The following is a 57,671-nucleotide window of genomic DNA, read 5'->3' as shown; positions in this document are numbered from 1 at the left end:
TCTATTTCTGCTTCTTCTCGTATTACTTTACAAACAGGAGCTCGGAATTGATTTAAAGCCTCAACTACCTTTTCCGCCTTCCGCTCTTGAAGCGTCCCAATTATTGCATTTACAACGAGAATTGTCCCCATCGCTACTCCATCAAACCAACCACCAGATATAACAGATAATCCGGCTGCTCCGAGTAAAATAAGCGATGTAAATTCTTTAAATTGACCCATAAACGATACAATCCAAGGAACTGACGGTTTCGGTTCAATTTGGTTCATTCCGTATTCTTCTTTTCGTATATTTACTTGTGTATCACTTAATCCATATTGCTTCTCAACTTGTAATCTATTCATCACTTTTTCTTGATTAAATGTATACCACGGAATTTGATCTTGTTTAGCAGAAATCACTTTTGGCTGAGAAGAATCCATTTTCGACAATTCTCCATAGGAAAATATCTTCTCACTCATTCTTCTCGCCCTAGATAAGAACGTTAACGATAAAGCATTTGCAAATAAGGCGATTACAGGTGCTGTGAATATAGACCAAACTGCTAACATCTCTCCCACCACATTCCACACTTTCGCTGCGCGGAAATGCTCATTCACCAACTTATTGATTCGGTTTGCATACGCTGTAGATTGTGGGATATTTTTTATTTCTTCAAACGGTATAGATGGAAAATCATTATTATGATCCGATGCAAATAATACCTCTTCTCCACTTGAGCGAAGCAATTTCACCCGTTTGGCAGCATCCCCCTGCTTCCAGCTATCATCCACGCCATAATGAGAAAGAATGTTACGATTTACATGTAAACTATTTTGCAAAACGCCTATACTCCACTTATTTTCATGTAATCCATTCACTACTTCTTTGAATTCAGGAATAATAGTAACCTTCGCTCCAACTAATAGACCGAGGCATTTTTTATTTTTAGCGACGAACTGCACTTGAAAACCTTCTTTTTCAAGTCTCTTCACTTCCAGCTCATACGCACTTATATCTACACCATTTCGCTCGGCAAAATCTTTACTTCCGAAAAAGGAAGTTATCCCTTGGATTTCACCTTTTATCCCTTCATTCTCTATTTGAACTTCAAACGCTCTTCTTAACGTTCTTCCAGTTTGCGCCGCCCATTGCATGACTTCTTCTTTCCATACATGCTCACTTTTCTCAATAAGAGAAGCGGCTGTGCACCAAACTTGCCCTTCATTTTCATCTTGTGAAATACAACTCATCCCCTCTGCTGAGGACTGGAATATACGAGATGTATCATCCAATACTATCGTTTTTGTTCGAGACAATTGTGATAACGACCCACCACTTGGAATGACATATCCTCTTTCTCTTGCAACGAGGTCACCTTGTCGCCACGCATATTCTGCCGACGAGACAGCTGGTTTCGGATTAGCCGCTAATAAAACTGCCATTCCGCGTAAAGGATTTCTAGTGAAAGCCCAAGTTGCTCCCCCAAAAATCATTCCCCATTTTGATTGTTTTTCACTATACGCTTTAATCTCTGGAGAAAGGAGATTTTCTTTATACGCTTCATTTTCTTCGTTTATGTTTGCTTGACTACGCTTCCAGTTTAAGTAGTTTAATAGACTAAGACCGGCAAGCACGACAATATTCTCCCGTGCGAGCGCAAGTGCAAGTGTTCCTACACCAAGCACAAGATCAGAATTCACCTTTTTGCTAGCAACCATTTTTTTGAATCCTCGCTTCAGGAACGGATAACCCGTCACAACAGATAAAGCTCCAGATACATAAAAAAGGCCAGGACTTCTAGCTAAGGCAGATCTACCCATAAATAATTGTTTTATGCCGAAAGCACCTAACCCAACAACCGAAAGCGCTAACGGTAACGGCACACCTTCATCCTTTTTGCTATGAACAGTGTCATTATTACGAGAAACTACACTAGATGAATAATCTATTAATTCCTCCTTTTCTTCACTGCTATTTGTACTAGTTTTCTTTCGCTTGGTCACTTGTTCTTCTATAAGTTGAATTATTTTGCAAATGTTATGTAGAGAGGTCTTGTTGATATCGTAAGTAATAAGGGCTCTTCCTGTAGAAATTGAGGGACTTACTTGATAAATACCTTCTGCTTGACTAAATCGGTCTAATATCAAGTTCGCCATGTTCTTGTTGTGTTTTAACTTATAAATTTCAATTCGAATTCTTCCAGGTAACGATCGTATAAATCTTGTTTTTAATGATTTACTTTGCATCCCCATCCTCCTTATCGTCTTGAAGGAAGTAAAAAGCTGTATTACTCATGGAGTGATTAAGGAGTGACAGGCAGATTTTCATAATCTATATTTTGCTCAGAATGATACGCATTTACACGAGAAACCCATTTTTCCTGGAATTTAGAAATTGTATTTGGAACAGCTTCGACCGCTCCTATAATTGGTGATACTGTTTTTACTGCTACTTTACGTGCCGCTTCTTTCACTTTTGGCAAAGCCTCTTCCATTTCCGAACCCGCACTTTGAATTTGTTCTTTCGCACCAAGAAAGGCTGATACTGTTTTTACTGCAAGCTTTCGCAATCCCTTTCTCGCTTTTGGTGATGCCAATATAACCGCCGCTACCCCAACCGCTATACCGATTGGAGATTTCATAAATCGAAACATATTCATTTCTCCTCACTTAAATTTATTTCGAATCTTCGAATGAAACAACTCATAAACAATTAAGTAACCTTGTAAATCATTTAACCACATCCTTATTTTGTAAAAAGTATATAAAGAGTATATATTTTTGTTTGTATTATTTCAACAATTTATTAGTTTTTTGTAAATTTTATGTTAATTCAGAAAACCACTTTGTAAATACTCCTATTTCTATGTAATGGTATAAGGAATATATTCCATATTCTTTTCTTACTCAATTGTTGAGGTTTTGTTGAGAATTCATTTTGTATTTTTACAAATTACAAACTAGGACATGCACTTTTACGAAACAATTTTTATATACTATAAAAAACGCTATAAGGAGTGATTTTCATGAGCTTATCCTACTGGAAATACGCTATACTCAATCACATTACTACAAATTTCCGTACCTTCTTATTCAATATCACTGTCGCTATTTTAGGTGAAATCGCACTCTTTCTTGTCCTAAGTTTTATTCCAAAAAGATTTCATAAATTTTTTGCATAAAAAAGCCTGAGTTCCTATTGATGTAGAACTCAGGCCACTTAGTTTTATTAAATAAAAGGTGATTATTACATTTATCGTTTTTGCTATATATCGAAATTGATACATATAATTTATTCGCATTTGCGCTCGTGTATACCCCATCTAATATTATAGAAAATATATCAACGATTTTTTAATATATCGATCGTTTCCTTCTATTATATCGACTTTTCGACACAACACATCGATTTATCTGCACAATTCGACGTAACTCAAACGAGAAATACATCTGCATAACTTATGAATCACCGTACTTACTTTTATTCAGGCTTAATATAATAAGAAACGCAATCGCTATTACAGCTAAAAAGCGAACTGGATTAAACGGTGTTCCTACAGTTTCATTAAACCGATGATAAATAAAAGGTATCATCTCAAGTACCATTAACCCCCACCGCAATTTGAAACGTCTCAGCCATCGCTTTATTTTTTATAAAAGTAGCGCGCTCATCACCTTGTTTCCCGATCGTTATAAACATCTTCACAATAGTAAACACTATAAATAAAAAGACAATTAAAGCAATAATAAAAATCGAAACATTCATAAAATACACCTCTTATATGTAAAACTAATTTGACAAGAGTATAACATTTTTTATACATCATCTAAAACATATTTTACACAAAAAGACGACCAGAATTTCTTCCAGTCGTCTTTTCCTATTTACTTCGGAGCATTCCCTACATATTGCGAAATATCTACATTTAACGCCCCAGCTAAACGCATTCCGTAGTCATGATCTGCACGGAAGAAGTTGCAAATAGCTAGTAATTTTGTGCGTTCATTTACATCTCTTAAGTCATTTGTTAAGTTCGTAATTAAGTTGTCTTGCTCTTCTTTAGAGAATGAACGGTAACGCTCACCTGCTTGTTTGAAATCATTTGGTTTGTCGATTTTTTCACGAGATACATAACCTTCTACTTTCATAGTTGAATCGCGGTAAGTTGGATCTTCAACCGGATTTTCTGTATGACGGCTCGGTTCATAGTTTACTGTAGATGGGTTTTGATTTACTTGCATCGCACCATCACGTTGTTGGTTACGAACAGCTGCGTATGGGCAGTTTACAGGAATCTGTAAGTAGTTAGCACCAAGGCGGTAACGCTGTGTATCTGGGTAAGAGAATAAGCGCCCTTGTAATAATTTATCTTCAGATGCTTCAATACCATTTATAGTTGCACTTGGAGTAAACGCCACTTGCTCTACTTCCGCAAAGAAGTTTTTCGGGTTGCGATTTAACGTCATTGTCCCTACTTCTATTAATGGGAAACGATCTTCTGGCCATACTTTCGTCGGATCTAATGGATCGAAATCTAAAGAATCCGTTTCATCTAGTTGCATTACTTGTACGTGTAAATCCCATTTCGGATGGTTTCCTTTTTCGATTGCATCGAATAAGTCACGAGTTGCATGATTGAAGTCTTTACCTTGTACTTGCTCTACTTCTTTCGCACTTAAGTTACGCACACCTTGCTGTGGTTTCCAGTGGTATTTAATGTAAACAATTTTACCTTCTGCATTAATCCATTTAAATGAATGTACGCCGAAACCTTCCATTTCACGGTAGTTTGCCGGTGTACCATAATCAGAAAATACCCATGTCATCATATGTGTAGATTCTGGAGTTAACGTCATGAAATCCCAGTAACGATCTGGCGTTTGAACATTTGTATCAGGTGCTGGCTTTAAAGAATGCACCATGTCAGGGAATTTAATTGCATCACGAATGAAGAAAACAGGTAAATGGTTACCTACGATATCGTAGTTTCCTTCTTCTGTATAAAATTTAACAGCGAACCCGCGCGGGTCACGAGCTGTTTCCGGAGAACCTTGACCATGAATAACCGTTGAAAAACGAACGAATACAGGTGTTTCAGTTCCTTCATTTTGTAAAAACGCTGCTTTCGTATATTGCTTCATGCTGTTTTTCGTTACGAATACACCGTGAGCACCTGCACCACGTGCATGCACAACACGCTCTGGGATACGTTCACGATCAAAGTGTGCAAGTTTTTCTACTAAATGATAGTCTTCTAATAATACCGGTCCACGGCGACCAGCTGTACGCGAATTTTGGTTATCTCCAACTGGAGCACCTTGGTTTGTTGTTAAGCGATTATTTGGATTCATTAAGGGGGATCCTCCTCTTTCTTTCGTAGTAATTATTATTTATTTAAAATTATTATAAACTAATTATTATTCAAAACTAAATTCTTGTCAACTATTCCCTTCATTTTTTTGGAAACAATTTCAGCTAAGCAATCAATAAATGCAGATTGTGCATTCGGCATATTTGGTCTAAAATATTGGGCATTTAATTCATCATTTACAACTTTCCATTCATAATCGTTGTCATATAAAGTGAAACTTTAATCAGTGGGGGTTGTTCATCCCCCACTGATTATTAGCCCTCACCAATCGGGCATTTACGGGCAGCAGGGCTTCCACCTAACTTCTTTGCTCCAGCTGAATTTTGAGGTGACAGTTTTACTGCCCGCAAATAGCGGGATAAAACTTCTAAATGGGGCAATATGTTTTAAACCTAAGTAACAAACAAATTCATACTCTGTAAACATTTTATTCATTGAATCTGTTAATTTATGCGCCTGCTCTTTCGTTATTTTTGCAAGCGGTGAAATTCCACTAATCGCTTTATACCGTCCGATTAAATCTTGGAGCACTTCTTCAGACAGCTTACACCGTGATGAATGTGAGTATGCATCATCTATATAACAATTTTCGAAATGAGAATCTTTTTCAATAATATTTGTTTCCAATTATAACAATCAATAATAAATACGTCAAAATAATAATTCTAAATAAATATTATCTCTAATATAATTTTTAATTTTATATGACAATTCATTTAATAAAAAAGCGACTTACATATATGTTGCAAGCCGCCCTTTTCCCTATTCTTTAATATTTACCCCATACTCTTTAAACCACACATGAATTTGTGCTAAATGAGCTAAAAGTTGCGGCCCCGTCATTAATTGCCCGAACCAAGGCGATTGAAATGCACTTCCGCCTGATTGGATCAACCCGTTCAATTGCTCTTTATCGAACAATTCATGCAAAATTGAGCCTTTATCCGTTAATAAATCTTGGAGCCATACTGTGACTGCTTTCGTATAGTGCGGATTATGTGTTTTCGGATACGGACTTTTCTTTCTATACAATATATCATTTGGAAGTAATCCTTCTAACGCCTTACGCAATAGACCTTTTTCGCGGTTTTTATACATTTTCATTTCCCAAGGAATATTCCACGCATATTCGACAAGTCGGTGGTCCGCAAATGGAACGCGTACTTCTAAGCTTGCCCCCATACTCATACGGTCTTTTCTGTCTAATAATGTTGTCATAAACCATACCATGTTTAAATAAAATAACTGCCTCCTCTTCGCTTCTAGCGCACTTTCCCCTTCTAAAATCGGCACTTCTTGAATGGATTCTTCATAGCGTTGTTGCACATATTGTTGTAAATTTAATTTATTTCTCCATTCTTTCTTTAGCAGTTGTTCACGTGCTTCTGTAGATCGCATCCATGGAAATGCACTTGATTGTAAATCATCTTCTCTATAAAACCACGGATAACCACCGAATATTTCATCTGCACATTCTCCAGATAATCCGACGACAAAATCTTGTTTTATTTCACGGCAAAACCATAATAATGACGAATCAATATCTGCCATACCAGGCAAATCACGAACGAGTACTGCTTCTGTTAAATACTGTGCTAGTTGTTCATTAGAAATGACGCAGCGATGGTGGATTGTTTGAAATGTCTCTGTCATTAAATTAATAAATGGAGCATCTGAATTCGGCTGAAACGCATTCGCTTTAAAATATTTTTCGTTATCTTCATAGTCAACAGAATACGTGTGTAATTGCCCTTTTCCTGATTTTTCATACTCTTTCGCAGCTATTGCTGTTATAGCACTTGAATCTACACCGCCTGATAAAAAAGTGCATAGTGGTACGTCAGAAACTAATTGTCTCGTAATCGCATCTTGTAATAAAAACCGAGTTTTCTCTACTGTTTCTTCAAATGAATCTTCATGTTTTTTACTTTCCACATTCCAATATCTCCATATACATAAACCGTCTTTTGAGAACGTCATTGCATGACCCGGGCGCAGTTCTTGAATACCAGCATATATACCGTGCCCAGGAGTTCTAGATGGTCCGAGGCCGAATATTTCTGACAAACCTTCCAACGATACTTCCGCCTTCACATCTGGATGCGCCAGTATCGCTTTTAACTCTGAACCAAATAATAATCGTCCGCTATCATATTTATAAAATAGCGGCTTCACACCTAATCGATCTCTGGCAATAAAGACTCGTTCATTTTTCTCATCCCATACTGCAAACGCATATATACCGTTTAAATGATCGACACATTCTTCTTTCCATTCGATATAAGAGGCCAATAGTACTTCTGTATCGGAATGCCCTTTAAATGTATAACCTCTTCTTAATAACTCTTTGCGAATATCTTCTGTATTGTAAAGCTCTCCGTTATAGCAAATCGCGTAACTAGTTTCATCTTTCAAACAGGTCATGGGTTGTTTACCACCTTCAGGATCTACAACGATTAACCGTTTATGCCCAAATGCAACGTTCCCTTTAATCCAAACTTTATTATCATCCGGACCGCGTTTCGCTAGCGTTTCCGCCATCTTCGTCACGATGTCCCTTTCCCCTTCTAATGAGCGCTTATAATCCACCCATCCTGTAATCCCGCACATAAGAATCATCCTTCCTAATCTAATATCTGTTTCTGAACGTGCAGTAATCCCCACCCTATGAGTGCGGATACATAAAAACAACAAACTTGACGATAACTAACTATCCATATACGGAATAGCAGTTTCACAGTGTAAAACGTGTTTTATTGTATGCCCATCTCTCTTTAGGTGTGTCTAGGTTATAAAGAACGTACGAACTGTCCATAACAAGAATAACTACTTCTATAAAAGGAGAAATGAACTATGGTACAACGCAAACATATTTTGTATAATCAACCGCGTGCTCATTCAATCGGTAATGTGGAATATATAAACAACGAATGGATATTCTTTGATGATGAAAATGATGAGGCTTTTCTATTAGAAGATATTGCCGAAGATGGTTTTGAAATTTTATATAACAACAATTGGCTACCAGCACGTTTTTATGAACAAAACATATTGCAAATTGCAGATGAACAACATTCTCTCCAAAACGGGGAAATGATACGAATTCGAAAAAAATTACTTCTTAGCTATAATGAATGGCTTGAGGAGTTACCTGACTCTGTCTTTACATTATTAACCGAATCATTGCAATCGCTTAATTACTCTTTATACGATTGCATGTATTGTCATAATTATTTATCATTCTTACCGAAAGATGAAGCATGCGAAGGAGTAAATATTCTTTTGTTCGATAACGAAGAAATGATTTGTACATTGCAGCATCATTTCGTACGCCACTCTTCCTCTAATAAAAATATTTTACGATTTACGAAAGTAAACGGAGAAGAGTTGCATCTCGATGCAACGTAAAATAAAAACCACCTTATCTCTCAAATATTTGAGACTATAAGGTGGTTTTATTTTTATTTGAATACGTACCAGCCCAATGGTAATTTTAGTCCTAAATATAGTACCGCCACAAGTGCGACAATAAATAAGCCCCAAACCGCCCCTGTTGGTTTGTTTTTGCTCATTTTCACAAGAACCATTTCCATTCCAGCGATAACTAAAATACCAGCTAGCATTTTCATGCCGTACCACATGTGCATGCTACCTGTTGCTGTCTTCACAATACTCATGTACAACATGAAACCTGTCACAATAATAATAATATACATTAGGCGAAGCCCCATATGTACACCTTTACCTTTTCTTCCTGCTGAATAAAGTGAATACGCAACGAAGAATAAAATTAATCCTAACGCCCATGCTGTAATATGCATATGTACCATCGTATCCCTGCCTCCTCTTTTCACACTTTTTCACTCTATATGATAACATGTTCATTTATTTTCAGGAAATGTTTCGCTTTTTTACATTTAAATGCTATAATATTTAGAGTATTTACAAACTTCTTGTAATAACAAAAGGGGGAACAATCATGATTCAAACTAAGGATATTATTGAACTTACAGACACATACGGGGCAAATAACTATCATCCACTTCCAATCGTTATTTCTAAAGCAGAAGGCGTTTGGGTAGAAGATCCTGAAGGAAACCGCTATATGGACTTACTAAGTGCATATTCTGCAGTAAACCAAGGTCATCGTCACCCGAAAATTATTAACGCTTTAATTGACCAAGCTAATCGTGTTACGTTAACTTCTCGTGCTTTCCATAGCGATCAATTAGGTCCTTGGTACGAAAAAGTTGCGAAACTAACAAATAAAAATATGGTACTTCCTATGAATACAGGCGCAGAGGCTGTTGAAACTGCAATTAAAACAGCTCGTCGCTGGGCTTACGATGTGAAAAAGGTAGAGGCAAATCGTGCAGAAATCATCGTTTGTGAAGATAACTTCCACGGACGTACAATGGGTGCTGTTTCTATGTCATCAAACGAAGAGTACAAGCGTGGCTTCGGTCCAATGCTTCCTGGCATTATTGTAATTCCTTACGGTGATTTAGAAGCGTTAAAAGCTGCGATTACACCAAATACAGCTGCATTCATTTTAGAGCCAATCCAAGGTGAAGCAGGAATTAACATTCCACCAGCTGGTTTCTTACAAGAAGCTTTTGAAGTATGTAAAAAAGAAAACGTTTTATTCGTTGCAGATGAAATCCAAACAGGCTTAGGCCGTACTGGTAAAGTATTTGCTTGCGACTGGGACAATGTTACTCCTGACATGTACATACTTGGTAAAGCACTTGGCGGCGGCGTATTCCCAATCTCTTGTGTTGCAGCAAACAGCGATATTTTAGGCGTATTCGAGCCAGGTTCTCACGGTTCTACATTCGGTGGTAACCCACTTGCATGTGCTGTTTCTATCGCAGCTCTTGAAGTATTAGAAGAAGAAAAATTAACAGAGCGTTCTCTTCAATTAGGAGAAAAACTAGTTGGGCAATTAAAAGAAATTGATAACCCAATGATTACTGACATTCGCGGTAAAGGTTTATTCATCGGTATCGAATTAAACGAGCCAGCTCGTCCTTACTGTGAACAACTAAAAGCAGCTGGTCTATTATGTAAAGAAACACACGAAAACGTAATTCGTATTGCACCACCTCTAGTAATCTCTGAAGAAGATTTAGAGTGGGCATTCCAAAAAATTAAAGCTGTACTATCTTAATCATAGTGAGGTTGTCCTAAATATAGGACAACCTCTTTCTTTTTTTAGTAGTTTACCATAAAATAAAATTGAATATTCTGTTTTCTGAAAAAGAGGTAACTGTATGCTATTGAAATATGGTAAACAAATTAACTATTTAGCTACAATTTTTATTTCTATGACATTCATCGGCTTCATATTATCTACAACGTTACTCAGTCATTATTCAACTCCTAATACATTCACACTACTTAAAACATCATTTTGGACTGCTGTTCTCCTTACAATTATCGGTTTTGGCCGTGAGAGAAGCGCACTTGCAGTTATGCTAATTGGAATTTTCACTTTAGCATTAATCGGATTGTATATTTTCGCCATTATCGATTACTCCGTTAATCCACGCCCATAGAAAAGAGCTATCTTTTCACAAGATAGCTCTTTTTTTCATTTCACTATATTTCTTAGCGTACCAATTCCCTCTACTGTAACAACAACTTCATCACCAGCGTGTAAAAACTTAGGTGGTGTAAAGCCCTTTCCGACACCAGCTGGCGTTCCTGTTGCGATAATATCGCCTGGTTCTAATGTCATCCCTTTACTTATCGTTGAAATAATTTCTTCTATTGAAAAAATCATTTGATTTGTGTTTGAAGTTTGCCTTACTTCTCCATTTACTACTGTTTCGATGTGTAATGCGTTCGGCGTTTCAACCATTGATTTATGAATTAAATACGGTCCCATCGGACAAAATGTATCGAAACTTTTCCCTAGGAAAAATTGTTTATGTTTTCTTTGAATATCCCGAGCCGTTACATCATTTATAACTGTATATCCAAAAACATGGTCAAGAGCTTTTTCTATTTTTATTTGTTTCCCTCGCTTACCGATAACGATTGCTAGTTCGCCTTCATAGTCCAGTTCATTCGTTGCATGAGGGTGACCATTAATTTGCTCATCAATTCCGATCACTGTTGTTGGCGCTTTTGTAAAGATCATTATATTTTCAGGGATAGACTCTACTCCGCCCATTTCCACCGCATGCTCACGATAGTTCTTTCCAACACAAAGAATATTTTTTCTCGGCCTTGGAATCGGTGCTAATATTTTCACTTCTGCTAACGGATAATACGCCGTTTCCGCATTTTCCTTCGCCCAATTTACAATATCGCACACCTTCTCAAGGCATTCACTTCCTCTTTCAATACACTCTAACATAGTAATCGGGATCGTAACCTTTTCCCCTTTTTGTCTTTGCGCTTCTCTTAAATGTAAGACTCTATCTTCCTCTTCATCCACAATACCTACAAATACTTTTTCTTCTTTCTTAGCCGTTACAAAACGCAATATTTCCACTCTCCATCCTAAAACTCATACCGATACGATAAACTTAACTAAATCTATACAATTCAATCAAATTCACACAAGTTAGTGCTTCAAAGTGTTCTCGCACCCCCGAAGGGACGAGGGGTATAACACTCCACACGAGGCAGTATCGTTACCTCATATTATCAAGCATTTATTTTACCCATCTTGATAAATTTATCGCAGCATTTAAATCCCTATCGTGATGGCTATTGCATTGAACACAACGCCACTCACGTATTTTTAAACTCCACTGTCCTTCTGGTTGAACTGAATGGTCGTATTTAACTCCGCAACATGAGCAAATCTTGCTTGAGGCGAACCATTTATCAGCTTTTACATACTCAATGCCATACTTCTCGCACTTGTATGATAAACATTGAAAGAAGAAGTTTAATTTTTGAAATGAAAATGCTTTCGATAGTTTTTTGTTTTTTAACAGGTTTGAGATAGGTAAGTCTTCCACAACAATCCTCATTGGTTTGGTTTTCACCAATTTAGCTGTTGCTTGATGGATATGGTTATTTCGGATATTCGTAATTTTCCTAGATAACCGAAGGTGCTCAGTTTTAGCTTTTTCATATCCGGCAGATTGAATTTTTACACCTTTTTTAAATCTCCTAGACATATCTCTTTGCGCTGACTTTTTCCTTTTCAAAAGTTTTTTAACCTTGGCATCTTTGTTTATATTTCGTTCTTTCGTACCATTAGAAGCCACAAACAGCTCTTTTAAACCAACATCCACACCAATCGACTCATCGGTTAATTCTTGTGCTTCAAAGGATTCTTCGAACCCTACACTAATCCACCAGTGACGACCATCAAAGGTAACTCTTGGATTTGATAGTTTTTTGTTTCTTGGTAGTTGTTGGCTTGTTTTCACTTCTCCAATGGACTGAATATCAACTACTTTCTTTCCTATAATCATTCTTTCATAATTGGCATAAAATCCTTGGATTAAATCTTTTTTGGATTTATAAGAAGTGTGATAACCATTTTTGTACTTTTCGAACGAATGTTTCCTCGCCTTGTCAAAATCTTTTGAAGCCTGCTTGGGAACTTGTGCATTGATGTCATTTAACCACTCATATCTCTTTCACTTCTTGATCTTTGTAAATCGTTTCTGTAAAGCTAACTGTGAAACAGATTTTCCAAATAGCTTATAGTATCTATCACTCATTCTTTTACAATAGTTATAAGCGAATCTTGCAGCACCAGCATGGTTCCTAAGCACTTTTTCTTGTTCAGGCGTTGGAATCAGTCTGACTTTCTTCGCCAATATCATCAGAAGTCAACTCCTTAATCACCTGATTGATTTTTTCTGCTTTCTCAACATTCACGCTCACCATTTCTAGCCACGTTGTAGTTCAATCAGCTTAAGCAGTTACCCCTCACTACTAGCCAATCACTTGACTAGCAGGGCTTACTGATATATTTAATTAACTTTGGTTATAATTGGTTAAATAAATCGTAACAGTTAGTTACCCTTTAATTGTATTCGCATCCTTAAGAAAAAAACCTTCTTACACACGCTAATTTTTACAATATTCAACCATTATTACATTTGTTCCTCATCCGTTATTTGACATAAAATGTAGAAATTATACTTTTTTTAGCGAAGATGTTTCTTTTTTATGGGATTTTTGTATAATATGTACTACATATATACATAAAATTTATTGAGAGATGGAGCCGATTTCAATGTTTGAGCAAGCTATCGAAAAAAAACGCGAAAAAATGATCTATTTTGCTGAACGCTACGGAATGACTTCTCAAAAAACAGTGGATTGTAGCCAGGAACTGGACAGGCTCTTAAATGTTGTTTGGCCTATACACACAGATTGCACACACACTCAAATGTTCGAAACACATGCGCAATAACGCATGTGTTTCTTTTATTTCAAAAAAATACACATTTTATTGAAAACGCCCATACAATAGTAGAAAAGAAAATTTTAAAAACGAAAGGTGTTTTGTATGCCAGCTATGGTCGGACATATTCGTATCGTTAATATTGGATCAAGTGGTATTTTTCATATTGGAGATGTATTTGCGATTAGGCCTATTAGTTATTCACGCGCTTTTGCCGGAGCCGGTTCATTTAATGTTGGGGATAACATCTCTGTCTACAATTATCAAAGCTCAACGACTGTCAATGATTCAGATGTAATTGATCAAGCAATAATCGGTTCGAACTAAAGGAGGCGATTGCATTGAATTTTTATGTGAACCAAAGTATCATCATTAACAGCATTAAAATCGATAGCATTACGACCTCTTCCGTTTTTCAAATTGGAACTGCAGGTAGTATTAAGGCTCTTTCTAAATTCTCAAATTCTGGCGGATTTACAGAACCTCTTCGCCCTTTAAGTGCGAAAGGACAAATTATTTCTATTAAACCTTCAACTAGTTCTTCTTAGACCATCCTTATCATAAATATATAGCAGTACTATCCCCTCCCTATTGAAAAGGAGGTTTCACAAAATGAATCAAGATATATACACTTACCTACACCAACTTCAGCAAGCTCTCCAAATACAGCAGCAAACTATTCTAAATCTCGAAGAACAAGTTCGCCTACTACAAGAAGAGCTTAATGAGTTAAAAAGTCGCCCCTCCTCTTCTATAGGAAAAGTGGAATATAAATTCGATCAATTAAAAGTAGAAAATTTAAACGGTACTTTAAATATTGGCTTGAATCCATTTTCAACAAAAGGGCAACAAATTGAAGATTTTCAAGTAGATACAGAAACATTAAAAGTAAATCCTGAAACAGAAACAAATCCAGACTTTTATCAAGGTATCCTTCAAGAAATGCATCGCTATTTAGATGAAGAAGCATATAGTCGAATTCTCCATTTTGAACAAGAAGAGAGAACGCCGCTTGATGAGATGTATCGACAAATGATGGTGGATGACATAAAAAAACAGATGGAACATAGACTTCCGTATTATTTATCACAAGTTCAATCGTATGAGGGTATCTCCTCAGATCCCGATTATTTACGAGACGTCATTATTCAAGCAATGAAACAAGATATTGACAAAGCTTTTCTTTCCTTTATTCAACACATACCAGGCAATTTCCGAAAGGAGTAAGTATGTATGAATTTAAATGTTGTAAACCGCGAATTAAAAGTAGGGCAGATTAAAATGAACGGGGTTTCTTCTTCCTCATTATTTTTAATTGGAGATGCAAATTTTCTCATCCTTTCTTCAATTCTTGATACGCCATTCGAATCCGTTACAGAGGGACCATTTGTACCATTAGTAACAGATGTCCCTCCGACTCCAGGTTGAGGAGAGGAAAAATTATGCTCCGTCATACTTCAATTGTACAAAATGTTTCTATCATTTCTATGGGGGTTTCCGCCGTCTTCCAGGCCGGGGATGCTAATCAAATAGAATTAAAAAATAGAGCGCTTATCGTTCATCGAGAAATCCCTTGTTATATAAAAGGTGAAGGTCGTTTTGATGCGTTTGAAATCTTTACAGATGAACACATTACAATTCCAAAGCGAACAACAGATGTAAAAATGAATATTGTAAATGAGTGCCCTTTTATTGAAGTAAATGATGTTCACTTGCGAACACTTTTAAATTCCGCGTGCTTCCAAATCGGCAATGTTGACTATGTTTTTAATAATTCTCGTACGCTACAAATCCGCCAATTTATTACTGATGAACCTTCCTCTAAATAATTCATATAGTAATTAAAAAGCTTAGCAAAGTAGGTGGATGGTATGCCTTCGATTGTAGGAAATCTCGTCGTTCAAAACAGTAACGGCTCTTTCAACTTAGGAGATTTTTATAACGTGTCTCCGAAAGAAAATACGAAAGCTTATAACGGATCTGGGGCTTCCAATGTCGGATTTGTCGTCAATACTTTTAGCGGCGTTAGTGCAACAAATACATTTGATTCGGACGTAGCAGACCAAGATCAAATTGGAACAGCGTAAAAAAGAAACAGCCCTAGCTCTATATTGTGTAGAGCTAGGGCTGTTTCTTCTATTTTTTAACACCTTACATATTTACGTTTGAACCCCAGTCTTCCTCTATCAAGTTCTTTATGATTAGTTTTTCTTTATTTAAATGATAATCCCTTATCTGCTAAAGCCGCTCTCAATTTAGGTAAAGATGCCGGTCCTATACCGTGCAGTTTCAAAATTTCTTTTTCACTGTACTTTGAAAGTTCTTCTTCAGTGTGAACCCCATAGTGTTCTAACGCTCGCCTTGCTGGTGCTGAAAGAAGAGAAAGAAAGCCTTCTTTTGGCTTTCTCTCTTTCTCACAGGTTGGGCAAATTGGACAATCGCTACTTTTATAATACTCGTGTCCTTGATCACAAGTTCTTAACGTCGCCATACTCCATGACCTCTTTCTATGCTCTATTCCTCAACCTTTACAACATGATTCCCATCAAAGAAGTATAAACATTTCTCTTTCACAGGATGTTTTAAGCTTTTCTCGAGTGCTTTTGCATATAGTGAAAGCTGTACTTTGTATCGGTCTTCTAAAATTGGTTTCGCTTGATCAAATCCGCCTGGAAACTTTCCTTCAATCGTATCTGTTTTAAAGTCGATTAAAGTAATTCCGTCTTCCTCTTCGATCATGCAGTCGATAACCCCTTGGACAAGTATTGATTCGCCTTTCTTCCCTTGCCAATCTTGATACGCTTCTTCTGCTGAAAGCATCATCGTAAATGGTACTTCGCGCTCAACACTTTTTGCTGCTAATACTCTTTTACCTAAGTCACTGTCAAAGAATGAAATTACCTTTTCAATCGCTATTTCTTCAGCTTGTTCAAATGTTAATAGTTCTTTATTTACCATTCTTGCAATTTGTTCTTGAAGAACTTCAATCGTAATTGGTTTCTTCAAATCTACATGCTGCATAACGGCATGGACTGCTGTCCCTCGCTCTGCGTATGTTAGCCCTTTTTTCTCCATAAAGCGCGGACGTGTTTTAATTGGTGCACGTAGTTTTTTAATAAAGGCATTATCGCTGCCTTCTTCAGATTGATAATTTCTCTTTATTTCTGTAACAGACTGTTTCGCACGGTGAGATGTCGCGTCCTCATATCCGTACTTCCACATTAATCTGTCGTATACTTCATCTTTTCGTTCACTTTGTAGCAGAACAGCTTTTTTCTCACGAAGTGCTTCTAGTAATTCTTTTTTCTCTTCTTGAACCGGTTCTGGTGCGAGTAACGTGTTGCCGTCAACAACTTCTACTTTCCAGCTAGTGTCATATCCATAAATGTCACTTGGAATATTTCCTTGTCCTAATTCAAGAAGCATTTCACTATCACGATGTCTATATAATGAAGGTGCAATCCAATCTAAATAACATGACGCTCCGGCACGTATATGGTCTGGTAATAACCATTCACTATGCTCTCTTGCATCGAGCCATTTTTCCATTTCTTTATTTGCATCTTTAACCGTTCCAATTAAAATTAACTTCTCTTTTGCACGCGTTAGCGCTACGTATAGTACGCGCATTTCTTCCGCAATTAATTCCATCTTCATTTTACGCTTAATCGCTAGTTGCGATAATGTCGTATATTTAATTCGTTTACGAGGATCGATAAATTGTGAACCGAAACCGAAATCTTTATGAAGTAAGAAACGCTTCATTAAATCTTGTGTATTAAAACGGCGACCAAGTCCAGCTACAAATACGACCGGGAACTCTAGCCCTTTACTTTTATGAATCGTCATAATGCGAACAACATCTTCTTGTTCACCGAGAGCTCTCGCCGTACCCATATCGTCACCGCGTTCTAAAATACGTTCAATAAAACGTAAGAAGCGGAATAATCCTCTAAATGAAGTTGCTTCATATTGCCTTGCGCGGTCATATAATACGCGCAAGTTTGCCTGCCTTTGCTTTCCAGCTGGTAAACCGCCGACAAAGTCATAATACCCTGTCTCACCGTACACTTTCCAAATTAAATCAGAAAGTGATTGTTGGCGCGCAAATTCACGCCATCCTTGCAGTAAGTTATAAAACCACTCTAATTTATCATGCAGTTCTTGTTCTTCTTCAAGCGGTGCTCCTTTTAAGAATGAACTCATTACTTCATAAAATGACCCTTTCTTTCCATGAGCACGAAGCGTCGCAAGTTCTTCGTCATTTAGTCCAACGATCGGTGAACGAAGTACTGCTGCAAGTGGAATATCTTGCATCGGATTATCAATAACGCGGAATACGTTCATCATAATATTTACTTCTGTCGCTTCAAAGTAACCAGTCGCAAGGTCTGCATATACTGGAATTCCTTGTAGTTTTAACTCTTCCATAATTTGCGGTGCCCACGGCATAGAGCGAAGTAAAATAACGAAATCACGGTATTGTACTGGTCGCATACTATCCGTTTTTCGGTCATACACTTCATAACCTGAATCGACCATCGCTTTAATGCGCTGTGCCATAAGACGAGCTTCAAGCTGCGCTTTTTCTACTTCTGCACCTTCTTCACCATCTATTACTTCTTCTTCCGTTTGCTGAATACATAATAATTCAGCCGCTACATCTTCACCTTCTGGATAACTAGCGCCTAGTTTTAATTCAGCGTCAGCGTCGTAGTCAATCTCTCCAACTTCTTCGCCCATAATTTGTTTGAAAATAAAGTTCGTACCTGCTAGCACTTCATGACGGCTACGGAAGTTTTTCGCTAAGTCAATCTTCATTCCGCCGTCCAATCCTTCTTGTGTGAAACGTTTATATTTTCCTAAGAATAAACCAGGCTCTGCTAGTCGGAAACGATAGATTGACTGTTTTACGTCACCAACCATGAACAAGTTTCCTTCACTCTCAGAATCTTTCGTTACGAATTTAATAATTGATTCCTGTACGAAGTTCGTATCTTGATATTCATCAACTAGTACTTCAGCAAATTTATTACGATATTGAAGCGCTACTGCTGACGGCTTCATTTCACCGGCTTCACTTTGCTCACTTAAAATTTGCAAACAGAAATGCTCTAAATCTGTGAAATCAACCATTCCTTTATCTCGTTTAATTGCTTGGAAACGCTCTGTAAATACTTTTACAAGCTTCACGAGTTTTTCTAATACAGGATGCATATCTTGAAAATCTCGTAAGAAACTTTCAGGTCTGCGGCTAAATAGCTCTTCTTGTAATTTCTTTACTTCATCTTTCGCTTTATTACGAAGAGAATCTACTTGTTTTACAACATCTTCGTTATAATCACTTTTCTTAATACGCTTTAGCGTTTGCCACGATACATTTTGCATCGCTTCATAAACGCCTGTCCACGATCCACGAGCTGCTGAGGATAACATTCCAAGTAAAGCTAAATCCGCTTGCAGGGTTTCAACGCGAGGCGCCGGACCATCAGGAAGCATTGCGAGTTCAGTCGCTTTACGAATATGCTCTTCCGCTGTTTCCAGCTGGAATTTCACATCTTCTAATAAGTAAGAAGCGTACACTAAATCTTCAATCGTCTTGCCTTCAACATCGTATGCTTCTACTAATTTATCGAGCCACTTCTCCGGGTTCGGATGCGCTCTTGATTCTGTATGAAGCGCTAAAATCATTCGTTGTAAGTCATCGTCACTACGGTCACTCGTATAACGATCAACTAATTCAAAGAAAATACTATTATCTTCGATTCCATACTCTTCTTCTAATATGTCATCTAGCACTTCTTCTTTTAATAACTCATTTTCTGTTTGGTTCGCAATACGAAAACGAGGATCGACATCAAGCATGTAATAATATCCTCTAATAACTTGTAAACAAAATGAATGAATGGTAGAAATGGAAGCTTTATTTAATAAGCTAAGCTGTTTTCTTATATGCTGTGAACCTGGCCCATCAATTAATACTTTTTCTAACGCTTCCCCAATTCGATTTTTCATTTCTTGCGCCGCTGCATTCGTAAATGTTACAACGAGCAGGCGGTCGACATCGACTGGATTTTCCTCACTTATAATCTTTTTAATAATACGTTCAACTAATACTGCTGTTTTCCCTGATCCAGCTGCTGCTGCGACTAAAATATCACGTCCGTTCGCTACAACCGCTTTCCACTGGTCATCTGTCCATTGACTACCTTCTGGTTTCTGAGGCCAATTTTCTATCATTCTCCGCCAACCTCCTCTCTAATTTTCTCCATTGCTTCGCTATCTTTCATATCTTTTAACGTACGGAATTGGTTATCTTCAAGTGATTCATCAAACTGACAAACAGATTTAAAGTTACAGAACGTACATGCCGCTTTATTCCCCTTTTTGTAAGGAGCAATATCGATAACACCTTCTGTAATGTCTTTTCCGATATTTTCAAACGAGTGGTGTACATATTTTTGAAGTACGTTAAACTCTTGTTCACTTGCAATGCTAGAACGCGCACTAAAACTACCATCTTTTTTCAGACCAGCAGAAATAATATCAGAGCTTCCTGTTGAAAGTTTATTATCCATTAAACGAACAACGTCAGCATCTCCTAGTACGAGCCCTTTCATTTTAAATTTCTTTAAAATTTCTTTCTCAATTTCTTCTTCAGATGCATCGCCTTTCATCTCAACAATTGGGTTATGAATATGGAAATACAATACACCCGCCGGTGATGCAGTACTGCCCTTTTTCATCCACGTATGTGCATTTGAAGTAACAACATCTAAATACGTTAGCATTTGAAGTGCGAGTCCGTAATACACTTCTGTTAAATCTAACGCTTTCGAACTTGATTTATAGTCGATAATACGAAGGAACGTACCACTCTCATCTTCCGCCTTATCAACACGGTCAATACGGCCAACTACTTCCATCTTCACACCATTTGGCAACGCAAATTCCATTGGCGGAAGCGATCCAGTCCCGCCCATACCGAACGGTACTTCTAAATCAACTGGTACAAAGCCACTCGACTTCGCATGTTCACGAAGAATAAGTGATGTACGGAAAATGATTTGTTGTAGTTTTTGTTTTAAATAGAAATGACGGTTTGAACTTAATAAAATTTGTCTTTGTAATAATGGTGCAATTTCTTCTATTACTAAAGTAGAAAGGTGCTCACACTCTTTTATTGATAAATCTGCCCAAGTACGATTTTCACGTAATAGCTTGTCTGCAATTCTCTTCAGCGCTGCATGGAATAATTCACCGATATCTGGCGCATCAAGTTTGAAAATATCACGCTCTCTTAGCGATAAACCGTGCTGAGCGAAATGAGCGTACGCACAGCGATTAAATAGTTCCATACGAGAAACGCTTCCCTTAATTGTATCTCCATATAAATCCCTACTTACATCTGTACTTAGTTTCTGTGCACGATTTCGGTAGAATAAACTCGATAACACGCGGCTACTTTTTTGCTTCCATTCATCTGAAGTAACGTAGAAGTTATATACGTCCCACCAAAAATCTAAATTGCCTTCAAATCCGTAGCGCTTCCACGTTTGCAGTTGCTGCATGACGTAAGACAAAGTTACTTCCGGCGTTGCTACATATGAGATTTGTTCCGAACGCGATAAGTCATTTACATCATTCGTAATAAACGATTCTTTCACATCAGGGAACATTCTTTTTATTTTCTTAATAAAACTAGAAGCAAGTAACGTCTTTCCTTCTTCATCCGCAAGCGGACAAGAAATGTATAACTTCTCAGATGCTCTCGTCACCATTTGATACATAACGAACTGTTCTTCTAATAAAGTTTGTCTCGTCGTTGGTGCTAATTCGATACCTGCAGCGGTGAGAACATTTCTTTCCTCATCAGAAAGCATACCTTCATCCATAGGCGCTGCTGGAATTACTCCTTCATTTACTCCAATAATGAACGTCGCTTTAACATCTGATAATCTAGAATGATCAATATTAGCAACTAATACTTGATCTAATGACGGCGGAATGTTCGCAAATTGAAGTGCCTCAAGACCCGTCGTCATTACATCAGTAAACATAGACAGGGACATCTTCTCTTCGCCAAGCATCTCAACGAACGTATCAAGAAGGCTCATCACTTCTTCCCATACTTGCTCATGGTCTGTCGCAAATAAGAAATCTCCGCTTTCTTCTGCACGAATACGTAATGCTTCTAGTTTTTTCGGAACGTCAAGCTCCTCTAAAAATAAATATACCGCTTCGCACATTTGCATAACTGTTCCAGCACGCTTCAGTCTTTTTTGCATACGAATAACTGGCGTTCTTACAACGTCGCGAAGTCGATTTATTTTCTCTTCCATTTCACGCTCACTGTCTGTTATCATTTCGCTCGCATCATCAAGAGAACGATAACGGCGATACATCCACGGATCTTCAGAAGTCCATCTCTTCCCTTGTACACCGTACGCTAAACAGTAGTTTTCAAACTCATCCATCTCTTCGCGGATCGCTTCTTTTCTTACGTCTAGTGGATATAAAAGTTCTGTTTTCACACAGCGGAACACTGCATCATAACGCCAATTCCCGCTAATAATCTCTAAAGCCGAACGAATACATTCTACTAGCGGATGATGTGACATCGGGCGTTTTTCATCGATGAAGTGCGGAATATTATAATCTGTAAATAACGTTCGCATCACATCGTAATAACTTTCCCCGTTACGAAGAAGTACTGCAATATCTCGGTAACGATACTTTTCGTCCGCGACAAGTCTACGAATTTCACGAGCAACACCTTCTACTTCAGCTCGTAAATTAGCTGCTGTACTAATTGTCACACTCGCTTCACCGTGAAACTTTTCATTTGGACGCGCTTCGTAATGCATTTCTAAATGCGCTAATGCTTGCGAATGAAAACGCGGCTGTTCCATAAGTGGAATTGTTTTTTCAACTTCTATTTTCTCTTCACGCGCTACTTGTTTTATTTTTTCATATGTTAACGTCGTTTCATAAAATAAATCCAGTTCATTCACTGGCTGCGCTAACGTTTTTTCATCTATCGTTAACGTGATCGTAACTCTCGCTCCACAAATCATGAGCTGTCTTAAAATTTCAAGTTCTTGCGGAGAAAATGAATGAAACCCATCTATATAAATTTCAGCACCATTTACATACTCAGACTGCGTGAGCTTTTCCACTAGCAATTGTAAATAGTCTTCTGAATCTAAATATTTCCCGATTAAAGCACGTTCAAAATCATCATATAATAGCTGTAAATCATATACTTTATTCGCTAGTAGCTTTTGCTCTGCACTGCTACTATGCGCATCTAATTGTTGCCACATTTCATATACGTTAGACGGCGTCACATTGTAACGTTTAAACTCCGCAATCATACTTCCAAGATGTTCAAAGAAACCGTTTTGCTCCGCTGCTTTTTGGAACACCGATAATCCATCTTTACGAGATTCTACAATTTTACGAAGTAACATATGCACACCCGCTTCATCAATATGAAGACGACTCGCTCCGCCAACTTCTTGCAATACCTTCCACGCTAATCGTGAAAAACTAAAAACTTGTGCCCGAATAGAACCTCTTACATCCTCACTTCCAATTAACGCCTGCTGCGTTTGAAATGTCATCTGTTCTGGCACAAGATATAATATTGTTTTGCCTCTCGGGCGCTGTTTTAACTCTTCTTGCACTTCTCGTAAACAAAGTGCACTCTTTCCACTTCCCGCTCTACCAATCACCAATCGAAGTGACATGTAACCCCACCTTTCACTTACACAACGAACGTTAGTTTGCTACTATAATTGTATTATAGTACACGAAAAAAGACAAACTGAGTTGTTTGTCTTTTCTATACTTCTACTTCATTATATCAACCTTTTGAAAAATTCGTTTGCACCTCTTGAATTGGCCAATATCGCAGGTCAACTTTACCGACAACTGTATCAGCCTTCACAAAGCCAAAGTGTCTACTATCCCAGCTCCCGAGGCGGTTATCGCCTATTACAAAAATAAACCCGGGTGGTACAAACTTTTCTTTCGTTAACTCTTCTAATGTAAAATCACCTGTTAGTTGCCTTCCATTTACCTCTTTCTTATACTTCTCTAAATAAGGCTCATCAATAAATTGACCATTTATATACAACTTATCATGCTTATATTCAATATGGTCTCCAGGTAATCCAACAATCCGCTTTACATAGTCTTCTTTTTTATTTGCATGAAAAACGACGACATCGAACCTGTTCAAATCCCCTACTTGATAACTCACCTTATTTACAACGAGCATATTGCCGTCTTGCAATGTCGGCATCATTGACTTCCCCTCTACAACGTACGTTGAAAAGAAAAACGTTCGAAAAAATACAGCTAATAGTACACCAATTAAAATTGTTCGTATCCACTCTAGGCCTTCTTTTTTCAAAGTTTTCTTCATCCGCTTCTCCCCTTACCCTTTAATAATGAAGCTTATCTTTACAAAGAAGACTTTTCCTAATGTAGTTCTAACTTTACTTCAATTTTTTTACCGACATACCATAAAATAAAAATACCAACGCCAACAATAACCGATTTTACCGGTTTATGAATAAACGACATTAAATCATGACCGATATAAGTTAAAATAAAGATCATAACAAGCTTTCCAAATGCTAATGCTAGTCCAAACTGTTTTACGCTAATGCGAGACAAACCAGCTACAACATTTATAAGCGCAGATGGTGTGAACGGAAAACAAAATATAACAAAGATTGGCGCGAACCCTTTTCTTTCAATCCATCCCATCGCTTTTCGCACTCTCTCATGCTTATTTACAAAAGAAAAGAAACGACTTCTTCCAAAGCTACGAATAATGAAAAATACAAGCATTGCACCAATTACTGATCCAAGCCATGAATAAAGAAAACCGAACCAAAAGCCAAATGCAACAGCATTCGCCAGTACAAACACAATGAGAGGCAATGCTGGAATAAGCGCCTCTATCATCGGTAAACCAATACCAAGAAGCGGCCCGAACGCTTTATAACTTTCAACAATGTGATCCATATTTTCTGGTGAAAAATATTCTTTGATTGTCTGAAAATCCATTCTACACTTTACCCCTTTACTCTAATTACTACCTCTACTGTATCATTGCTTAAATGAAAGAGGAAATGGTAGATACGACATATGGAGATGTATTTATTAAAGTTTCCATATCTTTCGTTAGAATTCCTTCATTATTTAGCTATGATAATCTTTCAATATTCGACAGGATATGAAGATAATTTAAACACTATGCACAAATTGTAACTTAACGGTTACATATTATGAAAAGAAGAAACTATAGCAGTGTCAATACATATTTCCTCCAAAAATAACCTTACTACGCGTAAGGCTATTTCTACCTGTATGGAAATGAGTAGTGACAAATAATTATTATACCTTCAAACAATTCTCCTTTTCTAATGGCTAGTTCTTACAAGGAACTTTTTTAGTAAGCGTATACTATCAATCACGATAAGTATTAATAAATATAAGAAAGATAGTATTAATACTGTACTTGGAATAGGTAACATTCGAAATTTGTATAAAAACTTATCAATCGTATATATATCTTGCTCATTCTTTATAGTACTAGGAGTGAATATAAGGTAATCTTTCCAATTATCTATCCAAGTTAAACTAACTGCGGAAAATTGCATTATTCCTAACCACAAGTAAAGAAAAACCGGTACGAGAACCATATATTGCAAACTATGTAATATTTTCTTTTTCTTCTTACATTCAATAATTTGAAAGACAATAAGTGTCAGTACGTACACGATCGATAGAAGAAATACTATGGTGACAACTGGTTGAATTGAAAAAGCAAATAGCAATTTATCAATTTCACTAATTTGACTATATTCTGTTGCATTTTGAGGCGTAAAAATAAAATGTTGTTTATCAGCACCTATCATTAACTGACTGCCAACGAAACCAGTAAACATAAAGGTAAGAAATAATATAGGCAAAACAAGAATATATTGCACCCAAAATAACATGGTCCTTTTCAACATAACAGCCCCCTGTTTTATATAATAAGGAAAGAACTATCCTGTATACCGCGAATATAAAATGATATATAATCACACTACATTAAGTGTATTTTGGAAAATAACCCTTATATTGTAATTGTATATTATCTTAAGTTATTAGAGAACGAAAATTCAAAAAAAATAACCTTGTTTTAATTATGAATCTTACCGTATAAATAGTATATATAACGAAATCAAAAAGGATGAGTCTCCCCATCCTTTCCCTCTTACACTTCGCCTTCCTTCACAAAATACACTTTCTCATATGCTGGTGTTAATTTAGATTCTTCTCTTTTATCAATCTCTTTAAAACAAGGATTTCCTTGTTTTTTCTTACGGTCTTCATACTCTGTCCGTAATTTCGCTGTACGATTTTGCTGATTTTCAAAGCTGCTTTTGGATATTTCTAATTTCACAGCGAAACCATTTATAAATCTAATAATAAGATTTCCATCTTTTAATTCTTTATTATTTTCAATATGAAAATGAGACAACCACGCACACTCTTTTCGAGAATAAGAATACGTAGGGAAAAAATAAAGTTGATCTGTCGGGCTAATTGCGATAGGAGCTTTATGTGTAATACGAGTTAATTCCTTCGTTCCTTCTTTTCTTCCAAAGAAACTAGAACCGTGTTTCCGGCAACTTCTCTCTATAATATCAAGAGGCTTTTGAAATACGAAAAAAGAATCTTCCATTTCAACAATTCGCGTAACCACTTTCTTTTCTCCTAGAACAACAGGAAGTAAGGCCATTGTATTTTTGCTTACAACATAGTTTTCGACATAACGTTCTACTTTACTTTCCATAGTCTACTGTCTGCTACTAAAAATATAGACAAATGTATATCCTTAGAGTATGTAGTTTTTGCACGCTAAGAATATTTTCATCTATATTCGCACTTTTGTTAGTAACAGATTTTTCACCTCTCTTTTTTTAATTTTCGATTGCTGTTTAATTTCCCTTCTATAGTAGCACCTAAGAAAAGGAAATGGTTTACATTCTACGATTCTTTACAAATAATTATAATAAATCAAATATAATATAAATATTTTAATATTTATATATAAACAATAAAGTGAAACTTTAATCAGTGGGGGTTTTGTTCATCCCCCACTGATTATTAGCCTTCACCAATCGGGCTTTTACGGGCAGCCCGACCCCCCACCTAACTTCTTTGCTTCCGCTGAATTTTGAGGTGGGGGTCTTACTGCCCGCAAATAGCGGGATAAATAAATAACCTGTATAAACAGAGGATTCTATACACGAAAAACGAATTTATATCATTTGTAATATGTTTAACACATTCCCCCCTTCATATAATTACAGCAATTAATTTTGCTATAATTAAAATATAAAGTGAAACTTTAATCAGTGGCGGGTTTGTCCATCTCCCACTGATTAATAACCTTCACCAATCGGGCTTTTACGGGCAGCCTGACTCCCACCTAACTTCTTTGCTCCAGCTGAATTTTGAGGTGGAAGTCTTACTGCCCGCAAATAGCGGGATAAATCAAATATACGGAGGTCTCTCATGGAAGAAAAGCAAGATCATCCAACAATTCAAATGAAAAATAGTAGCATTGTTATCGTAAAAAATTCAACGAGTATTATATTCGGTTTATTTTTTATTTTACTGTTCTTCGCGAAGCCTTTTCGTAAATCTAAATGTCCAGAATGTAAGAAACGCGAAAAGAAAAAAGCTGTGAAAGAACACTAAAAGGCCTTCCTTTACGGAAAGCCTTTTTACATACCGATTACCATTTCCTTCATTCTTCCTCATCCTTAAAGAAACCTACTATTTTTTCTTCCAAGATTCTCTGTATCTCTTTCAACCTGTACTATGATTATATATGGTTCTTGATTTAAATACCGAGAATGAGACTTCCTCAAATCAATTACCGTCACTTTATCATTTTCATAAGCTTTCGAGTACACCTTTATTTCTTCAATCGTACTTTTTAGGCTGTCTTTATTACTAATATAATATCGTATATCTCAACAACAAAAAAAGGATGGCATAAGCCATCCTTTTTTCTATAATAAACTATAAAATTATAGTTTGATTACGTTTTTAGCTTGAGGTCCACGGTTACCTTCTTCGATTTCGAAGCTAACTTTTTGGCCTTCTTCTAAAGATTTGAAACCTTCAGTTTCGATTGCAGAGAAATGTACGAATACATCGTTTTCGCCTGGAACTTCGATGAAACCGAAGCCTTTTTCGTTGTTAAACCATTTTACTTGTCCTGTAACTGTCATAATTATTTCCTCCTATAGAAAATACATTTTATTATTTAGTCTTCATGTATAAAAAAAGAATCCACACATTATCAAATTCGAAACATAAACTAGTTCTCACATACTTTTTCCCGTTTGTTTTCGGCACTTGATAATATATGGATTGCTTAATTTAATTATTCAACTGGTATTATCATAGCATACTTAAAATAGAATGTACAATCCTTTTTAAAAATAAAATTTCTAAATTTTAGTATTTCTTATAAAATATAACCACACCTATTCTAATAAGGAGGCGTATATGACAGAAATAATCCCTGAAAAAACATTAAAGAAAATTGAAAAAGATATTGAAAATAACAACCTTGGAAAAGCAAGAGATAGATTACACGGACTAATCGCTACTTATCCGAATGAATTAGCACTTTAAAAAAACTCGGTGATATTTACTTTACATTACAATACCCAGAAATGGCTGGACGGTATTGGTATCTTGAAAAAGAGAAAACAGATGTTATGCACGCGGCATGTCTACAATTTGAAAAATCGATGGGAAACGACTCTTATCATATTGTACGTGCTTTAAAATTCAAAGGAGATCATAACATTATTACAGGACTATACACCGAACATCCTTTACAGCCATTGCAGAAAAAAGTGGTAGAGGAACTAATTGATGATTATGAAGAAACATGGAAAGACAAACTATTTACATGGGGCTGTCTAGCATTATTCGCATTCCTTCTTTTTACTGCTATTATCGGTGTATTCGCTATATTGGATTGGATATTTTAAATAGAAGTAGATGCCTATAATAGGCACCTACTTCTATCTTTATTTCGTAAACTGTTCTTCTTCTGTGGATCCTTTTAGAGCAGTCGTTGATGAAGTACCGCCCGTAATTACTTGTGCTACTTCATCAAAGTATCCTGTTCCTACTTCGCGTTGATGGCGCGTTGCAGAGTAACCATCTTTTTCTGCTGCGAACTCTGCTTGTTGTAATTCAGAGTACGCTGCCATGCCGCGTTCTTTGTAACCACGCGCTAATTCAAACATGCCGTAATTTAACGAATGGAATCCAGCAAGCGTTACGAACTGGAATTTATAACCGTACGATGCAATTTCCTTTTGGAAGCTTGCAATTGTTTTTTCATCTAGTTTTTGTTTCCAGTTAAATGAAGGAGAACAGTTGTAAGCAAGTAGCTTCCCTGGATATTTCTTATGAATTGCGTCCGCAAAGCGTTTTGCATCTTCTAAATTCGGCTCTGACGTTTCACACCAAACGAGATCGGCATACGGTGCATACGCTAAACCACGTGCAATTGCTTGATCAAGACCTGCTTTCGTACGATAAAACCCTTCTGGCGTTCTTTCACCTGTAATAAACTCTTGATCAACTGGATCGATATCACTCGTAATTAAATCTGCAGCATCTGCATCTGTTCTTGCGACGATAATTGTTGGTACGCCCATTACATCCGCAGCAAGACGTGCCGAAATTAAATTACGCACCGCTGTTTGCGTCGGCAACAATACTTTTCCGCCTAAATGCCCGCATTTTTTCTCTGAAGATAATTGGTCTTCAAAATGCACGCCAGATGCACCCGCTTCAATCATTCCTTTCATCAGTTCAAATACGTTTAATTGTCCACCAAATCCAGCTTCAGCATCTGCCACAATTGGGACAAAATAATCTGTATCACCGCTACCTTCCATATGCTGAATTTGATCAGCACGTTGAAGTGTTTGGTTAATTCGTTTTACAACAGCCGGTACACTGTTCGCTGGGTATAAGCTTTGATCAGGATACATATGTCCGGAAAGGTTCGCATCTGCCGCTACTTGCCAACCGCTTAAATAAATTGCTTTTAATCCAGCCTTCACTTGTTGCATCGCTTGGTTTCCTGTTAATGCGCCAAGTGCATTAATATAATCTTCTGTATGAAGTGATTTCCAAAGCTTCTCTGCACCGCAGCACGCTAACGTATGTTCAATATCAATCGATCCGCGCAGACGAATTACATCTTCAGCTGCATATGGACGTGTTATCCCTTTCCAGCGCGTATCTAACTCCCAGCTTTCCTGCAATTTATCAATTCTTTCGTTTTTCATATGTTCCATCCCCTTTTCTTGTTTCTTATAAAATTTCATAACCCGGTAATGTTAAAAACGGCATGAACTCGTTATTACGAACAAGACTTGTAAACAGTTTTGTAGCTTCTTCAAATCTCCCTTTCTTAAACGCTTCCTTACCAATCTCTCTTTCTATTTTTGCTAGTTCTTCTTCTTTCAATTCTTCCATCAATTTAAAAGTGATATCACGGCCATCACTTAGCTTTCCACCCTCATGACGAATCCACTGCCATACTTGTGCTCTTGATATTTCCGCTGTTGCTGCATCTTCCATTAAGTTATAAATTGGAGCTGCTCCCCGCCCGCTTAACCAAGATGCAATATATTGAATACCGACGTTAATATTCGTGCGAAGACCACTTTCTGTAATCGTTCCCATTGGTACTTCTAATAAATCCTTTTCTGTTACACGTATTTCTTCACGCTTTCTAAAAATTTGATTTGGCGTTTTCATTATGTGATTAAATACATCCATTGCAACCGGTACAAGTCCCGGGTGGGCAACCCAAGTCCCGTCATGTCCATCTAAAGCTTCGCGTTCCTTATCAGCACGCACTTTCTCAAAAGCCGCCTCATTTGCTTCTGGATCATTCTTAATTGGGATTTGCGCTGCCATCCCTCCGATTGCTGGCGCATTACGGCGATGACACGTTTGAATAACTTTCAAAGAATACGCGCGCATAAACGGCGCTGTCATCGTGACTTGCGCTCTATCTGGAAGTAAAAATTCATTATGGTTTCGGAAACTCTTTAAGAAACTAAATATATAATCCCATCGCCCGCAGTTTAAACCAGCAGAATGATCTCTTAGTTCATACAAAATTTCATCCATTTCAAATGAAGCGTGAATCGTTTCTATTAACACAGTCGCTTTAATCGTTCCATTCGGAATACCGATATACTTTTGAGCGAATACGAAAACGTCATTCCATAATCTTGCCTCTAAGTAGCTTTCCATTTTCGGTAAGTAAAAGTATGGACCACTTCCTTTTGCTAAAAGCGTCTTCGCATTATGGAAAAAGTACAATCCAAAATCCACCAAACTGCCAGACATGTTCTTGCCGTCAACTTGCATATGTTTTTCTTCTAAATGCCACCCTCTCGGACGCACGATTAAGACAGCCGTTTTACTATTTAAACGATATTCTTTTCCGTTCTCATTTTTATGTGAAATCGTTCCCTTACTCGCATCTCGTAAGTTAATTTGGCCTTCGACAGCATTTCTCCAAGTTGGTGCATTCGAATCTTCAAAGTCTGCCATAAAAAGATGTGCTCCTGAATTTAAAGCGTTAATGACCATTTTTCTATCTACCGGTCCAGTAATCTCTACGCGGCGATCCTCTAAATCTTTTGGAAGCTTGGCGATTGTCCAATCGCCTTCACGAATGTGCTTTGTTTCTTCTAAAAACTTTGGAAACTTTCCTGCATCAATTTTCTTTTGTTTCTCCACACGTTTTTGTAAAAGTTCTATGCGGCGCTCATTGAAATTTTCATGCAATTCCTTTAAGAAATTAAGCGCCTCAGGTGTCAATATTTCGTTGTACGCTGGTAACATTTCTCCAGCCAATGTAACCCGTGAAGTTTGCGTCGACATATTTACATCCCCTCCTCAAACTGTTTTATAACAGATTTGATTTTATGTTTTATATTATATAACAAATCTTCAGAAAAGGAAGTTTTTTTCGAAAATTCATGGCGTTTTTTTCAAAACGCCATGATTCCGCACTTTATTCCATACAAAAAAGGCCCCTGTTATACAACAATGACCTTTTTTATATTATGTTTAAATTCTACTTTAATTCGTTGAACTTTATTACTGCCCTTGTTCCATATCATGCAACATTGCTTTATATAAAAATTGTGCGTATTGTTCTCTCGTTACTTTCATGGACGGACCAAATTTATTTTCTCCGATTCCCGCTGTAATACCATTTGTTTGTATTGCACTAATTGCATTCGTTGCCCATGAATTTGCTGAAACATCGTTAAAATTATGAGATCCCTTTGCCTGTAAGTCAAAAGCATTCGTAAGAACTTGCGCCATTTCTGCACGCGTTAACGTCGCCTTCGGTCTAAAGTTTCCATGCTCGTCTCCCATGAAAATTTCCATTTCCGTTAAAGCCAATATTTCCTCGATAAAGTCTGTTGAGTTTTCATCGATGTCTCCATATGGGTTTTCATACTCATCTTGTTCTTCCATATCAAAAACACGGTAAATTAAAGCTGCAACTTGCTCACGTGTTACATCATCCCCAAAACCGAATATCCCATCTCCATATCCAAAAATAATTTCATTTTCCGCTAAAGTATGAATTGCCTTATATGACCAATGTCCTTTTGGTACATCTTTAAATACAATTGTATTTGTATTTTGCAACTGCGTACTTTCCGCTTTTACATTATTACTCTCCGCTGAGAATAACACCCCACCCATAATTGTTAATGCTGTAGCTGCTTTTAATAATTTTTTGCTCATCAAATTATCTCCCCAATATATATATGTTTTTTTAAAAATATACAGAATAAATAGTGTAGTGACAACATCATTTCCGACGTATTTCGTGACGGTTTTGTGAATCATATTACACATCATGTCTTTTTCATTGGATTGATTATAAAGCTTGTGTATAACAATAAAAATCCACAAAAATGAATAATAATTCTTTTGTGAACAAACAAAAGAAGCACAAATATTTCTATTTGCGCGTCCATATTTCACTCTATTTCCAATCCTCTTTCAAATGATAATTAATAAGTGCATTGTTGATATACTGAGCATATTGTTCTCTCGGTACAAAGCGATTTAATTCATACATACCTTTTCCCGTTCCTGTAACAACTTGATTAGATTGCAGTGCACTAATTGCCTCTTCTGCCCAATGCCCTTTTGGCACATCTTTAAATGTATGCTTTTGTTTTGCTTCGAAAGTAAATGCCTTTTGAAGCACTACTGCCATTTCAGCTCGAGAAATTGGTGCTTTCGGTCTAAAATTCCCGTTTTCATCACCTTTAAAAACACCACGTTTTGTTAATGCTAAAATTTCCTTTTGGAAATTAGTTGAACTTCCAGAAATATCTTTGTACGGATTTGCTACTGACCCTTCTTCTTTCATTTCAAGTGTTTTGTAGATAACTCCAGCTACTTGTTCACGTGTTGTAAGATCTCCAACACCGTACTTTCCATTTCCATAACCAACTATAATTTTATTATAAGCTAAATCTAAAATAGCATCATATGCCCAAAATCCGTATGGGACATCATCAAATACAATCATTTCCGGATACTCTTCCGCTTTTACAGGTGCCGCATTCGTTCCTGCAAATATACCTCCTACCATTGTCGCAATCATCATTACACCCAATACTTTTTTCTTCATTGTCCTCTCTCCCTATTTCCATTTTATGTTAAATAGAAAAATAATAGATAATACGAAGTTATCCATACTACATATGAAGCATTTTCAAATAAAATGAACTTCATTATTTCAGGAGTACTAATTTGTTGGTGAATGTAAGATAAAATGCAAATCTTCTAGAAGAAACATTTTGACTACCTTTCTGCTTTATACCTCCTTCTTTCTTTTTCAAAAGGAAGTTGTCACATCTTAGGTGTTATATAATAAAATATTCTACAATTTCTTTGTGAACTCCTTCGCATTTTTAAATTTCACTTTATTGCCACAAAAAGACGCAAATAATATATATTTGCGTCTTTTTCAATTCTATATGAAGCAAAGATATCCTCTACACTCATTCTCTATTGTTAAGAAATAGCACTTTCCTTCACCGATAATTCCTTCTCTGTTCCCTTGCGAAAAGTTATTGCCATCCCTACGAATATAAGCACAATCCCTACTATTTGCATACTAGTCGGTCTAAATCCGGTAAAGACTGTATCTAATAGTATTGCAACCGCAGGATCTAAAAATACTAATATAGAAATAAGTCTCGTCGATAAATCTCTTAAACTGTCAAAAAATAAGTAATATACAAACCCAGTATGTATAAGACCTGTCGCTGTGATCATCATCCAGTTCATCTCTGTTAATCCTTGAAATTTCCCGAAATCTATAAATGGTAATAATAAAAATATACCTAAAAATGTTTGTACAAATGTCATCGCATATGCACTCGTATGCTTAATTCCTTTTCCTAGCAATGTTGTAAAAGCATAAAATAAAGCTGCAAGAAGTGCCCACACCATTCCAGATGACATTAGCTTTTCTAACGACACACTTCCATCTACACCAGCTACTAAAACTGTACCGATAAAACAAATAACGATCGATATAACCGCAAATACTGTTAGCCTCTCTTTAAATACGATACTGCCAATCATTAATACGATGATTGGAGCAAGATGATACACAGAAATCGCAATTGTAATCGACATTACTTCAAATGCTTTAAATAAAAATACCCAGTTAAAAACGAGAAATACACCACAAGCTAATATTTGTATCATTTCTTTTTTGTTCCATTTCTCATTTTTATATTGCCCTGTTACGAACCAACATAATGTTAAAAATACAGTCGCACAAATACAGCGAATAAACACTAATTCAAAGGAAGGTAAACCTGTTTGTACTGAAAAAAATCCAATCGATCCGAAAATAGACATCGATAGTATCATTTTTATTGCCGGCATTGATTTTGAATGAAACAAAATATTAACCTCCTAAACTTTTCACTGAATATTCTACGAATTATACACTATAATCTTCTAAAACTCGAATCATCCATAATAAAAAGAAGCAGTAAACTACTGCTTCTTTTGTTTTTCATATTGTTCAAACGTATGAATTCTTTCAAAAATTGGTGGGTGCGTGTATAAGAAGAATTTTACTAATGCAGGCGGATTCACTTGACTTAAACTTGTTTTTGATAGATATTGAAATGTTTTCACACCTGATTTCCCATCTTTCGTCATATCTAAAGCATATTGATCTGCCGCGCGTTCTTCTATACGTGAAACATAGTTTGTTGCTGGCTGTGATGCAAAAGATAATAACGAGGAAATTAAGAAAAACAAAGGTAAAATTGAGAAACATGCCACTTTTGAAATTTGCAGCGTATCTCCCCATTTTCGAATACACATATTTAAAATACGACTAATTAAATACATACCTACAAACGATAACAAGACATAACTAGCAACGCCCCAATATATATGTTTCATAACATAATGTCCCATTTCATGGGCCATTATAAATAAAATCTCTTTATCTTTTAATTGCTTAAGCGTTGTATCCCACATTACAATACGCGAGTTAAGACCAATTCCTGTTACATATGCATTTAACGAATTCGTTTTTTTCGACATATTTACTTCATATACATGTTTAGCAGGAATGTCCGCTTTGTCTGCCATCGCTAAAATTTTCGTTTCTAACTCTTTATTTTTCAGCGTCGAGAAATCGTTATACAGTGGATCAATAATAACAGGTTGCACAAACGTTAAAAAAATCGTAAACGGAACAGAGAGTGCCCATCCTGCTAGCCACCATCTCTTCGGGAATTTACGGATAAGCCATAAAAGAACTGTAACAATAAGTAACATAGTCGCATAATTCACCCAAAAATCAATAACATGATCTTTTATCCAGCTTTGTGTGCTTTGTGTTGAAATACCATAATCAACGGACACTTTACGGCCGATCCATTGCATCGGTAATGCTAGTACCGTTGTGAGTAATGATAAATAAAAGAAATAAATCGCAACTTGTAAGACATTTATTTTGGTCGTTTCCTTCGACCATTTCTCAAACTTTTTTGAAATACCGAGCACGAGTACAAATAATAAGATAATCCATTCAAGAGGCGTCGCTAAAAAGAACAGTAAATTTTTCACGCGCGAATAATCTTGGCTTAGCGTAAGCTCTTTCGCATTCATAAAAGTTTCTGGATCTGCACTCGTACCTTTATACATGTCCGGGATGAGTTCATGATTCCATCCAAATAAATACCAATATATAAATAACGCAAACCCAACGTACAAAAAAAGCGACCACCCAATAACTTTCCTCACGCTATTCCCTCCCCTATGCTGCCTGTCTATTATTATTGTAAGTTCATACTTTTAAAATTAGAACAAGCTAATCGTGAGAATTGTTCTAGCCCGCTCAATTTACATAAAAAAACTCTTCTATTACAAGAAGAGTTTCACCTATTTTTAGACACTTTCCTCGGTTCATAATCCGGAATAAGAAAAGCACTTACAAACCAACACATTAAACCGGCGCCTTTTACATATTTTATATATTCATAGTCTTGAAAAAATAGCGTCGTTATAATAATCGTAAAAAAACCTACTAAAACAAGTATATATCCTATTTGTTTCTTCGATAACATAGATACTCCCCCCTTAAGGCAGTACGTCTATTAACAAACTGAAATCTTGTACAGAAAAAGAACTATATTTCATAATACCTTGTACAGCTAAAAGTAAAACAAGACCGATCACACACATATAGTTAACACTTTCGTCACTCTTTTTTTCAGTAACCATGCCACCACTTATACATAAAACCCCTAATAAATGGAGCGCTAAATACATGAAAAAGTAAGCTTCCTCCCAGCGGAGAATAACATTTACTGTCGTTATTAGCACTATGCTAAGTAAAATCAAATAAAAAAACTTATTTGATGATATTGTTTCATTCATATAATTTTATACATTCCTTTCAAATTTAGAATTAATGATGTTTCAAAGCTATAAAGTAAATGATTGCTTTCATACTATAAAACAAAAGAAAAGCCCCCATTATTTTCGCGAATACTTTATGAACCCACACATACTTCTCTTCATTTTTTCTGAAGATGCGCTTCATCATTGCTTCTACAATTAGACCGAATATTATTAAAATCCCTAACACAATTAAGAAGAGAAATAATGTCTTCTTTTAAATGAATACTAGAAAACAAGTAATACTCTGGAAACACAATTGTATCTACTACAGGTTGCATCCAATTACAAAAGCTTTTATCACACATATCAGTAATAGACGTAGCATCTATAATATCTTTCAATATTTTCTCAAACGTCTTCTTCATCTCATTTATCTCCCACTACATCTGCAAAACTCTTTATCTGCTCTGCATATATAACTGGCACTTCTTTACTCCAGTATTTGCGGTTAACAAATAAAAAAATGAGTACTAAATTTAATCCTGTTATAAAAATAATAAGTCCTGGGAAGAACGTCGTATAGTTTGAGAAATCTGCAAAACTCATGATCTTTTCTCCACTTACTAGGAAAGATGCACAGAGTACAAATGTATTGTTTAACATGTGTATCGCAATTGGCATGAGTAAGCTTTTCGTACGAATATATACGATTGATAATACGATACTAAATACGGCGGCACCGAGAAAATCGACATGTAATATCGCAAATAAAAGTGCCACTGCAATCATCGCTACACTCGTTCCCCATTTCGCAGCAAAGCGCTGAAGTAAAAATCCACGAAAAACAAATTCCCCAATAATAGGCGCGATAAATACAACCATAATAAATTGATATACATATCCCCCGGTACTATCTATAATCGGTTCATGCAAGGCATTCATAATAAAATCTGGTGTAATCCATGCAAAGCTGTACATGTACAAAATAAGATAGCCGTAACTAAACATACAAAGCATAATCGCGATGTACAAAACTTGCACCAAGTTAAATGTTTCATTTTTATTAACAAATAATGAAAATGAAACACGGTGCTTTCTATACTCATAAAAAATCCATGCAATCGGAAGGATATAAAATATAAGTATATTTATAAAAGAAGAATTTTGTATATGAAATGTACTTTCTAACAATTCCCCGCTACTTCTCGCTACTAAAATTAATAGTGCAAATACAATTAAAAAATATCTAGCTCGCATCATTTGAAACGGATTCACACTCATCTCCTCCCCTATGTTACTTTTATCATATCATTTGATTCTTAATTTTTTGTGAAAGAAAACCTTAAATTTTCCTTAAAAATTCCATATGTTACAAAAAGATGATATGATATTCGAGGAAATTAAGGGGGATTCTTATGTATCAAGCAAATATATTACTCATCGATGATGAAACAGCAATTTTACAACTACTAACTACCATTCTTGAAAAAGAAGGTTTTTCTCATATTACAACTGCAACATCAGCTGAATTAGCTTTATCTCTCACCGAAAAAAACAATTACGATTTAATTATTTTAGATGTCATGCTTCCTGGACAATCTGGTTTTGATATTTGTCCGATTATTCGCCAACAAACAGATTGTCCGATTTTCTTCCTATCAGCGAAGGCATCTGATTTAGATAAAATATCTGGATTTTCATATGGTGCAGATGATTATATTACGAAGCCATTTAATCCATTAGAAGTCGTAGCTCGTATGAAAGCACAACTTCGAAGACATATGAAACAAACAGTACCACACGAACAAAACGCACACTCCATTTCATTTGGGAGATTTGAAATTGATCAACATTCTGCGGAACTAACAGTAGATGGGAACGTTGTCGAATGTTCCGCTCAACTGTTTCAACTACTACTCTTCTTTTGCGAGAATCCGAACTACGTATTTTCGAAAGAAGAAATATATGAAAAAGTTTGGGGAGCACCAGCCTATAATGGCGATGACAATACTGTTATGGTTCACATTCGAAAACTACGTGAAAAAATTGAACAAAATCCAAGTAATCCATTGTACATCAAAACGGTTCGTGGACTTGGCTATAAGTTCGTTACAAAGTAGGGTGACGATATGAATCTTAATAAACGGCTTATCATCCAATTTATACTGCAACACGTTTTTGTTTTAGTTACATTACTTATTGCTGTAGTCGCTGCTTTCACTTATTTAATTTTTCTTGTTACTAGCATTTCATACGAACCTAATATTCCGGATTCTGATAGTTTTACAATTTCAAGATATATCTCTTCAGAGGATGGCGATATTACGTTAAAAACGGAAGTAAAAGATTTAATTAAAGAGAAAAATGATTGGATTCAGATTGTAGAAGAAAACGGAAAAGTCCTCTATCAATTTAATACACCAAGTGATGTCCCAACTTCTTATACAAAAACATCTTTACTCGCACATATACAGAATCATATAGAAAGCCCTTATACATTTACATATTGGGAAATTGAAGTAGAAGAAAAGAACGTACTTGTTATTTATGGCGGTATGTTAAAAAGTAATGCATTATTAAAAACAATTCAGAAAGAACACCCTTCTTTATCTACAGATTCATTCACATTAACGGAACAAGAAAAACAGTTACTCTCTAAAGAAAAAGCAACACTGCAAATATTTAATCATAATGGCGAAGAGGTTTTTTCCTATCCAACTGGAAAGAAAAAAACACTTTCAACAATACAGACTGCTCTTAACGAAAAAGAACCGTGGAATCATAAAGAAAACACGTCTAGCTTTTACGATGCAAATAGTGGTCAACTTCTCGTCATTACAGCAAAAAATGAACGCTACTACCCAGATGACGAAATTGAGGATGTATTTACTAAGAAGTTTCTAATCGGATGCGGATTAATCCTTCTTATCGTCTTTGTTTATTTAGTCATTCTATCTATTTGGTACGGAAATAAGTTTGGGAAACCGTTACTACACGCAATGCGTTGGCTTAAAAATATCGCTGGTGGAAAATATGAAGAACCTGTTAGTAAAAAAGGAAAACCAGTTCGATTCAGGCGATCCGGTAAAGTAAAATGGTCATTTCGCTTGTTTAGAGATGTTACTAGTTCACTAGAGCACCTTTCTATTACACTCAAAAAAAATGATGCGATGAGGCAAGTGCTGCAGCAAACACGTGAAGAATGGATTACCGGTCTCACACATGATTTAAAAACACCGCTTAGTTCTATATACGGCTATGCATTATTATTAGAATCGAATCAGTATAATTGGACTGATCAAGATATTCAACAATTTGGCCTTGTAATGAAAGAAAAGTCACAATATATGACTACATTAATTGACGACTTAAGCTTAACGTATCAATTAAGGAATAATGCCCTTCCCGCACAGCATGTAAATGTTGAAATTAACCAATTCGTTCAAAAAATACTACTGCAATTTATTAATAATCCAACGCTGCAAAATCAAAATATTGAATTCGTACCAAGTTCAAACAAAATCCAATATTTTATTGAAGAAAAATGGTTCCAGCGTATTATCGAAAACTTATTAGTAAACGCTGTAAAACATAATAATGAAACGACAAACGTAATCGTAAAACTTTCGCAAAATGTAAATTCATTTACACTATCTATTTCAGATAACGGAAAAGGAATGGACGATAAAACGAAAGAGCTTCTATTCGAGCGATATTACAGAGGGACTAATACAGAAGAAAGCAACATCGGAACTGGACTTGGTCTCGCCATTACAAAACAGCTCGTTCATGCCCATAACGGAACGATTTCCATTGATAGTGAGCTTGGACAAGGAACGACGATTATTATTGTGTTTCCGTTTAGTTCGTAGAAAAGACGCTGTAGGGCGTCTTTTTTCGAGGGATTTTTTCGATGAATGAAATTATGAAGTGGTTTTTCTTAGTAGTTCTACTATACATGAAATTATATCAGCGATTTTCAAGATATATCGATTTACCAACAAAAATCGGCAAATGTAGCAACCTATATGATAAAAAAGCGAACCTCTCCGGTTCGCTTTTCCTCTTATTATTTCTTCTTCACCGGTATCCAAAGCTCAACTTGAGCGAACTCACTCTTATCTGCATGGCAACGCTCATCGTACTGTTCAAACTCTGTAACTCCGCAATGTTCATATCCTGAATGCGGGAACCATTCTGAGAATACTGCATTCCACGTTTGGTGAATAGACGATACCATTTCTTCATGAGGAACTTTCGGCGTTGTAAATACTGCATACGTTGCGGATGGGAATGTACGTTTTGCAACTGCATTTGGTACATTTTCAAAGTCTGTAACTTCCATTCCAATAATATAAGTGAAGTCCCCTGTTTCTAAATTAAAATCAGTACATAATCCTAGCTCTACCCATTGGCTCGTATCTTTACGATTCGGAATCGTCGTTCCAAGATCTTTTTGTAAATATTCTTGCCAAAATGCTGGAATGTCTTGATGGTTTTTCCCTTCTTTACTTGTCGTCTTCAGCTCATAACCCGCCATTAAAAATTCTGGTTTATTTACAATACGATATTCCATTTGTATGCCCCCTAAATATGGATTTAATTTTCTTTGTTTTACATTCACTCTATAATACATTGGTGTTTCAATTTCTTGTTTTCGATATTCACTTGGTGTCATTTGAAATAATTTTTTAAAGGCTCTCGTGAACGTTTCGTGAGATTGAAAGCCATGCTCAAATGCGATATCAATAACTTTTTCATCCGTATGAGAAAGTTGATAAGCTGCCCGGGCTAACCTCCTCTTTCGAACATACTCCATTACTGTATCACCTACTAACGCCTGGAATACACGATGAAAATGCGACTCAGAAAAACCTGCAACACGTGCTAAATTACGCAGCGTTTGTTTTTCCATTACATCTTCCTCAATATAATCAATTGACCTTTGAATTTGTGTTTCATAGCTTTCCATCTCTGTTCACCCGCCTTATATGTATTATGATAAAAGAGAATCCTATCCAATTCTTGACGTTTTTTACTATAATTCTGTAAAAATTGTAACTTTTTTATATGTATTTCGTTGTTATGTATGAAGGGAGGGAAATGTAGTGAAACAAAGTCAATCATTAGAAGAAATTTACTCCGAGCATATGCAAGATTTATTTCGCTATCTTCTCTCCCTAACCGGAGATTCTCATAGTGCTGAAGATCTCATGCAAGAAACATTTTACCGGATGCTCGTCCATATTGACTATTATAAAGGAGAAGAAATTAGGCCGTGGTTATTTACAATCGCCTACAACGCCTTTATCGATTGGTACCGAAAAGAAAAGAAGTATAAAACAACGCAAATTAAAGAATTCCACTTACCAAACGTGCCAAGTACAGAACACTCTTATTTCGTAAAACATGAGATTGCTAGTTGGTTACAAAGTATATCCTCTCTTCCGCTCGAAAAACGAAATGTGTTGCTACTACGAGATTACTACGGATTCTCTTATAAGGAAATAGCAGAAATGACGGGGCTCTCCTTAGCAAAAGTGAAAATTGAATTACATCGCGGACGAAAAGAAGCAAGAAGCATAAAGGAGTGATACAGATGGGTTGTGCAGAGTTTAAAAAACTTTGGGAGAAATATGAAAAAGGAACGCTCACACGTGATGAGCAAGAACAGTTAGAAAGTCATATAGAAACTTGTGCAGAATGTGAAGCTCATTTAGATGAATTGCTTACGAAGAGTGAGCCCGTAAAGAAAAAATTACCTCCAAAAGAACTTAAAGTTCCTTTTTGGAGAATTAAGTGGAAACATCGTTTACAGATGTTTGGTTTTATACTAGCAATTTGCCTCGTTATATATATGATCGGCGGGGTATTGTCTGCCTTTTATTTTCAAGCTGATAATGATAAGCGACTAAAAGAAATACGAGATGTTCCTTCTCTTGCACTTGAAGCAACTATCCCAAATAGCCGCGTTATGGGGGGCGGAACAAGTGTAGAAGCTTTCTTTCGTACAAACAGCCAATTTGATTTAGTGAAAACCGTCGGTAAAAAAGAAATGCCACTCGGTACAATAGAAACGAGCAGCTTCTTATCTTCTTTAAATATCACAAATCAATCTTGGGTGAATATGCACTATCAACCGAACATCCACTTTGTTCACCCAAAAATAAAACAAGGCGATCATTTAAAAGAAGCAACTAAAAAGGTTTGGGATACACTTGGAAAGGTGCACGAAGGAACCGTTGCAGAAGTAGCAATATCTTTTGATAAAGCTTACACTTTACAAGAATTAGAGCCACTTTTATATAGTGTATTTGAAGCACAAGAAATGCCACCAACTCCTGTATGGTACGCTTTAGACACAGGACAAGAAAGAATAAATGAAGAAGATTTCATCCTATCTAGCAGCGACTTTATAGGATTTCCAGAGCATATAAGATTCCTTGATAATGAAACTGACAGGCAGAAAACGCAAGAAGACAAAGTAATCGAAATGATGCGCATCCTTTCTACACATAAAAAAACTGTAAGTACAGTTGCTTCACTTCCAGAAAACGAACTAAACTTAGATAAACGTTATAAATATGTAAAAGATAACGGAGTAAAAGTATACGGCATTGTCATTACTGGACCGTCAAAAGAATTATTAAAATTACAAAACTCCCCGCACGTACGTTATGCGACTCTTGGAGATATTGAGGTTTGGAATTGGTTTGATCATTAAAAACGAAAAGGTTGCGTAGAAAATAGCTACTATTTCCTACGCAACCTTTTTAATAATAATCTAAAAAAATATAACAATTTTATATTTCACTAACTGAATCCGTGAATAAAGCATGAAATACGTTAACTTCCCCCATACGTAAACATTCCGTTTCTATATCAGGAATTGCAGTTCTAGCAACCTCTCGTTCTACTCTTACAAACCCTTTTGTATTCATTAGTTTTTCAAATTTACAAATGTTATCCATTTCTATATCAATCGTCTCAAAAATCCATTCCCTTAGCTTTTCATCATATGTTGTTTTTAATACGTAGTAATAATAATATTTATCAAGTAAGCTAACAAAAACCCCTAAATCAAGACGCTCGCCTCTTGATTCACGTATCCAATCAATATCATCATTTAAAATCGGTTCTTTTCCATTTAATAACACGTTATACTCTAAACAATTGTATAGGTTTAAATCTGTATAGTCTGAAACATGATAATCGCAAAATGTTGACTCGATTAAGGACAAAACTTCCTTTTGAAAGCTTTCGTTTTCTATAAATGTTTCTTTTAGCTCTATAAATCGTTTATGCTCTTTAGATTCCTCGTACAATTCTTCTTCTTTCGCAATATTTTTTGGAAAGAATTTGTAAACTGTTTCTTTTAAATCATTCATCATTTCAGGTTCCGCCGTTTTAAACATTCTGTAAACCCCCCTATGTTAAAAAGAATTCTCGCCGCAATAAAGAATCATACCCCAAATATGTTATTAATTAACAAATAAATTATATTAAAATAAGCAATGCGATTCAATTCTGTTTTTTTAATTTTTTTCTGTTATAATGGCTGATTCCGAACATTAGGTTTATCATAATATAAAGATTACAACAAAAAAAGACAAAATCCTTTGAATTCCCTTAAAAAATATGAGAATCAATATATAAAGAACGAAAGATCCTAAAGCGATTATTTTAAAATATATTATTTTTGTCACATTAAAAATTAGTACTTTTTTCACAAATTATTTTCAATGAAAAACTTTTTAGCAGTTATTCCCTTACCATAAAAGGTGTTTTTCTGGTAAAATAAAAAGGTCTCGTAAAAATGTAACACATTTCTATACGAACAACCCTTTAAAGCGAAAAGGTGTCATCATAATTGATGACACCTTTTCCTTTTAAATCACTTTCACATGCATCCCTCGCACCGCTTTTTCATAAGCAATATCGCTCATCTGTCTTATTTTTTCTGATACAACAGACGACTGAACGATTTTCCCTTCACTAAGTAACGGCGGATCAATAAGACGCACTTTATTTTTCTGATGTAAATCATACTCATTTCTATCTTCTTTTACTTCTATACTTGGATGAACTTTTCTTAATAAAGCATCTACTTCTTGATCTTTACATAGCTGCAATTTCGTAATAAGCTCATAATCTTCAAGAAGAAAATCATCTGGATGGATTATCTTTTTATGAAGAGCTAATTTTAACGTTTTAGCTAACATATCGTTTCCATAAATATTCATTGGTTTCATAAAAAAATCAATTACTTCTTTGTAATACGTTTCTGTAAACCATTCAGCAATTTCGATACTTTGAAGGACCATTTTCCCATCTACTGCGATTAAATCATCTAAAAAACTGTGAACTTCTTCTAAAGAAACATATCCATATGTATACATATCTCTCAATGTATAATCCACTCGGTCTGCACATAATTCTGGCGCGGATCTTTCAAGTAATGTCCACTTCGAATCATCTAGTAAAGTATCTTCATAGTTATAACCATACTTCGAAAGAATCGCTGGGATTTCCGACTTTTTAACGACAGCACCAAATATTTCTTCATGATAACTTTCATTTTCGTTATCAAAAACATAATCAATCACATGAGAAAATGCAGTATGCGATACGTCATGCAGTAAACCAGCAATCTGTTCTTCTACTGAACCACCTAGTTTTTTAATTAACAACATCACACCAACTGAATGATCAAAGCGCGTTACATCCCATTTCTCGTTCATTAAATAACTTGCTCCGGCTTGATGAACCCCTTTCAGCCTTTGCACAGGTTTACTTAAAATTAACTCTTCTAGCACTTTATCTACTTCAAACTCACCGTATATTACATCTGATATGATCACTTAAAATCCCCCTTTTCAAGCAGAGTCTTTTTATAGTATCTCTTTTTTCAGAGAGTAAATAAAGAACTTCCCTCGAATATTGTGTGCCTTTAAATTAAAAATAGAGAGCACTCGGCTCTCTATTTCACATACTTATTCAAACGTAACTTCCACCTGCACAATCTCAGATCTACTTCCAAGTCTAAGCGGTGGTCCCCAAAATCCGAAGCCAGAAGAAACAATGGCGTGGAATGCACCTTTTTGTACGTATCCCCAGTCTAGTTCGTACATTCTTCTCGTTACAATATGATTCGGCGCCATTTGTCCGCGGTGCGTGTGACCGGATAATAGTAAATCGACGCCAGCATCCGCTGCCTGCTTTAATTCAAATGGTTGGTGATCCATTGCGATAACAGGAAGCGATTTATCTACCGTACTCATTAAATTTTCAAAGCTTTGACGATCACGCTCTGTTTTATCCCTTCTTCCGACGAGATAAAAATGATCTTCAATTGTAATGACTTCATCTAAAAGAATACGAATATCAATCTTATCCATCTCTTGTAAAAACTCAGGAACAGCTCGGCCGTAATATTCATGGTTTCCTAACACACCATATACGCCTAACGGAGCTTTCATCTGTTTCATGATTGGTCCCATATTTTTTTGAATGAACACACCTGGATGATCATCTATAATATCACCAGGCAGTAAAATAATATCTGGTTTCATTTCATTTACATGGTGGACAAGTCTCTTTAAATGCGAAACACCAGACAATTTACCGAAATGCATATCAGAAGCCATCGCAATGCGTAAACTTTTACGCCCTTCTACCTTTTTCGGTATATGTACATCATACTTTCTTACAACCGGGCTATACGCATTAAATACCCCGTATGCGAAGATAAAGAAAAATACGAGTAAAGTGACTGCCCCTGTCCAAATAATTGCCGTGTCTTTCTCTATAGAAAACTGTAAAAAGAAGACTGCAATATCGGCTAATGGCAATAACATGAGCGCATATTGTATAACCGCAAACCAAATTGAACCGACCGTTCGCAGGAAAGGAAGGAATTTAAACACTTGTACGAGAATGTACGCATATGAAATAAATCCGACTACGAAAGCGTAATATCCCCAAGATTGCCAGCCGAATACTGTATGAAGCCAAACCCATCCGTTCCAGCCGATGTAAAACATAAGTAGTGTGTATACAATTAACATAGTAAACATATTGAAATAACGAAGATTCTTCACAGCTAGCCTCCTTATTAATTTCTTCTATTATATCTTGTTATGCACGTTTAACGTAAATATTAAGCACATCAATCTTCACAATAAAAACATTGATAAGCACATCGTCTTAAAATTTTTAGGAACTGCTGTAATAGGCATTTTAGAATCTTACGTGTTAGACAAAATTGATAATGATATTGAATATGTTGCGAAGCAGGTTGGGGAATTGATGATGAGGAATATATAATGGTTGTAAAAAAAATGCCCTCAATAATTTGGATGCATTTTCATTCTCAACGTGGAAACTTCATGTTTTGCGGATTTTTATTTTAACCGATAATACGTTCTTCCGCATAACAAACAAATACTTGTTTTTTCCGAACGTAAAGATACTATATAATATTCATCGGTAAAATGCCCTACTATGAACAGAGAAAAAATAAAAAAACAAACCGCCACTTAGATGGCGGTTTGTTTTTCTTTAAATCACAAAATCCTCCGGAATAAACACCTTCACTTCTTTCGGCTGTACGTATACAAAATCACCATCTTGAATGTTAAGCTGTCTAAACTGTTCTTTACTAATTTCCGCTTCTAAATACTCATCTGTTCCGTCACGCTTCAATTCTACATATACGACAGGGCCAACTGCATGTGAGTATGTTACCTTCGCCGGGATGGCGTCTATACTTTGTTTCGTACGATCAATTGATAGATGATGTGGCCTTACGTATCCCACTCCGTCTACGTTTGAAACGTGCTTATGCTCTGGTGCTTCTAGCTCCACTGATCCTACATTTAGTTTACCTTTATGAACGCGGCCGTGAAATAAATTCACGTTTCCTAAAAAGTCATATACGAACGGACTTGCCGGTTTTTCATACACTTCTTCCGGTGTTCCCATTTGTTCAATGCGCCCTTCATTCATTACAACGATGCGGTCCGCAACGTCTAGCGCTTCTTCTTGGTCATGCGTTACGAATACGCTCGTAATTTGAAATTCGTCATGTAGTTTCCGGAGCCATCTTCGCAATTCTTTCCGCACTTTCGCATCAAGTGCACCGAACGGTTCATCTAGCAATAAAATTTTCGGTTCGACTGCAAGTGCCCGGGCTAGTGCGATACGTTGACGTTGTCCGCCAGATAATTGCGCTGGATAACGTTTTGCGAAACCATCCATTTTTACTAGTTTCAATAGTTCTGTTACTTTTTCTTCTATTACTTCTGCTGAGGGCCTTATACTTTTCTTTCTTACTTTTAAACCGAAAGCGACATTTTCAAATACATTCATATGTTTAAAAAGTGCATAGTGCTGAAAAACAAAACCAACTTGCCTGTTTTTCACATGAATATTTGTTAAATCTTCCCCATCAAATGAAATGGAACCTTGATCCGCTTCTTCTAGCCCTGCAATAATTCGTAATAACGTCGTTTTCCCAGAACCTGATGGACCTAATAAAGCGACCAGTTCACCTTTTGGAATATCCAAATGAATGTCTGTCAGCGCTTGAAATGTACCATATTGTTTTGATACATTTTGAATTTGAATACTCACCGCATTCACCCCTTATTGTCGTTTTTCCATTCTCCATTCAATCCAGTTTTTTATAACGAGCGTAAAAACTGCGATGAGTGACATTAAAGTCGCCACAGCGAACGCTGCTGAAAATTGATATTCATTGTACAAAATTTCAATATGAAGCGGCATCGTATTTGTCACGCCGCGCACGTGACCGGATACAACGGAAACTGCCCCGAACTCACCAATAGCCCGGGCATTACATAGGATCATACCGTATAAAAGGCCCCATTTTATATTAGGTAATGTAACTCGCCAAAACATTTTCCAGCCGCTCGCGCCAAGTGATAGGGCTGCTTCTTCTTCACTCTTCCCTTGCGCCTGCATAACCGGGATTAATTCACGTGCAACGAACGGGAACGTTACGAATATCGTTGCAATGATAATACCAGGGACAGAGAAGATGAGTTTTATCCCGTGTTCCAATAACCATCCCCCAAAGGCTGCACGAGGTGTGAAAAGTAAAACGAATACTAATCCTGCAATGACTGGCGATACAGCAAACGGTAGTTCAATAAGAGAAAGTAATACTTGTTTTCCTTTAAACTGAAACTTCGTAATAAGCCAAGCTGCCGCTATTCCGAATATCGTATTAAGTGGCACAACGATTAAAGCAACGAGAAGCGTTAACTTGATTGCTGAAAATGCTTCTTGATCTGTTACAGCGGCAATATATACATCAACGCCTCGTTCGAATGCTTTCATAAAAATTGTCACGAGCGGCAGTAATAGAAAGAGAGATAAAAATAAAATTGTTATCGTAATGAATAGAATTGGTACCAATTTAGATTCTTTTTTAGCTGACATGCTTTTTACTATTTTCTTCTCTAGTAATGTTGGTTCCATTTTCTCCCCTCCTATTCACTTTTCAGTTCGTGCCTTCTACTCCAAGTTTGAATCATATTAATAAGGAGCAGGAAAAGTAACGAAATGATAAGCATCACAGCCGCTACAGCTGTTGCTCCTGCGTAATCATATTGTTCTAATTTCGTCATAATTATAAGCGGTGCAATTTCTGTTTTCATTGGCATATTACCTGCAATGAACACGACAGATCCATATTCCCCTAACGCCCGAGCAAAGGCGAGTGAAAAACCAGCAAGTAGAGCAGGGAATATTTCTGGCAAAATAATTTTCAAAAATATTTGGAAGCGTGATGCCCCTAAACTAGAAGCTGCTTCTTCTACTTCTTTATCAATACTTTGCAGCACTGGTTGCACCATCCGAACGACAAAGGGCAAGCCAATAAACGTAAGCGCCACAATAATGCCGAGCTGGGTAAAAGCTACTTTTATATGAAACACACTAAATATTTTTCCAACCCAGCCGTTTTCCGCATATAGCGTTGTAAGTGTAATACCAGCTACAGCAGTCGGAAGAGCGAATGGTAAATCGATTAGTCCGTCTAATAACCGTTTTCCTGGAAATGTGTAGCGAACGAGTACCCAAGCAATTAATAAACCGAAAATAGCATTTACGATTGCTGCTGCAAGTGAAGTTGTGAAACTCACTTGATAGGAATGTAAAACGCGCTCACTCGTTATAACCCCAGCAAACTTCTTCCAACCTAGCTGCGAAGTTTGAATAAATACGATAGAAAGTGGTATAAGTACGAATAAACTCATATACAGCATTGTAAATCCAAGAGATAATCCAAACCCCGGTAAAACACGCTTCTTCTTCCTCACAATCTTTCACCTCATCCCCCCTTATTTTTGATAAATTTTATCGAATACGCCTCCATCGTTAAAATGTTTTTCTTGCGCTTTTTTCCATCCGCCAAATAGTTCATCAACTGTAAATAATTGAACTTTCGGAAATTGTGATGCGTACTTTTCTGCTACTTTTTCATTACGAGGGCGATAAAAGTTTTTCGCTGCAATTTCTTGCCCTTTTTCTGAATACAAATATTCAAGATACCCTTCTGCTACTTTTCTCGTTCCTTTTTTATCAACTACTTTATCTACAACAGCTACTGGTGGTTCTGCTAGTATACTAATTGAAGGCGTTACAATTTCGAATTTATCTTTTCCAAGTTCTTTTTGGGATAATAACGCTTCATTTTCCCAAGCAATTAACACATCACCAATTCCTTTTTCAACGAAAGTTGTCGTTGCCCCGCGTGCTCCTGAATCCAATACTTCTACGTTTTTATAAATTTGACCGACAAACTCTTTCGCTTTATCTTCACTATTGTTATATTTCTTCAGTGCGTATCCCCATGCACCTAAATAGTTCCAACGTGCTCCTCCAGATGTTTTCGGATTTGGTGTAATAACAGACACACCTTTTTTCGTTAAATCATCCCAATCTTTAATTCCTTTCGGATTTCCTTTTCGCACAAGAAATACAATTGTCGATGTGTAAGGAGTTGAATTATCCGCAAGTCGCTTCTGCCAATCTTCGGCTAATTGTTTCTTCTTACTAATTGCGTCAATATCATATGCGAGCGCTAGTGTTACAACATCAGCCTCTAAACCATCGATAACAGAACGAGCCTGACTTCCCGATCCCCCATGTGACTGTTTTACATTTACTGTCTGACCATGTTTCTCTTTCCAATACTTCGCAAAATCTTTATTGAAATCTTGATATAACTCACGCGTTGGATCATATGAAACATTTAAAAGTTCGACTGCCTTCTTATCTGTACTTCCTTCAGAGTTACTAGTGGATGCTGCCGAACCACAACCCGACAAAAGAACAAATGCTGATAATAAAACACCTGTACTTTTCATTAATGCTGTCTTACTCCACTGTTTCATATATAAAGCCCCCTTAGTTTGTACAATAGAAAAAGGCCCACAATCTATTCACAAAAGTGAACGTTGTGCGCCTTCAGTTTCTCTGATGAGCTTCTATTGTATTCTGTTTGATTTCTTTTTATTTTAATTCCGTAATTCATATGTGTCAACTTGGAGTTTCACTTTATCGCTTCGGGGGCTTATACAAATATCCCTAACTATTCCCTTTCACCATCAACAACAAATATATGAATAAATCTTTTTTAATCATTATCAATATGACATTTCCTTTTATATTCATTTATCCACCATAACTATTATATTGATAATAATTATCAATTAAACAGAAAAATAAACACCAATCATTTTTTATTTTCTACATAAATATGCTTTCTGATCATTTCTAAATAATAAATAATGGGCCGTATGCACTTTTCTCTCTAAATAGTCCAACGAATACGTACTCGATGGATCAACTAAATCCCCAATCGCTCCTGAAAGGTGATCAATTACCTTTTGCAATGTTTCTAAGTTCTTCTTCTCACTCTCCATATTCATTTCATCCATAATGTCACAAATGAGATATTGCACTTTCCGTAATCGTAATTCCTTCTGCTCCATACATATCCCCTCCGTATTAGTCATATTACGTTTCAAACATATGGACTTATAGCTTAGTCAATTCTAAAAAACAAAAAGATATCCACCTCAAAACATGTAGTCATAGAGATGAATATCTTTATTTTTATACTTGCAATGCCTTCTCTCTCAAAGCTCTTCGCAGTAACTTACCAGTTGTATTCTTCGGCAATTCTGTTAAAAACTCAATGCTCTTTGGTACTTTATATTTCGCTAAATGTAACGTGCAATAATGCATCAGCTCTTCTTCTGTTACGCTCGTTTGTTTCAGAACGACGAAAGCGCGCACTGCTTCTCCTAAGTTTTCATCAGGAACACCGATTACGACAACTTCAGCTACCGAATCATGAGTATATAATACTTCCTCTACTTCACGAGGATATACGTTATAACCGCCAACTAAGACAATATCTTTTTTGCGATCGACGATATAGAAGTAACCTTCTTCATCCATTTTCGCTAAGTCTCCTGTATATAGCCAGCCATCTTTAAGTGTCGCCGCAGTATCTTCTGGCGCATTATAGTAACCCTTCATAACGTTAGGTCCGCGAACAATTAACTCCCCAACTGCACCAACAGGTACTTCTTCACCAAGTTCGTTCACAATTTTATTTTCTACATGCCAAATATTTGTGCCAATAGATCCTGGTTTACGAGGACGGTCTAACGGATTAAAACAAGTAACTGGTGATGCTTCTGATAAACCGTATCCTTCTGAAACGATAACGCCAAAACGTTTTTCAAAGTTTTGCAGAAGGGCAACAGGCATTGACGCACCACCTGAAATACAAAGGCGAAGTGTCTTCACATCTTCTGCACTTGCTTCTTCAAATAAATATAAGTAATTGTACATTGTCGGTACACCCGCAAAAATCGTTGGTTCATATGTACGACAAATACGGAATACTTCTTTCGGACTAAACTTCGGTAACATTAAAATTGTCGCACCATTAACAATCGGTGCATTTACTGCGACTGTTAAACAGAACACATGGAACATCGGCAGCGCCGCAACAACGCGATCGTCGGCAGTATATTGTAAATATGATGCAACATCGCTAGCGTTACTATATAAATTTTTATGTGTTAACATAGCGCCCTTTGGCTTTCCAGTTGTGCCTGAAGTGTATAAAATAACAGCTACATCTTCTTCATCTAGTTCCGGACCTTCGTAAGTTAAATCTACAGTTCCTATAAAACTAGTAAACGTTTTCATTTTTTCGGTTTCTGTATGGTTAAAATCTGATGAGGTTTCGCATATGATGATATTTTCAAGTGAAGGAAGTCTTGTTGTAAGAGATTGTATAACAGGTAGAAGGACGTCGAGTACGATGATTGTTTTTACATCTCCATTTTGTAATATATAATGCATTTCGTCTGCTGTATAAATTGGATTAATCGGAATGACAGTTGCTCCTGCTTTCATTGTTCCGTATAAACCGACTAAAAAATGTGGTGAATTTCCAACAGCTAATGCGACATTGTCCCCTTTTCCAATGCCCATTTTTGCTAAATTGCTAGAAAACCTAGTGACTACTTTGTTTAATTGGTCATACGAGACCGACTGATCCATAAATATGTATGCCGGTTTATCCCCCTTATTTTTTGCCGTTTTAGCCAAAGATTGAACGAGATTCACACAAATCCCACCTTTATAAAATTTAGAATATTTAAAAATTCTAAATTAATTATATTAAAAGAAAATTAAAGTAGCAAGTGATATTCCATTAACTGCATATACACGGCTCACCTCCTCTTGACTCACTTTGAAAGGATATGGGTATTTTATTTACCAACAAATTATTAAACTAGGCCCGAAATCATTTTAAGATAATATGCACTCACCTTTTCTCTAAGCGTTTCAAGTCCCTCTTTATTAAAACTCGTATACTCCCCATACAAATTAATGTTATATCGGCGATTTTTCGGATATATCGACCGTAACTCAACTTGTATCAGCGATTTTTAAAATATATCGATTTACCGACAAAAAGTGACAATCCACACAAAAAGAAAAAGGCTGCCCTTTATGGCAGCCTCCCTCATTTTTAGAAGAATAAATGCAAGAAATCTTCTGTTGTAATATTACCGAAATAGCGTGCGATATCTACGCCTTCTAAAGCTACAGTGAATGCATCTTTATCAAATTGTACGCCTGTTAGACGTTCTTCAATGTCATGAACATCTAGTGATCCGAAGAAGTCACCATAAATTTTACATTCTGTTACTGTTCCTTTTTTCACTTCAAGACGAACGTCAACTTGTCCAACTGGGAAACGGTGTGAATGTTGTAAGTTGAACTTCGGAGATTTCCCGTAGTTCCAGTCCCAATTACGGTAGCGCTCTTCAGAAAGTTTATGGATTTCTTTCCAATCATCTTCTGTTAATTCGTACGTTGGAATTTCTGTTTCACCTTCGAAAATTGTTTCTAGAAGAAGTTGTCTAAACTCTTCTGTCGTCATTTTTTCGTTTAGGAACTCTGTAATATTCGCAACGCGGCTACGGATTGATTTAATTCCTTTTGATTGAATCTTATCCATTTTTACTTTTAGTGCTGATACAACGTGATCGATTTCAGAGTCAAATAGTAACGTACCGTGACTAAACATACGACCTTTCGTTGAGAACTGCGCATTACCTGAAATTTTTCTACCTTCAGCTAAAATGTCGTTACGACCACTTAGTTCTGCATTTACACCTAGTTTACCAAGCGCTTTCGTTACAGGTTCTGTGAATTTTTTAAAGTTGCTGAAACTATCTCCATCATCTTTCGTAATAAAGCTGAAGTTTAAGTTTCCTAAATCATGATATACTGCGCCTCCGCCTGATAGACGACGAACGACATGAATACCTTGTTCTTTTACGTAATCTGCATTAATTTCTTCTACTGTGTTTTGGTTTTTACCAATAATAATCGAAGGTTCATTAATGTAGAACAGTAAATATGTTTCGTTAATATCTAAATTCTTCACACAATATTCTTCAATCGCTAAGTTTATCGTAGGATCTGTAATCCCTTTATTATCAATAAATAACATCGTATCACCTCATGAATTCCAAACGTAACCACTATGCGCAAGCGTAATATGGCCGCTGAAAATTTGTTTTGCTTCTGTTACTAAATCAGATGGATTGCCTGTATGCGGTAAGTGCGTTAATAAAAGCTCTTTTACATTCGCAGTTTTCGCAATACTTGCTACTTCTGTACTATTCATATGCCCTGCTTTCGCAGCCTCTTGATGTGCATACATATTACATTCACAAATGAAAAGATCAGCATCTTTTGTGAACGGAATAAATTCAGGAATATAACTTGAATCCGCACTGTATACTATGGCATCATCGCCAGCTGTAATACGCATCGCAAAGCATGTAACAGGATGAACAGTTGTTAAGAATGAAATGGAAAATGGTCCAATTTGAAGTGTTTCTTCTGGATTGTACGCGATTCCTTTCGTATGCGGTGCATGCGTTAAAGAATTAAATCTATTCTCATCAAACGAATGACCGTAAATTGGCAATTCTGGTAGTTGTCCTTTTGTTACACTCGTAATTAATCTCGCATATTGCAACACCCCAATGTCTGCAACATGATCGTGATGATAGTGTGACAATACAACTGCATCTATGTCAGATGGTGTTATATATTTTTGAAGCTGTGCTAGTACACCACTACCACAATCTACAAGTAAACGAAAACCATCGTGTTCAAACAAATACCCCGACGTTGCTTCTCCCGCTTCTGGAAAGCCGCCCCAAAAGCCGACAACAGTCATTTTCATATGTATCCATCCTTTCTAAAACCGAGTAGGAATGCCGTTTTTCTCCGTACTTGAGAAAGTTTTTTACTTACATCCTACATTGTTAACTATAATCCATTTCCTAAACTTTTTCATTAATTTTCAATTTTGTTATAAAACAGTTGTTGACTTTTGTTTTTTGTACTAATACAATGATAGTAAGAAATGGAAATGGAGGGATTGACATGATTGATCAACCAATGGAGTTTTTCCGAAATTTACCGACGAAAACTTGTGCTCATTGCGGGAAAGAAATTGATGAGCAGCACGAAGCATACCATAACAAATGTGACGATTGCGTTCACGAAGAATAGTAGCTTGTGAACATAAAAAAACCTAGCAGACATAGTCTACTAGGCTAATAACATCTTATCCTTCATCGTTGAACCTTTCACCAAGAGCTCCAGTTCAAACTCATACAATTCTTTTTGTCGATAATTTTTCGTATGGATTTTATCCATCATTAAGTCGACAACTTTTCGGGCCATCTCGTCGATTGGCTGTTCAATTGTCGTAATACCAGGCTCTGTAATCTGTGATAAAATTTGATTATCAAAACCGATCACAGCGAGATCTTCTGGAATACTCCAGTTATGGCGCTTCGCCTCTGAGATAATTCCAGCTGCAACCTCGTCGCCTCCTGCCAAAATCGCGGTAGGATTTTTTTTGTCCTTTAATACTTCATGGAATATTCGTTTTCCATCATCCCAAGAGAAAGCGTTTTCAAGAAAATCGATCGCTTCCACTTCTCTACTCTTTTCAGTAATAGCGCGTAAAAAGCCCATTTTTCGCTGTTGGCTCACTACTTTCGTTTCGTTACCACGGCAAAAAATAAGATTACGGTATCCTTGTTCTAATACATGATTGGCAGCTATGTATGCTCCCTGTGCATGATCAAACTTCACTGTTGGAACATTTGCTTCCTCAATATATTCATTACATAACACGATTGGACCGTGTTGCAAGTATGGCTCCACATTCTCCCATGGATTTTCTAGTGAACATAGAATAATCCCATCTACTTGTTTCGTAGATAATAATTGTAAATATTCCATCTCTTTTTCCGGTAAATATCTTGTTTGACAAATAATCAGTTTATATTTATGTTCAGAAGCAGCAATCTCGATTGCTTCAATAAATCTACTAAAAAAAGGATTTGTAATCCTTGGAACAAGCACCGCAATTGTTTCTGTTTTTTGTTTACGAAGCCTTCTCGCCGCAGAATTAGGAACGAAGCCTAAATGCTTCATTGCTAATTGAACCCTTTTCTTCTTCTCATCTGAAACATATGGATGATTATTGATCACCCTAGAAACCGTTGTCCTTGATAACCCCGCTAATTTCGCCACGTCCTCGATAGTCGACACGAAATTTCCCCCTTTGCATGAAAACGTTTTCTTATCCTGATTATATAGTATATTATTGGAAACTGCAATATAGGTTCTTATGATTTTACTATATTAATATTATACATAGGAAAAAGTCTGTTAATGGCAGGGAATTACATACTACTTTTAGAAGTTCACAATAAGAATATTTATAAAATAAAGGATGATATTTCATGAATCGGACGGATCGTTTATTAGCTATATTAATTGAATTACAAAGAAAACAAACCGTTACAGCACAAAGCTTAGCTGAAAAATTTGAGACAAGTATACGCACTATTTACCGAGATATGGACGCACTCAGCGAATCCGGCGTTCCCATTTTTTCAATGCCTGGTCACGGCTATTCATTAATGGATGGTTATTTCTTGCCACCCGTTCAGCTTACGCCAGAAGAGGCCGTTACTCTTTTATTGGGCGGTGATTATATTGAGAAAGCTTTCACCTCTTCTTTTTCTGTACATGCGCAATCAGCAAAAGAGAAACTTGAGATAGCCCTCCCTACTGATCAACAAAAGAAAATTGAGGAATTGCGAGGAACTTTCCGTTTCCTTTCTCCTATATTTTCAAACCAGCAAGCCGAGCAAGAAAAACTAGAGAGCCAATTTTTCTTGTTACAAGAAGCTATTCAAAGAGAGCAATCTATCTCTTTTT

54 protein-coding genes and 7 pseudogenes (2 of these 61 cut by a window edge) are annotated in these 57,671 nt (G+C 36.4%); 19 read left to right on the top strand and 42 right to left on the bottom strand.

Annotation, left to right across the window (positions count from 1 at the left end):
* The 7 genes and pseudogenes from KPL75_RS19875 to asnB all read right to left on the bottom strand — a co-directional run.
* Positions 1–2,228, bottom strand: partial view of a cation-translocating P-type ATPase gene (locus tag KPL75_RS19875; RefSeq protein WP_219917458.1) — the 5' portion only. Its footprint begins 2,362 nt before the window's first position; 2,228 of the gene's 4,590 nt are visible here — the first part of the coding sequence; it begins with the start codon at positions 2,226–2,228; its stop codon lies off the left edge, out of view.
* 56 nt (positions 2,229–2,284) lie between these two features.
* Positions 2,285–2,635, bottom strand: coding sequence for a YtxH domain-containing protein (locus KPL75_RS19870; RefSeq protein WP_128282138.1), 351 nt, complete (start codon positions 2,633–2,635; stop codon positions 2,285–2,287).
* 805 nt (positions 2,636–3,440) lie between these two features.
* Positions 3,441–3,747, bottom strand: a pseudogene (locus KPL75_RS27705) (hypothetical protein).
* A 119-nt stretch (positions 3,748–3,866) separates the two neighbouring features.
* Positions 3,867–5,333: a catalase KatB gene (gene katB, locus KPL75_RS19860; RefSeq protein WP_219917457.1), complete on the bottom strand. Its 1,467-nt coding sequence runs from the start codon at positions 5,331–5,333 to the stop codon at positions 3,867–3,869.
* 59 nt (positions 5,334–5,392) lie between these two features.
* Positions 5,393–5,566: pseudogene (locus KPL75_RS19855) on the bottom strand (ferrochelatase); the annotation flags it as partial.
* Between the two features lie 165 nt (positions 5,567–5,731).
* A pseudogene (locus tag KPL75_RS19850) lies at positions 5,732–5,928 on the bottom strand (ferrochelatase); the annotation flags it as partial.
* A 187-nt stretch (positions 5,929–6,115) separates the two neighbouring features.
* Positions 6,116–7,963, bottom strand: coding sequence for an asparagine synthase (glutamine-hydrolyzing) (gene asnB / locus KPL75_RS19845; protein ID WP_219917456.1), 1,848 nt, complete (start codon positions 7,961–7,963; stop codon positions 6,116–6,118).
* 243 nt (positions 7,964–8,206) lie between these two features.
* On the opposite strand from asnB, the gene KPL75_RS19840 reads away from it, so the two are divergent.
* A complete protein-coding gene (locus tag KPL75_RS19840; RefSeq protein WP_219917455.1) occupies positions 8,207–8,761 on the top strand; it encodes a DUF2777 domain-containing protein in 555 nt (184 codons plus the stop codon).
* A 53-nt stretch (positions 8,762–8,814) separates the two neighbouring features.
* Here KPL75_RS19840 and KPL75_RS19835 read toward each other — a convergent pair whose 3' ends face one another.
* On the bottom strand, positions 8,815–9,183 hold the full coding sequence (locus tag KPL75_RS19835) for a YisL family protein (RefSeq protein WP_002011256.1): 369 nt from the start codon (positions 9,181–9,183) through the stop codon (positions 8,815–8,817).
* A gap of 149 nt (positions 9,184–9,332) precedes the next feature.
* Here KPL75_RS19835 and rocD point away from each other — a divergent pair, with 149 nt between their 5' ends.
* Both rocD and KPL75_RS19825 read left to right on the top strand, forming a co-directional pair.
* The gene (gene rocD / locus KPL75_RS19830) at positions 9,333–10,523 is read left to right on the top strand and encodes an ornithine aminotransferase (protein WP_000616665.1); all 1,191 of its coding nucleotides are present in this window, start codon (positions 9,333–9,335) and stop codon (positions 10,521–10,523) included.
* Positions 10,524–10,626: 103 nt separating this feature from the next.
* Entirely contained in the window at positions 10,627–10,911 is a 285-nt protein-coding gene (locus KPL75_RS19825; protein ID WP_219917454.1) for a hypothetical protein, read from the top strand.
* A 35-nt stretch (positions 10,912–10,946) separates the two neighbouring features.
* On the opposite strand, the gene KPL75_RS19820 is transcribed toward KPL75_RS19825, so the two are convergent.
* Positions 10,947–11,846: a fumarylacetoacetate hydrolase family protein gene (locus KPL75_RS19820; protein WP_219917453.1), complete on the bottom strand. Its 900-nt coding sequence runs from the start codon at positions 11,844–11,846 to the stop codon at positions 10,947–10,949.
* 172 nt (positions 11,847–12,018) lie between these two features.
* A pseudogene (locus tag KPL75_RS19815) lies at positions 12,019–13,149 on the bottom strand (RNA-guided endonuclease InsQ/TnpB family protein).
* A 416-nt stretch (positions 13,150–13,565) separates the two neighbouring features.
* Between KPL75_RS19815 and KPL75_RS19805 the strand changes: the two are divergent.
* From KPL75_RS19805 to gerPF, 7 genes are all read left to right on the top strand, one after another.
* Positions 13,566–13,745: an aspartyl-phosphate phosphatase Spo0E family protein gene (locus KPL75_RS19805; protein ID WP_002149889.1), complete on the top strand. Its 180-nt coding sequence runs from the start codon at positions 13,566–13,568 to the stop codon at positions 13,743–13,745.
* 96 nt (positions 13,746–13,841) lie between these two features.
* Positions 13,842–14,063: a spore germination protein GerPA gene (gerPA, locus tag KPL75_RS19800; RefSeq protein WP_002149890.1), complete on the top strand. Its 222-nt coding sequence runs from the start codon at positions 13,842–13,844 to the stop codon at positions 14,061–14,063.
* A 14-nt stretch (positions 14,064–14,077) separates the two neighbouring features.
* On the top strand, positions 14,078–14,284 hold the full coding sequence (gene gerPB, locus KPL75_RS19795; RefSeq protein ID WP_002149891.1) for a spore germination protein GerPB: 207 nt from the start codon (positions 14,078–14,080) through the stop codon (positions 14,282–14,284).
* 64 nt (positions 14,285–14,348) lie between these two features.
* The gene (locus KPL75_RS19790; protein ID WP_002087034.1) at positions 14,349–14,963 is read left to right on the top strand and encodes a spore germination protein GerPC; all 615 of its coding nucleotides are present in this window, start codon (positions 14,349–14,351) and stop codon (positions 14,961–14,963) included.
* Between the two features lie 6 nt (positions 14,964–14,969).
* Positions 14,970–15,164 (top strand): spore germination protein GerPD, encoded by a 195-nt coding sequence (gene gerPD, locus KPL75_RS19785; RefSeq protein WP_002149893.1) that lies wholly within the window; start codon positions 14,970–14,972, stop codon positions 15,162–15,164.
* Positions 15,165–15,178: 14 nt separating this feature from the next.
* Positions 15,179–15,565 carry a spore germination protein GerPE gene (locus tag KPL75_RS19780; RefSeq protein WP_219917451.1) on the top strand — a complete coding sequence of 129 codons (387 nt, stop codon included), beginning with the start codon at positions 15,179–15,181 and terminating at the stop codon, positions 15,563–15,565.
* 42 nt (positions 15,566–15,607) lie between these two features.
* Positions 15,608–15,823 (top strand): spore germination protein GerPF, encoded by a 216-nt coding sequence (gene gerPF, locus KPL75_RS19775; protein ID WP_098385040.1) that lies wholly within the window; start codon positions 15,608–15,610, stop codon positions 15,821–15,823.
* Positions 15,824–15,948: 125 nt separating this feature from the next.
* On the opposite strand, the gene KPL75_RS19770 is transcribed toward gerPF, so the two are convergent.
* The 7 genes from KPL75_RS19770 to KPL75_RS19740 form a co-directional block, all read right to left on the bottom strand.
* A complete protein-coding gene (locus tag KPL75_RS19770) occupies positions 15,949–16,227 on the bottom strand; it encodes an RNA polymerase alpha subunit C-terminal domain-containing protein (RefSeq protein WP_219917450.1) in 279 nt (92 codons plus the stop codon).
* 23 nt (positions 16,228–16,250) lie between these two features.
* Entirely contained in the window at positions 16,251–19,976 is a 3,726-nt protein-coding gene (gene addA / locus KPL75_RS19765; RefSeq protein ID WP_219917449.1) for a helicase-exonuclease AddAB subunit AddA, read from the bottom strand.
* Positions 19,973–23,488 (bottom strand): helicase-exonuclease AddAB subunit AddB, encoded by a 3,516-nt coding sequence (addB, locus tag KPL75_RS19760; protein WP_219917448.1) that lies wholly within the window; start codon positions 23,486–23,488, stop codon positions 19,973–19,975. The genes addA and addB overlap by 4 nt, the downstream gene beginning before the upstream one ends.
* Before the next feature lie 116 nt (positions 23,489–23,604).
* Positions 23,605–24,168 (bottom strand): signal peptidase I, encoded by a 564-nt coding sequence (gene lepB, locus KPL75_RS19755; RefSeq protein WP_002149908.1) that lies wholly within the window; start codon positions 24,166–24,168, stop codon positions 23,605–23,607.
* Between the two features lie 56 nt (positions 24,169–24,224).
* The gene (locus KPL75_RS19750; RefSeq protein ID WP_078179996.1) at positions 24,225–24,818 is read right to left on the bottom strand and encodes a TVP38/TMEM64 family protein; all 594 of its coding nucleotides are present in this window, start codon (positions 24,816–24,818) and stop codon (positions 24,225–24,227) included.
* Positions 24,819–25,174: 356 nt separating this feature from the next.
* Positions 25,175–25,771, bottom strand: a complete 597-nt coding sequence (locus KPL75_RS19745) for a DUF4306 domain-containing protein (protein WP_219917447.1) — start codon at positions 25,769–25,771, stop codon at positions 25,175–25,177.
* Positions 25,772–26,016: 245 nt separating this feature from the next.
* On the bottom strand, positions 26,017–26,598 hold the full coding sequence (locus KPL75_RS19740) for a competence protein ComK (protein WP_219917446.1): 582 nt from the start codon (positions 26,596–26,598) through the stop codon (positions 26,017–26,019).
* Positions 26,599–27,323: 725 nt separating this feature from the next.
* Between KPL75_RS19740 and KPL75_RS19735 the strand changes: the two genes are divergently transcribed.
* Positions 27,324–27,509: a hypothetical protein gene (locus tag KPL75_RS19735; RefSeq protein ID WP_219917445.1), complete on the top strand. Its 186-nt coding sequence runs from the start codon at positions 27,324–27,326 to the stop codon at positions 27,507–27,509.
* Positions 27,510–27,558: 49 nt separating this feature from the next.
* On the opposite strand, the pseudogene KPL75_RS27700 reads toward KPL75_RS19735, so the two are convergent.
* Together KPL75_RS27700 and cspA are read right to left on the bottom strand one after the other, a co-directional pair.
* A pseudogene (locus KPL75_RS27700) lies at positions 27,559–27,784 on the bottom strand (hypothetical protein).
* A gap of 60 nt (positions 27,785–27,844) precedes the next feature.
* Entirely contained in the window at positions 27,845–28,048 is a 204-nt protein-coding gene (gene cspA / locus KPL75_RS19730; RefSeq protein WP_000218989.1) for an RNA chaperone/antiterminator CspA, read from the bottom strand.
* Positions 28,049–28,328: 280 nt separating this feature from the next.
* Here cspA and KPL75_RS19725 point away from each other — a divergent pair.
* Positions 28,329–28,822 (top strand): annotated as a pseudogene (locus tag KPL75_RS19725) (DUF6584 family protein).
* 39 nt (positions 28,823–28,861) lie between these two features.
* Here KPL75_RS19725 and aceA read toward each other — a convergent pair.
* The 10 genes and pseudogenes from aceA to KPL75_RS19675 form a co-directional block, all read right to left on the bottom strand.
* Positions 28,862–30,139: an isocitrate lyase gene (gene aceA / locus KPL75_RS19720; RefSeq protein ID WP_219917444.1), complete on the bottom strand. Its 1,278-nt coding sequence runs from the start codon at positions 30,137–30,139 to the stop codon at positions 28,862–28,864.
* 25 nt (positions 30,140–30,164) lie between these two features.
* Complete coding sequence (gene aceB / locus KPL75_RS19715; protein ID WP_219917443.1) at positions 30,165–31,754, bottom strand: malate synthase A; 1,590 nt, start codon at positions 31,752–31,754, stop codon at positions 30,165–30,167.
* Positions 31,755–31,973: 219 nt separating this feature from the next.
* Positions 31,974–32,741 carry an S-layer homology domain-containing protein gene (locus KPL75_RS19710; protein ID WP_219917442.1) on the bottom strand — a complete coding sequence of 256 codons (768 nt, stop codon included), beginning with the start codon at positions 32,739–32,741 and terminating at the stop codon, positions 31,974–31,976.
* A gap of 139 nt (positions 32,742–32,880) precedes the next feature.
* Positions 32,881–33,537, bottom strand: coding sequence for an S-layer homology domain-containing protein (locus KPL75_RS19705; RefSeq protein ID WP_215580872.1), 657 nt, complete (start codon positions 33,535–33,537; stop codon positions 32,881–32,883).
* Positions 33,538–33,923: 386 nt separating this feature from the next.
* A complete protein-coding gene (locus KPL75_RS19700) occupies positions 33,924–34,826 on the bottom strand; it encodes a DMT family transporter (RefSeq protein WP_078173337.1) in 903 nt (300 codons plus the stop codon).
* Positions 34,827–34,922: 96 nt separating this feature from the next.
* Positions 34,923–36,188 (bottom strand): M48 family metallopeptidase, encoded by a 1,266-nt coding sequence (locus tag KPL75_RS19695; protein WP_219917441.1) that lies wholly within the window; start codon positions 36,186–36,188, stop codon positions 34,923–34,925.
* A gap of 134 nt (positions 36,189–36,322) precedes the next feature.
* Positions 36,323–36,511, bottom strand: a complete 189-nt coding sequence (locus KPL75_RS19690) for a hypothetical protein (RefSeq protein ID WP_002201424.1) — start codon at positions 36,509–36,511, stop codon at positions 36,323–36,325.
* 13 nt (positions 36,512–36,524) lie between these two features.
* Positions 36,525–36,824, bottom strand: a complete 300-nt coding sequence (locus KPL75_RS19685; protein ID WP_002201425.1) for a DUF2101 family protein — start codon at positions 36,822–36,824, stop codon at positions 36,525–36,527.
* A 31-nt stretch (positions 36,825–36,855) separates the two neighbouring features.
* A pseudogene (locus tag KPL75_RS19680) lies at positions 36,856–37,213 on the bottom strand (hypothetical protein).
* Between the two features lies 1 nt (position 37,214).
* Entirely contained in the window at positions 37,215–38,063 is an 849-nt protein-coding gene (locus KPL75_RS19675) for a CPBP family intramembrane glutamic endopeptidase (protein WP_219917440.1), read from the bottom strand.
* A gap of 140 nt (positions 38,064–38,203) precedes the next feature.
* Here KPL75_RS19675 and KPL75_RS19670 point away from each other — a divergent pair, with 140 nt between their 5' ends.
* Positions 38,204–38,908, top strand: a complete 705-nt coding sequence (locus KPL75_RS19670) for a response regulator transcription factor (RefSeq protein WP_002158935.1) — start codon at positions 38,204–38,206, stop codon at positions 38,906–38,908.
* A gap of 9 nt (positions 38,909–38,917) precedes the next feature.
* Positions 38,918–40,660 carry an ATP-binding response regulator gene (locus KPL75_RS19665; RefSeq protein ID WP_219917439.1) on the top strand — a complete coding sequence of 581 codons (1,743 nt, stop codon included), beginning with the start codon at positions 38,918–38,920 and terminating at the stop codon, positions 40,658–40,660.
* A 197-nt stretch (positions 40,661–40,857) separates the two neighbouring features.
* Here KPL75_RS19665 and KPL75_RS19660 read toward each other — a convergent pair whose 3' ends face one another.
* Positions 40,858–41,760 carry an AraC family transcriptional regulator gene (locus KPL75_RS19660; protein WP_002064180.1) on the bottom strand — a complete coding sequence of 301 codons (903 nt, stop codon included), beginning with the start codon at positions 41,758–41,760 and terminating at the stop codon, positions 40,858–40,860.
* A 136-nt stretch (positions 41,761–41,896) separates the two neighbouring features.
* Here KPL75_RS19660 and KPL75_RS19655 point away from each other — a divergent pair, with 136 nt between their 5' ends.
* Together KPL75_RS19655 and KPL75_RS19650 are read left to right on the top strand one after the other, a co-directional pair.
* Positions 41,897–42,382, top strand: a complete 486-nt coding sequence (locus tag KPL75_RS19655; RefSeq protein WP_219917438.1) for an RNA polymerase sigma factor — start codon at positions 41,897–41,899, stop codon at positions 42,380–42,382.
* A 5-nt stretch (positions 42,383–42,387) separates the two neighbouring features.
* On the top strand, positions 42,388–43,512 hold the full coding sequence (locus KPL75_RS19650; RefSeq protein WP_219917437.1) for an anti-sigma factor: 1,125 nt from the start codon (positions 42,388–42,390) through the stop codon (positions 43,510–43,512).
* A gap of 79 nt (positions 43,513–43,591) precedes the next feature.
* Here the strand turns inward: KPL75_RS19650 and KPL75_RS19645 are convergent, their stop codons facing one another.
* From KPL75_RS19645 to KPL75_RS19635, 3 genes are all read right to left on the bottom strand, one after another.
* Positions 43,592–44,203 (bottom strand): hypothetical protein, encoded by a 612-nt coding sequence (locus tag KPL75_RS19645; protein ID WP_219917436.1) that lies wholly within the window; start codon positions 44,201–44,203, stop codon positions 43,592–43,594.
* Between the two features lie 474 nt (positions 44,204–44,677).
* A complete protein-coding gene (locus KPL75_RS19640; protein ID WP_219917435.1) occupies positions 44,678–45,649 on the bottom strand; it encodes an HD domain-containing protein in 972 nt (323 codons plus the stop codon).
* A gap of 132 nt (positions 45,650–45,781) precedes the next feature.
* Positions 45,782–46,888, bottom strand: coding sequence for a metallophosphoesterase (locus tag KPL75_RS19635; protein ID WP_219917434.1), 1,107 nt, complete (start codon positions 46,886–46,888; stop codon positions 45,782–45,784).
* A 34-nt stretch (positions 46,889–46,922) separates the two neighbouring features.
* On the opposite strand from KPL75_RS19635, the gene KPL75_RS27695 reads away from it, so the two are divergent.
* Positions 46,923–47,114, top strand: coding sequence for a TetR family transcriptional regulator (locus KPL75_RS27695; protein WP_219917433.1), 192 nt, complete (start codon positions 46,923–46,925; stop codon positions 47,112–47,114).
* Positions 47,115–47,348: 234 nt separating this feature from the next.
* On the opposite strand, the gene KPL75_RS19625 is transcribed toward KPL75_RS27695, so the two are convergent.
* The 8 genes from KPL75_RS19625 to KPL75_RS19590 form a co-directional block, all read right to left on the bottom strand.
* Positions 47,349–48,422: a sulfate/molybdate ABC transporter ATP-binding protein gene (locus KPL75_RS19625; RefSeq protein ID WP_219917432.1), complete on the bottom strand. Its 1,074-nt coding sequence runs from the start codon at positions 48,420–48,422 to the stop codon at positions 47,349–47,351.
* Between the two features lie 12 nt (positions 48,423–48,434).
* Positions 48,435–49,292, bottom strand: a complete 858-nt coding sequence (cysW, locus tag KPL75_RS19620) for a sulfate ABC transporter permease subunit CysW (protein ID WP_219917431.1) — start codon at positions 49,290–49,292, stop codon at positions 48,435–48,437.
* Between the two features lie 11 nt (positions 49,293–49,303).
* Positions 49,304–50,080, bottom strand: coding sequence for a sulfate ABC transporter permease subunit CysT (gene cysT, locus KPL75_RS19615; RefSeq protein WP_258237048.1), 777 nt, complete (start codon positions 50,078–50,080; stop codon positions 49,304–49,306).
* 75 nt (positions 50,081–50,155) lie between these two features.
* Positions 50,156–51,211, bottom strand: a complete 1,056-nt coding sequence (locus KPL75_RS19610) for a sulfate ABC transporter substrate-binding protein (RefSeq protein WP_219917429.1) — start codon at positions 51,209–51,211, stop codon at positions 50,156–50,158.
* Between the two features lie 348 nt (positions 51,212–51,559).
* A complete protein-coding gene (locus KPL75_RS19605) occupies positions 51,560–51,811 on the bottom strand; it encodes a hypothetical protein (RefSeq protein ID WP_219917428.1) in 252 nt (83 codons plus the stop codon).
* A 124-nt stretch (positions 51,812–51,935) separates the two neighbouring features.
* Positions 51,936–53,468: a fatty acid--CoA ligase family protein gene (locus KPL75_RS19600; RefSeq protein WP_219917427.1), complete on the bottom strand. Its 1,533-nt coding sequence runs from the start codon at positions 53,466–53,468 to the stop codon at positions 51,936–51,938.
* A gap of 409 nt (positions 53,469–53,877) precedes the next feature.
* Complete coding sequence (locus KPL75_RS19595; protein WP_219917426.1) at positions 53,878–54,867, bottom strand: lipoate--protein ligase; 990 nt, start codon at positions 54,865–54,867, stop codon at positions 53,878–53,880.
* Positions 54,868–54,876: 9 nt separating this feature from the next.
* On the bottom strand, positions 54,877–55,611 hold the full coding sequence (locus tag KPL75_RS19590) for an MBL fold metallo-hydrolase (protein WP_219917425.1): 735 nt from the start codon (positions 55,609–55,611) through the stop codon (positions 54,877–54,879).
* 203 nt (positions 55,612–55,814) lie between these two features.
* On the opposite strand from KPL75_RS19590, the gene yhfH reads away from it, so the two are divergent.
* Complete coding sequence (gene yhfH / locus KPL75_RS19585) at positions 55,815–55,943, top strand: protein YhfH (RefSeq protein ID WP_000567010.1); 129 nt, start codon at positions 55,815–55,817, stop codon at positions 55,941–55,943.
* Positions 55,944–55,982: 39 nt separating this feature from the next.
* On the opposite strand, the gene KPL75_RS19580 is transcribed toward yhfH, so the two are convergent.
* Positions 55,983–56,996 carry a LacI family DNA-binding transcriptional regulator gene (locus KPL75_RS19580; protein ID WP_219917424.1) on the bottom strand — a complete coding sequence of 338 codons (1,014 nt, stop codon included), beginning with the start codon at positions 56,994–56,996 and terminating at the stop codon, positions 55,983–55,985.
* Between the two features lie 194 nt (positions 56,997–57,190).
* Here KPL75_RS19580 and KPL75_RS19575 point away from each other — a divergent pair, with 194 nt between their 5' ends.
* Positions 57,191–57,671 carry the 5' portion of a helix-turn-helix transcriptional regulator gene (locus tag KPL75_RS19575; protein WP_219917423.1) on the top strand. Its footprint extends 461 nt past the window's final position, so only the first 481 of its 942 coding nucleotides appear in the window; the start codon lies at positions 57,191–57,193; the stop codon falls past the right edge of the window.

Origin of the sequence: Bacillus sp. NP247 (assembly GCF_018966865.1) — a bacterium.
Classification (GTDB): domain Bacteria; phylum Bacillota; class Bacilli; order Bacillales; family Bacillaceae_G; genus Bacillus_A.
Note: the sequence above shows the minus strand (reverse complement) of the source record. Positions and strands in the feature narration are given on the sequence as shown.

Bases quoted from the DNA above. Each gene is read 5' to 3' on its own strand.
- KPL75_RS19705 (WP_215580872.1), bottom strand. From the start codon at position 33,537: ATGAAGAAAAAAGTATTGGGTGTAATGATGATTGCGACAATGGTAGGA.
- KPL75_RS19650 (WP_219917437.1), top strand. From the start codon at position 42,388: ATGGGTTGTGCAGAGTTTAAAAAACTTTGGGAGAAATATGAAAAAGGA.
- asnB (WP_219917456.1), bottom strand. From the start codon at position 7,963: ATGTGCGGGATTACAGGATGGGTGGATTATAAGCGCTCATTAGAAGGG.
- KPL75_RS19710 (WP_219917442.1), bottom strand. From the start codon at position 32,741: ATGATTCACAAAACCGTCACGAAATACGTCGGAAATGATGTTGTCACT.
- KPL75_RS19665 (WP_219917439.1), top strand. From the start codon at position 38,918: ATGAATCTTAATAAACGGCTTATCATCCAATTTATACTGCAACACGTT.
- addB (WP_219917448.1), bottom strand. From the start codon at position 23,488: ATGTCACTTCGATTGGTGATTGGTAGAGCGGGAAGTGGAAAGAGTGCA.
- KPL75_RS19645 (WP_219917436.1), bottom strand. From the start codon at position 44,203: ATGTTTAAAACGGCGGAACCTGAAATGATGAATGATTTAAAAGAAACA.
- rocD (WP_000616665.1), top strand. From the start codon at position 9,333: ATGATTCAAACTAAGGATATTATTGAACTTACAGACACATACGGGGCA.
- KPL75_RS19660 (WP_002064180.1), bottom strand. From the start codon at position 41,760: ATGGAAAGCTATGAAACACAAATTCAAAGGTCAATTGATTATATTGAG.
- yhfH (WP_000567010.1), top strand. From the start codon at position 55,815: ATGATTGATCAACCAATGGAGTTTTTCCGAAATTTACCGACGAAAACT.
- KPL75_RS19685 (WP_002201425.1), bottom strand. From the start codon at position 36,824: ATGAATGAAACAATATCATCAAATAAGTTTTTTTATTTGATTTTACTT.
- KPL75_RS19740 (WP_219917446.1), bottom strand. From the start codon at position 26,598: ATGGAAAGTAAAGTAGAACGTTATGTCGAAAACTATGTTGTAAGCAAA.
- gerPA (WP_002149890.1), top strand. From the start codon at position 13,842: ATGCCAGCTATGGTCGGACATATTCGTATCGTTAATATTGGATCAAGT.
- gerPD (WP_002149893.1), top strand. From the start codon at position 14,970: ATGAATTTAAATGTTGTAAACCGCGAATTAAAAGTAGGGCAGATTAAA.
- KPL75_RS19870 (WP_128282138.1), bottom strand. From the start codon at position 2,635: ATGTTTCGATTTATGAAATCTCCAATCGGTATAGCGGTTGGGGTAGCG.
- aceA (WP_219917444.1), bottom strand. From the start codon at position 30,139: ATGAAAAACGAAAGAATTGATAAATTGCAGGAAAGCTGGGAGTTAGAT.
- KPL75_RS19735 (WP_219917445.1), top strand. From the start codon at position 27,324: ATGGAAGAAAAGCAAGATCATCCAACAATTCAAATGAAAAATAGTAGC.
- KPL75_RS19780 (WP_219917451.1), top strand. From the start codon at position 15,179: ATGCTCCGTCATACTTCAATTGTACAAAATGTTTCTATCATTTCTATG.
- KPL75_RS19690 (WP_002201424.1), bottom strand. From the start codon at position 36,511: ATGTTATCGAAGAAACAAATAGGATATATACTTGTTTTAGTAGGTTTT.
- katB (WP_219917457.1), bottom strand. From the start codon at position 5,333: ATGAATCCAAATAATCGCTTAACAACAAACCAAGGTGCTCCAGTTGGA.
- KPL75_RS19670 (WP_002158935.1), top strand. From the start codon at position 38,204: ATGTATCAAGCAAATATATTACTCATCGATGATGAAACAGCAATTTTA.
- addA (WP_219917449.1), bottom strand. From the start codon at position 19,976: ATGATAGAAAATTGGCCTCAGAAACCAGAAGGTAGTCAATGGACAGAT.
- gerPF (WP_098385040.1), top strand. From the start codon at position 15,608: ATGCCTTCGATTGTAGGAAATCTCGTCGTTCAAAACAGTAACGGCTCT.
- cysW (WP_219917431.1), bottom strand. From the start codon at position 49,292: ATGGAACCAACATTACTAGAGAAGAAAATAGTAAAAAGCATGTCAGCT.
- KPL75_RS19610 (WP_219917429.1), bottom strand. From the start codon at position 51,211: ATGAAACAGTGGAGTAAGACAGCATTAATGAAAAGTACAGGTGTTTTA.
- cspA (WP_000218989.1), bottom strand. From the start codon at position 28,048: ATGACAGTTACAGGACAAGTAAAATGGTTTAACAACGAAAAAGGCTTC.
- aceB (WP_219917443.1), bottom strand. From the start codon at position 31,754: ATGTCGACGCAAACTTCACGGGTTACATTGGCTGGAGAAATGTTACCA.
- lepB (WP_002149908.1), bottom strand. From the start codon at position 24,168: ATGAAGAAAACTTTGAAAAAAGAAGGCCTAGAGTGGATACGAACAATT.
- KPL75_RS19595 (WP_219917426.1), bottom strand. From the start codon at position 54,867: ATGTTATTTATTGATAATAAAGGGATTACAGATCCTACGATAAACTTA.
- KPL75_RS19770 (WP_219917450.1), bottom strand. From the start codon at position 16,227: ATGGCGACGTTAAGAACTTGTGATCAAGGACACGAGTATTATAAAAGT.
- KPL75_RS19590 (WP_219917425.1), bottom strand. From the start codon at position 55,611: ATGAAAATGACTGTTGTCGGCTTTTGGGGCGGCTTTCCAGAAGCGGGA.
- KPL75_RS19840 (WP_219917455.1), top strand. From the start codon at position 8,207: ATGGTACAACGCAAACATATTTTGTATAATCAACCGCGTGCTCATTCA.
- KPL75_RS19750 (WP_078179996.1), bottom strand. From the start codon at position 24,818: ATGGATTTTCAGACAATCAAAGAATATTTTTCACCAGAAAATATGGAT.
- KPL75_RS19605 (WP_219917428.1), bottom strand. From the start codon at position 51,811: ATGGAGCAGAAGGAATTACGATTACGGAAAGTGCAATATCTCATTTGT.
- KPL75_RS19790 (WP_002087034.1), top strand. From the start codon at position 14,349: ATGAATCAAGATATATACACTTACCTACACCAACTTCAGCAAGCTCTC.
- KPL75_RS19835 (WP_002011256.1), bottom strand. From the start codon at position 9,183: ATGGTACATATGCATATTACAGCATGGGCGTTAGGATTAATTTTATTC.
- KPL75_RS19825 (WP_219917454.1), top strand. From the start codon at position 10,627: ATGCTATTGAAATATGGTAAACAAATTAACTATTTAGCTACAATTTTT.
- KPL75_RS19745 (WP_219917447.1), bottom strand. From the start codon at position 25,771: ATGTTGAAAAGGACCATGTTATTTTGGGTGCAATATATTCTTGTTTTG.
- KPL75_RS19805 (WP_002149889.1), top strand. From the start codon at position 13,566: ATGTTTGAGCAAGCTATCGAAAAAAAACGCGAAAAAATGATCTATTTT.
- cysT (WP_258237048.1), bottom strand. From the start codon at position 50,080: ATGCTGTATATGAGTTTATTCGTACTTATACCACTTTCTATCGTATTT.